Source organism: Veillonellales bacterium, assembly GCA_039680175.1.
Classification (GTDB): Bacteria; Bacillota; Negativicutes; order JAAYSF01; family JAAYSF01; genus JBDKTO01.
This window is the reverse complement of sequence record JBDKTO010000021.1, coordinates 1-57,671: the sequence shown is the minus strand read 5'-3', so window position 1 is coordinate 57,671 and position 57,671 is coordinate 1. Positions and strand designations below refer to the sequence as shown.

At 46.7% G+C, this 57,671-nt stretch carries 55 protein-coding genes and 1 other annotated feature; of the genes, 39 read left to right on the top strand and 16 right to left on the bottom strand.

Translation table 11 applies throughout. The annotated features are described in order from the left end of the window. Positions 1–526 precede the first annotated feature (526 nt). The 4 genes from ABFC84_03385 to ABFC84_03370 are packed head-to-tail and all read left to right on the top strand — an operon-like array spanning position 527 to position 2,997. Positions 527–1,156 carry a hypothetical protein gene (locus ABFC84_03385; protein ID MEN6411794.1) on the top strand — a complete coding sequence of 210 codons (630 nt, stop codon included), beginning with the start codon at positions 527–529 and terminating at the stop codon, positions 1,154–1,156. Positions 1,157–1,198: 42 nt separating this feature from the next. Beyond that, positions 1,199–1,771, top strand: coding sequence for a DUF3794 domain-containing protein (locus ABFC84_03380; GenBank protein MEN6411793.1), 573 nt, complete (start codon positions 1,199–1,201; stop codon positions 1,769–1,771). Between the two features lie 17 nt (positions 1,772–1,788). Beyond that, positions 1,789–2,445 carry a DUF3794 domain-containing protein gene (locus ABFC84_03375; protein MEN6411792.1) on the top strand — a complete coding sequence of 219 codons (657 nt, stop codon included), beginning with the start codon at positions 1,789–1,791 and terminating at the stop codon, positions 2,443–2,445. An 18-nt stretch (positions 2,446–2,463) separates the two neighbouring features. Then, positions 2,464–2,997, top strand: a complete 534-nt coding sequence (locus ABFC84_03370; GenBank protein ID MEN6411791.1) for a DUF3794 domain-containing protein — start codon at positions 2,464–2,466, stop codon at positions 2,995–2,997. A gap of 87 nt (positions 2,998–3,084) precedes the next feature. Here the strand turns inward: ABFC84_03370 and ABFC84_03365 are convergent, their stop codons facing one another. Then, the gene (locus ABFC84_03365) at positions 3,085–4,344 is read right to left on the bottom strand and encodes a GDSL-type esterase/lipase family protein (protein MEN6411790.1); all 1,260 of its coding nucleotides are present in this window, start codon (positions 4,342–4,344) and stop codon (positions 3,085–3,087) included. 245 nt (positions 4,345–4,589) lie between these two features. On the opposite strand from ABFC84_03365, the gene ABFC84_03360 reads away from it, so the two are divergent. Both ABFC84_03360 and ABFC84_03355 read left to right on the top strand, forming a co-directional pair. Continuing rightward, complete coding sequence (locus ABFC84_03360; protein ID MEN6411789.1) at positions 4,590–5,966, top strand: aminopeptidase; 1,377 nt, start codon at positions 4,590–4,592, stop codon at positions 5,964–5,966. A 227-nt stretch (positions 5,967–6,193) separates the two neighbouring features. After that, positions 6,194–7,234: an alpha-hydroxy-acid oxidizing protein gene (locus ABFC84_03355; GenBank protein MEN6411788.1), complete on the top strand. Its 1,041-nt coding sequence runs from the start codon at positions 6,194–6,196 to the stop codon at positions 7,232–7,234. A gap of 241 nt (positions 7,235–7,475) precedes the next feature. On the opposite strand, the gene ABFC84_03350 is transcribed toward ABFC84_03355, so the two are convergent. The 4 genes from ABFC84_03350 to ABFC84_03335 all read right to left on the bottom strand — a co-directional run bounded on the left by ABFC84_03350 (position 7,476) and on the right by ABFC84_03335 (position 12,854). Beyond that, positions 7,476–9,011, bottom strand: a complete 1,536-nt coding sequence (locus ABFC84_03350) for an AbgT family transporter (GenBank protein MEN6411787.1) — start codon at positions 9,009–9,011, stop codon at positions 7,476–7,478. A 132-nt stretch (positions 9,012–9,143) separates the two neighbouring features. Further along, positions 9,144–10,331: an amidohydrolase gene (locus ABFC84_03345; GenBank protein ID MEN6411786.1), complete on the bottom strand. Its 1,188-nt coding sequence runs from the start codon at positions 10,329–10,331 to the stop codon at positions 9,144–9,146. A 212-nt stretch (positions 10,332–10,543) separates the two neighbouring features. Further along, positions 10,544–11,878: a hypothetical protein gene (locus ABFC84_03340; protein MEN6411785.1), complete on the bottom strand. Its 1,335-nt coding sequence runs from the start codon at positions 11,876–11,878 to the stop codon at positions 10,544–10,546. A 115-nt stretch (positions 11,879–11,993) separates the two neighbouring features. Next, positions 11,994–12,854: a YitT family protein gene (locus ABFC84_03335; GenBank protein ID MEN6411784.1), complete on the bottom strand. Its 861-nt coding sequence runs from the start codon at positions 12,852–12,854 to the stop codon at positions 11,994–11,996. Between the two features lie 332 nt (positions 12,855–13,186). Between ABFC84_03335 and ABFC84_03330 the strand changes: the two genes are divergently transcribed. Continuing rightward, positions 13,187–13,687, top strand: coding sequence for a pyridoxamine 5'-phosphate oxidase family protein (locus tag ABFC84_03330; GenBank protein ID MEN6411783.1), 501 nt, complete (start codon positions 13,187–13,189; stop codon positions 13,685–13,687). 104 nt (positions 13,688–13,791) lie between these two features. On the opposite strand, the gene ABFC84_03325 is transcribed toward ABFC84_03330, so the two are convergent. Then, positions 13,792–14,925 carry a GGDEF domain-containing protein gene (locus tag ABFC84_03325; GenBank protein MEN6411782.1) on the bottom strand — a complete coding sequence of 378 codons (1,134 nt, stop codon included), beginning with the start codon at positions 14,923–14,925 and terminating at the stop codon, positions 13,792–13,794. Between the two features lie 369 nt (positions 14,926–15,294). On the opposite strand from ABFC84_03325, the gene ABFC84_03320 reads away from it, so the two are divergent. The 10 genes from ABFC84_03320 to ABFC84_03275 are packed head-to-tail and all read left to right on the top strand — an operon-like array spanning position 15,295 to position 23,947. Then, positions 15,295–16,233 carry a BadF/BadG/BcrA/BcrD ATPase family protein gene (locus ABFC84_03320; protein ID MEN6411781.1) on the top strand — a complete coding sequence of 313 codons (939 nt, stop codon included), beginning with the start codon at positions 15,295–15,297 and terminating at the stop codon, positions 16,231–16,233. A 2-nt stretch (positions 16,234–16,235) separates the two neighbouring features. After that, on the top strand, positions 16,236–17,156 hold the full coding sequence (gene murQ / locus ABFC84_03315) for an N-acetylmuramic acid 6-phosphate etherase (GenBank protein ID MEN6411780.1): 921 nt from the start codon (positions 16,236–16,238) through the stop codon (positions 17,154–17,156). Next, positions 17,153–17,458 carry a PTS sugar transporter subunit IIB gene (locus ABFC84_03310; GenBank protein MEN6411779.1) on the top strand — a complete coding sequence of 102 codons (306 nt, stop codon included), beginning with the start codon at positions 17,153–17,155 and terminating at the stop codon, positions 17,456–17,458. Before murQ ends, ABFC84_03310 begins: the two co-directional genes overlap by 4 nt. Before the next feature lie 12 nt (positions 17,459–17,470). Next, positions 17,471–18,739, top strand: a complete 1,269-nt coding sequence (locus ABFC84_03305) for a PTS sugar transporter subunit IIC (protein ID MEN6411778.1) — start codon at positions 17,471–17,473, stop codon at positions 18,737–18,739. Next, the gene (locus tag ABFC84_03300) at positions 18,736–19,077 is read left to right on the top strand and encodes a PTS lactose/cellobiose transporter subunit IIA (protein MEN6411777.1); all 342 of its coding nucleotides are present in this window, start codon (positions 18,736–18,738) and stop codon (positions 19,075–19,077) included. Before ABFC84_03305 ends, ABFC84_03300 begins: the two co-directional genes overlap by 4 nt. Beyond that, positions 19,065–20,378, top strand: coding sequence for a 6-phospho-beta-glucosidase (locus tag ABFC84_03295; GenBank protein MEN6411776.1), 1,314 nt, complete (start codon positions 19,065–19,067; stop codon positions 20,376–20,378). The genes ABFC84_03300 and ABFC84_03295 overlap by 13 nt, the downstream gene beginning before the upstream one ends. A gap of 18 nt (positions 20,379–20,396) precedes the next feature. Beyond that, positions 20,397–21,152, top strand: coding sequence for a carbohydrate deacetylase (locus tag ABFC84_03290; GenBank protein ID MEN6411775.1), 756 nt, complete (start codon positions 20,397–20,399; stop codon positions 21,150–21,152). A 1-nt stretch (position 21,153) separates the two neighbouring features. After that, positions 21,154–22,317, top strand: a complete 1,164-nt coding sequence (gene anmK / locus ABFC84_03285) for an anhydro-N-acetylmuramic acid kinase AnmK (protein ID MEN6411774.1) — start codon at positions 21,154–21,156, stop codon at positions 22,315–22,317. Between the two features lie 11 nt (positions 22,318–22,328). Beyond that, complete coding sequence (locus tag ABFC84_03280; GenBank protein MEN6411773.1) at positions 22,329–22,595, top strand: HPr family phosphocarrier protein; 267 nt, start codon at positions 22,329–22,331, stop codon at positions 22,593–22,595. Positions 22,596–22,648: 53 nt separating this feature from the next. After that, a complete protein-coding gene (locus ABFC84_03275) occupies positions 22,649–23,947 on the top strand; it encodes a CapA family protein (GenBank protein MEN6411772.1) in 1,299 nt (432 codons plus the stop codon). Between the two features lie 150 nt (positions 23,948–24,097). After that, positions 24,098–24,341 (top strand) — a binding site (T-box leader). On the opposite strand, the gene ABFC84_03270 is transcribed toward ABFC84_03275, so the two are convergent. Next, a complete protein-coding gene (locus ABFC84_03270; GenBank protein ID MEN6411771.1) occupies positions 24,324–24,452 on the bottom strand; it encodes a hypothetical protein in 129 nt (42 codons plus the stop codon). (Overlaps the previous feature by 18 nt.) A 44-nt stretch (positions 24,453–24,496) precedes the next feature. On the opposite strand from ABFC84_03270, the gene ABFC84_03265 reads away from it, so the two are divergent. Further along, complete coding sequence (locus ABFC84_03265; GenBank protein MEN6411770.1) at positions 24,497–26,203, top strand: carbon starvation CstA family protein; 1,707 nt, start codon at positions 24,497–24,499, stop codon at positions 26,201–26,203. Between the two features lie 404 nt (positions 26,204–26,607). Continuing rightward, positions 26,608–27,948 carry a radical SAM protein gene (locus ABFC84_03260; GenBank protein ID MEN6411769.1) on the top strand — a complete coding sequence of 447 codons (1,341 nt, stop codon included), beginning with the start codon at positions 26,608–26,610 and terminating at the stop codon, positions 27,946–27,948. A gap of 7 nt (positions 27,949–27,955) precedes the next feature. Here ABFC84_03260 and ABFC84_03255 read toward each other — a convergent pair whose 3' ends face one another. Together ABFC84_03255 and ABFC84_03250 are read right to left on the bottom strand one after the other, a co-directional pair. Beyond that, positions 27,956–28,711 carry a sulfite exporter TauE/SafE family protein gene (locus tag ABFC84_03255; protein ID MEN6411768.1) on the bottom strand — a complete coding sequence of 252 codons (756 nt, stop codon included), beginning with the start codon at positions 28,709–28,711 and terminating at the stop codon, positions 27,956–27,958. A gap of 45 nt (positions 28,712–28,756) precedes the next feature. Beyond that, positions 28,757–29,185 carry a hypothetical protein gene (locus ABFC84_03250; protein ID MEN6411767.1) on the bottom strand — a complete coding sequence of 143 codons (429 nt, stop codon included), beginning with the start codon at positions 29,183–29,185 and terminating at the stop codon, positions 28,757–28,759. Positions 29,186–29,360: 175 nt separating this feature from the next. Between ABFC84_03250 and ABFC84_03245 the strand changes: the two genes are divergently transcribed. The 3 genes from ABFC84_03245 to ABFC84_03235 all read left to right on the top strand — a co-directional run bounded on the left by ABFC84_03245 (position 29,361) and on the right by ABFC84_03235 (position 32,723). Further along, the gene (locus tag ABFC84_03245) at positions 29,361–30,131 is read left to right on the top strand and encodes a transposase (protein MEN6411766.1); all 771 of its coding nucleotides are present in this window, start codon (positions 29,361–29,363) and stop codon (positions 30,129–30,131) included. An 87-nt stretch (positions 30,132–30,218) separates the two neighbouring features. Continuing rightward, the gene (locus ABFC84_03240; protein ID MEN6411765.1) at positions 30,219–30,710 is read left to right on the top strand and encodes a YbaK/EbsC family protein; all 492 of its coding nucleotides are present in this window, start codon (positions 30,219–30,221) and stop codon (positions 30,708–30,710) included. Between the two features lie 87 nt (positions 30,711–30,797). Next, on the top strand, positions 30,798–32,723 hold the full coding sequence (locus ABFC84_03235) for a S9 family peptidase (GenBank protein ID MEN6411764.1): 1,926 nt from the start codon (positions 30,798–30,800) through the stop codon (positions 32,721–32,723). Between the two features lie 67 nt (positions 32,724–32,790). Here ABFC84_03235 and ABFC84_03230 read toward each other — a convergent pair whose 3' ends face one another. Beyond that, entirely contained in the window at positions 32,791–33,591 is an 801-nt protein-coding gene (locus tag ABFC84_03230) for an inositol monophosphatase family protein (protein ID MEN6411763.1), read from the bottom strand. A 574-nt stretch (positions 33,592–34,165) separates the two neighbouring features. On the opposite strand from ABFC84_03230, the gene ABFC84_03225 reads away from it, so the two are divergent. From ABFC84_03225 to ABFC84_03210, 4 genes are all read left to right on the top strand, one after another. Next, positions 34,166–35,473 carry an MFS transporter gene (locus ABFC84_03225; protein MEN6411762.1) on the top strand — a complete coding sequence of 436 codons (1,308 nt, stop codon included), beginning with the start codon at positions 34,166–34,168 and terminating at the stop codon, positions 35,471–35,473. Positions 35,474–35,626: 153 nt separating this feature from the next. Next, on the top strand, positions 35,627–35,755 hold the full coding sequence (locus ABFC84_03220; protein MEN6411761.1) for a hypothetical protein: 129 nt from the start codon (positions 35,627–35,629) through the stop codon (positions 35,753–35,755). Further along, positions 35,752–36,204, top strand: coding sequence for a DUF188 domain-containing protein (locus tag ABFC84_03215; protein MEN6411760.1), 453 nt, complete (start codon positions 35,752–35,754; stop codon positions 36,202–36,204). The genes ABFC84_03220 and ABFC84_03215 overlap by 4 nt, the downstream gene beginning before the upstream one ends. A 1-nt stretch (position 36,205) precedes the next feature. Continuing rightward, a complete protein-coding gene (locus tag ABFC84_03210) occupies positions 36,206–37,243 on the top strand; it encodes a beta-eliminating lyase-related protein (protein ID MEN6411759.1) in 1,038 nt (345 codons plus the stop codon). Between the two features lie 53 nt (positions 37,244–37,296). Here the strand turns inward: ABFC84_03210 and glgC are convergent, their stop codons facing one another. The 4 genes from glgC to ABFC84_03190 all read right to left on the bottom strand — a co-directional run bounded on the left by glgC (position 37,297) and on the right by ABFC84_03190 (position 40,918). After that, positions 37,297–38,529: a glucose-1-phosphate adenylyltransferase gene (gene glgC, locus ABFC84_03205; protein ID MEN6411758.1), complete on the bottom strand. Its 1,233-nt coding sequence runs from the start codon at positions 38,527–38,529 to the stop codon at positions 37,297–37,299. 278 nt (positions 38,530–38,807) lie between these two features. Continuing rightward, a complete protein-coding gene (locus tag ABFC84_03200; protein ID MEN6411757.1) occupies positions 38,808–39,041 on the bottom strand; it encodes a hypothetical protein in 234 nt (77 codons plus the stop codon). Positions 39,042–39,126: 85 nt separating this feature from the next. Beyond that, positions 39,127–40,314: a diguanylate cyclase gene (locus ABFC84_03195; protein ID MEN6411756.1), complete on the bottom strand. Its 1,188-nt coding sequence runs from the start codon at positions 40,312–40,314 to the stop codon at positions 39,127–39,129. A gap of 58 nt (positions 40,315–40,372) precedes the next feature. Next, positions 40,373–40,918, bottom strand: coding sequence for a hypothetical protein (locus ABFC84_03190; GenBank protein MEN6411755.1), 546 nt, complete (start codon positions 40,916–40,918; stop codon positions 40,373–40,375). 637 nt (positions 40,919–41,555) lie between these two features. Between ABFC84_03190 and ABFC84_03185 the strand changes: the two genes are divergently transcribed. The 5 genes from ABFC84_03185 to ABFC84_03165 all read left to right on the top strand — a co-directional run bounded on the left by ABFC84_03185 (position 41,556) and on the right by ABFC84_03165 (position 47,094). After that, on the top strand, positions 41,556–41,957 hold the full coding sequence (locus ABFC84_03185) for a helix-turn-helix transcriptional regulator (GenBank protein ID MEN6411754.1): 402 nt from the start codon (positions 41,556–41,558) through the stop codon (positions 41,955–41,957). 185 nt (positions 41,958–42,142) lie between these two features. Further along, complete coding sequence (locus tag ABFC84_03180; protein ID MEN6411753.1) at positions 42,143–43,675, top strand: [FeFe] hydrogenase, group A; 1,533 nt, start codon at positions 42,143–42,145, stop codon at positions 43,673–43,675. 16 nt (positions 43,676–43,691) lie between these two features. After that, positions 43,692–44,534 (top strand): 4Fe-4S dicluster domain-containing protein, encoded by an 843-nt coding sequence (locus tag ABFC84_03175; GenBank protein MEN6411752.1) that lies wholly within the window; start codon positions 43,692–43,694, stop codon positions 44,532–44,534. Beyond that, positions 44,524–45,684 (top strand): NrfD/PsrC family molybdoenzyme membrane anchor subunit, encoded by a 1,161-nt coding sequence (gene nrfD, locus ABFC84_03170; protein ID MEN6411751.1) that lies wholly within the window; start codon positions 44,524–44,526, stop codon positions 45,682–45,684. Before ABFC84_03175 ends, nrfD begins: the two co-directional genes overlap by 11 nt. A gap of 165 nt (positions 45,685–45,849) precedes the next feature. Then, complete coding sequence (locus ABFC84_03165; GenBank protein MEN6411750.1) at positions 45,850–47,094, top strand: SEC-C metal-binding domain-containing protein; 1,245 nt, start codon at positions 45,850–45,852, stop codon at positions 47,092–47,094. Positions 47,095–47,325: 231 nt separating this feature from the next. On the opposite strand, the gene ABFC84_03160 is transcribed toward ABFC84_03165, so the two are convergent. Beyond that, the gene (locus ABFC84_03160) at positions 47,326–49,302 is read right to left on the bottom strand and encodes a methyl-accepting chemotaxis protein (GenBank protein ID MEN6411749.1); all 1,977 of its coding nucleotides are present in this window, start codon (positions 49,300–49,302) and stop codon (positions 47,326–47,328) included. A 354-nt stretch (positions 49,303–49,656) separates the two neighbouring features. Here ABFC84_03160 and ABFC84_03155 point away from each other — a divergent pair, with 354 nt between their 5' ends. The 3 genes from ABFC84_03155 to ABFC84_03145 all read left to right on the top strand — a co-directional run bounded on the left by ABFC84_03155 (position 49,657) and on the right by ABFC84_03145 (position 52,601). After that, positions 49,657–50,868 carry an NADP-dependent isocitrate dehydrogenase gene (locus ABFC84_03155; protein MEN6411748.1) on the top strand — a complete coding sequence of 404 codons (1,212 nt, stop codon included), beginning with the start codon at positions 49,657–49,659 and terminating at the stop codon, positions 50,866–50,868. 162 nt (positions 50,869–51,030) lie between these two features. Then, entirely contained in the window at positions 51,031–52,314 is a 1,284-nt protein-coding gene (locus ABFC84_03150; protein ID MEN6411747.1) for an FAD-dependent oxidoreductase, read from the top strand. Next, on the top strand, positions 52,311–52,601 hold the full coding sequence (locus ABFC84_03145; protein MEN6411746.1) for a 4Fe-4S dicluster domain-containing protein: 291 nt from the start codon (positions 52,311–52,313) through the stop codon (positions 52,599–52,601). The genes ABFC84_03150 and ABFC84_03145 overlap by 4 nt, the downstream gene beginning before the upstream one ends. Positions 52,602–52,722: 121 nt before the next feature. On the opposite strand, the gene ABFC84_03140 is transcribed toward ABFC84_03145, so the two are convergent. Further along, positions 52,723–53,598 carry a LysR family transcriptional regulator gene (locus tag ABFC84_03140; GenBank protein MEN6411745.1) on the bottom strand — a complete coding sequence of 292 codons (876 nt, stop codon included), beginning with the start codon at positions 53,596–53,598 and terminating at the stop codon, positions 52,723–52,725. A gap of 168 nt (positions 53,599–53,766) precedes the next feature. Here ABFC84_03140 and citD point away from each other — a divergent pair, with 168 nt between their 5' ends. The 5 genes from citD to ABFC84_03115 form a co-directional block, all read left to right on the top strand. Continuing rightward, positions 53,767–54,048: a citrate lyase acyl carrier protein gene (gene citD / locus ABFC84_03135; protein MEN6411744.1), complete on the top strand. Its 282-nt coding sequence runs from the start codon at positions 53,767–53,769 to the stop codon at positions 54,046–54,048. Between the two features lie 38 nt (positions 54,049–54,086). Further along, the gene (locus ABFC84_03130) at positions 54,087–54,767 is read left to right on the top strand and encodes a 4Fe-4S dicluster domain-containing protein (protein ID MEN6411743.1); all 681 of its coding nucleotides are present in this window, start codon (positions 54,087–54,089) and stop codon (positions 54,765–54,767) included. Between the two features lie 11 nt (positions 54,768–54,778). After that, positions 54,779–56,404 carry an FAD-binding protein gene (locus ABFC84_03125; protein MEN6411742.1) on the top strand — a complete coding sequence of 542 codons (1,626 nt, stop codon included), beginning with the start codon at positions 54,779–54,781 and terminating at the stop codon, positions 56,402–56,404. A gap of 15 nt (positions 56,405–56,419) precedes the next feature. Next, a complete protein-coding gene (locus ABFC84_03120) occupies positions 56,420–57,394 on the top strand; it encodes a cytochrome b/b6 domain-containing protein (protein MEN6411741.1) in 975 nt (324 codons plus the stop codon). A gap of 53 nt (positions 57,395–57,447) precedes the next feature. After that, positions 57,448–57,671 (top strand): aldolase/citrate lyase family protein (locus ABFC84_03115; protein ID MEN6411740.1); only part of this gene is annotated, 224 nt, incomplete at its 3' end.

Genomic DNA, 57,671 nt, shown 5'->3' with positions numbered 1-57,671 from the left:
TGGCAGTTATGGTGCTCCCGGACCTAGGGGATACTCTGGTTATCCCGGACCAAAGGGCGATGCGGGCTATTACGGATTCCCTGGTCCAATGGGACCTCCAGGCTATCCGGGCCCAGCAGGGCCTCCTGGGCCAAGGGGAGATACTGGCTGTCAGGGACCACCCGGACCGCCGGGACCAATTGGCTCAACTGGACCACCCGGACCCGCAGGACCACCCGGACCGCCAGGGCCGCCAGTTCAGTTCTGCTGTAACCGCACGCCGATATGCACTGGATCTCCCGGACCAACAGCGCCTCCCGTTTCGTCCTGTGGTAACTGTACACAGATATGTACTGGACCACCAGAGCCGCCGCCGGCAGCTCCCGTTCAGTCCGGCTGCAGCAGTACGCCGATTTGCCTTGGATCTCCCGGACATCCTGGTATTCAAGGAACATGTTGGCCTCAAGATGATTTGCGGGAAAGCGGTATAAGATGCAATTTAGTTAAAGACGGAAGCTTCGAAGGTCCGATATTAACGAGCAACTGGTTGGCAATAAGGGCAAGCCTTGCACCGTTGCCGCCGTCACCGGAAATCGATTCAGCTTTCTTAACGCGTATCGCCCATACCGGCCGCACTTCTGCACGGCTTCAGCCTGTATTTGTGCCGAATCCTACAGATCCCGCTTTGCCGGGTACTTGGCAGAACGCATATCTGACCCAGCTTATTGATTTGTCGATGCTTTCCGGCCGCAACCGTTCTTTCTTCACACAGCTTAATTTCTGGGGAGCAAGATATGACCAGAAAAACGGCGCGGCAAACACTTTTAGCTTGCGTACAAGTGCGCTGGTGTTCCGTGGTGATGTGCGCACTCAAATCAGCAGCGGGACACTGAATCCGGCTGATGCTGTTGCCTCTGTAATCATTATGGAAGGCGTGCCTAATCAAGTAACGGTAACCCCGTCAACTACGCCTATTCAAGTAACAGGATATGATTTTGAATCCTATTACTTCCTGGATTCCTGCTGTAAATATCCGCCGAACCCATGTAAGTGCAGCGATGCCTTCCAGTTGACGCTTGTATTTATTGCCGAGGAGGTGAATCCACTGACTGTTCCTCCTGTAGGGGAGACATTATTGGGCGGTATTTGGTATATCGACGATGTATTTTTGTCTTAACCATTGTGAAGTAATTTCTAATTCAAGAAAGGAGGCTTTTTCATGAGTTATGGGTGTCAGGCCGATATGTTTGGTATTGACATTGCCGGTCTTTGCGATATTCAGGCATTTGATTTAAACCTCAATCCCTTTTGGACGGAAATTTCAGTGCCGGAGACGCTGATTATTCCCAGTCAAAAGCCTTGTATTGAGCAGATTAATTCAGTGAATATTTCGGCAAACATTGTAAGAAAGAAAGTAATCATAACTCCGCGCAGCCCAGTGACTGGCACTGAGTTCATTACCAACTACGCAGGGGTTGTTGTAACCGGAAGAAAATTGATTGTCGAAGGGCAGCTCTGTCAAACTGTAACCTACACGGCAGAAGTTCCCGAGCAAACAGTGCATTCAGTGCATTTTGTTGTACCATTTTCTGCTTATATTGTAATTCCGCAATTTATTACAATTGGTACAACTTCAGTGGACACTCAGTTAATTAATTTTCAGGTGAATGTTTGTGTAGAAGATCTATTTATCAAAGAATTCCGCGATCGGTATATATTTAAGAATGTGACATTATTGCTTCAGGCAGTACCTGCACCGACGGCAGGAGCAGAATGCCTGAGCGAGTTATAAGGGAAGGAGGGAAGAAAGTGGATTATTGCGTTGAGAGTCAAACGGAATCCTGTGAGACGACGGATAATCTCAATATGGGTTCAGTCACCTGTACGTCAGCCTGTAAAATGCATTTTTCGAAACCGGAGGAACATGAGTGCAAACAGTTATTGAGAGTAAAAGGCACATGTCCGGAGGCTACGGTGTCCAGCATGTTGACCCTTGCTACCGACAGAAGATGGGTACAGTTATTCATTCCGGAAGTTTTATGTGTTCCAGAGAAAAAGCCCGATATTGAGCAGTTGTTAGACGTTACAATTGTGTCGCAGTTAATTTCCCAGAGGGTAGTGAGAACGCCGGTGCTCATCAGAACAGATGCATATGGTGTTGAGACAATCGTACCCATTACCAATGCGGAAGGCTTATATACTACCGGCAAAAAATTAGTAATCGAAGGAGTTCTCAGACAAAAATTCATTTACACGGCGGCAGTTCCTGAGCAGTCTGTTCACGCGATGCATTTCGATGTTCCGTTTTCGGCTTTCATTATTCTAGACGAGGATGATCCATTAACCAGAAGATTCAAGATTGATATGTGCATAGAAGATATTTTCGTGGCGGGTTGTACCGATAGACAGGTGTTTACAAACGTTACTTTGTTTATTAAGGCTACACCGCTGGTTTGCCAGTCATGAGGAAGGAGGTTATGAGGCGTGATTTGTAATTGTATTGAAAGTGCGGTAGAGATAATTGGGTTATGCGATCCAGCGACGCTTACCTTTGAGGATGTGGATCCGGCACTTGCCACCGACAGAAACTGGTCGGAGCTATCCATACCGGAAGTGCTGACGCTGCCTTGCCAAAAACCGGATATTGAATCTATTGATAAAGTCTATATTCAAGTAAGAATTATTTCCCAGCGAATTATTGAGACGCCAGAGGGTACAAAAAATCAAGAAGGCACTACGTTGACCGGTAAAAAACTGATTGTTGAAGGCATCCTTCACCAAAAAATTGTGTATACAGCCGCTGTACGTCAACAATCCGTTCATGCCGCTCATTTCGACATTCCTTTTTCAACTTTTATTGTCCTCAAATCCACCATCGCTGTAACCGATTTATTGTGCATTGATAGCTGCGTCGAAGATGTATTTGTTCAGGCAGTTAACAGCCGGCAGATATTTAAAAATGTCACTCTGTTTTTGCGGGCTAAGCCGGCCCCGGCTTCACCATGCCATATAGTATAAATGAAAAGGCCTGCCGAAAGGCAGGCCTTATACAGGCAGAATTTACTTGCGCCGGACAGCGCAAATACGGATACCCTGTTTTCCGTTTCAATTTCTATCAAAAGTATAAAGAAATTGAATTACAGCGTCAGCTATCACCTTTTTACCCGAGATATCAGGATGCAGCCCGTCTTGTGAATAGATTACCGGCAAATAGCCGCGCTGATCGCTTAATAAGGGGTTAATATCAATTACATATGGCTGCTTTTTTAAGAAAGTATTGACGATATCAGTTTGATTTTGCCAATCATCAACAGATGGCTTTTGAAAGACTTGTTCAATTCTGTCGGGATTGATCGGTGGAATCGTTAAAAAAATTGGAGTTATGCCGGCTTGCTCACATTTATTGATGAGCCTTTGGAATTGTTCAATTACATCTTCGCCCTTCGTTCCGCCTCGTATACTGTTGCCGCTTATGAGGATCAAAAGATACTTCGGCTGAAACGGCAAAACGTCGCTGTCGAAACGCTCGACTAAGGATTCAGCACTGTCGCCGCTTCTGCCCAGGTTTTTAATTTCGTAAGGTATGTAAGACGAGTAGTCAAACCGAATATCGGAAGGCGGGTTGGATACAGCTCCGCCGCCATGTGTAATGCTGTCGCCAAAAACTGCCCACGTATAATGCTTTACAGAAACATGAAAGGGGATGGCATCCGAGTAAGTGCCGATAGGAAAGTAGCAGCTATTCAGGGCAAGTACTCGCCAGTAATAGGTGCTTTCTTCTACATAAGCGTGTGTGTCATAACAATCAAATCCGCCATCCACGGTGTAGCTGCGCACCCGCTTCATTGAGGGGCGGATTCCGTTGGGGTTTTCAGGAGCACCCTTCGTAATTTCAACGATGTAATGTTTTGCTCCTAATACAGGGATCCAGGAATATGTCGGGTAAAGCGGTGCCGGACGATTTGAATTGAAAAGAGCTGTGGGCTGGGGGGCTGTGGGATTTAATTGCCCGCCGGATAACGGCATAGGTTCAGAAAAATTCGCGATAGGCTGCCTGTTTAAATCTAAGGGCCTAATTCTATAGTATGCTTTATCAATATGCGGAATAGCAAGCTGATTTAAGTCCAGCTCAATGCCGGGAGTAAAAATATCTGCCGCATGGTAGACGAGCTCGTCGGCCGGTACGGAATCAGTTGGCTTATAAGGCTTGTTCATTACCTCCAGTTCATACGCCACAGCATCGTCGCCGCTTATCCACGCAAGCTGTATCTTATTGGTCCGGACGAAGGAAGCGCTCGATGTTAAGAAAAAACTCAATAGCAGGGTAACGATAATAAGTAAAATTATAAATTTTGTAATTTTCATAGGAAACTCCAATCTAAGTAGATGATCAGTGGCTGCGATCATGGCTTTGTATTTAAGGGAATGAAGCTGCAATCAATATCTCCATGTTTATATTTTATAAAATAGACCTTCATTTATCAATTGATAATTCACAGTATAAAAATAGAGGGTTTTAGTAATTTTAGAATCGCGCTTCCATTCGCACAGACCAGAGATGTGATACAATATTTGTTAGTACCAATAATAAAGAAAGAAGGTATTTGTTCATGGAAAGAAAAAATGTTTGGACAAAATATGATAAAAACGAATTGAGGGAACTAGAAGCGGTTAATAAGGAATATTTAAAATTCTTAGATAGCGGAAAAACAGAGAGAGAATGCGTGAAAGTTTCTGTGGAAATGGCAGAAAAGGCCGGTTATAAAAATCTGGCAGACATTATAAAAAATAAAACAAAGTTAAAGGCCGGAGATAAAGTGTATGCTGCAAACATGAAGAAAGCAATTGCTTTATTTTTGATTGGTGAAAATCCGATTGAAGCGGGAATGAACATTTTAGGGGCGCACATAGATTCTCCCAGACTTGACGTTAAGCAGAATCCATTATATGAGGATACAGAGTTAGCTTATCTGGATACCCATTATTATGGCGGAATTAAAAAATACCAGTGGGTTACTTTACCGCTGGCCATTCACGGCGTTGTCGCAAAAAAGGATGGAACGGTTGTTGAAATAGTCATGGGTGAAAATGAGAAAGATCCTGTTGTGTTCATTTCTGATTTGCTCATTCATTTAGCACATGAGCAGCTTGAAAAAAAGGCGGATAAAGTAATCGAAGGCGAAGAACTTAATATAATTATTGGAAATAAGCCATTACAAGGCGAAGAAAAAGATGCCGTAAAGAAACAAATATTGAAACTTATCAAGGATACATATGACATTGAGGAAGAAGATTTTATCTCGGCAGAATTAGAAGTGGTTCCGGCAGGAAAGGCAAGGGAAGCGGGAATCGATAAGAGTATGATTATGGCTTACGGTCATGATGATCGGGTATGCGCTTACACTTCCTTAGCAGCAATGCTTGAGTTTGAAAGCGTAAAGCGAACAGCCTGTACAATCCTTGTGGACAAGGAAGAGATAGGCAGTGTCGGTGCGACTGGCATGCAATCGAAATTTTTCGAAAATACGGCGGCGGAAGTATTAAATGCAATGGGCGGATATTCAGAACTGATACTGAGAAGAACGCTGGCTAATTCAAGAATGTTATCATCCGATGTCAGCGCGGCATTTGATCCAACGTTCGCTTCCGCCTTTGAAAAGAAAAACGCAGCTTATTTTGCCAAAGGAATGGTATTCAATAAGTTTACCGGCGCAAGGGGAAAATCCGGTTCAAATGATGCAAATGCAGAATATATTGGAAAATTAAGACATATTTTAGATGAACATAAAGTTGCCTATCAGACGGCGGAACTGGGGAAGGTTGATTTTGGCGGCGGCGGTACGATTGCTTATATTTTATCACTTTATGGCATGGAAGTAATCGACTGTGGCGTAGCCTTGCTTAATATGCATGCACCGTGGGAAGTTGTAAGCAAAGCTGATGTATACGAAACGAAAAAGGGGTATATGGCATTTTTATCTCACTGATAGCGTGATAAGTCATTAGGGGAGGCGGCGCAATGGTGCTTAAAAGCATACGGTTGTCATGTTGTGTTTTTGACGGTTTTTGTGTTAGACCAGGAGGATTTCAGGTAACAGCATGGAAAAGAATAGCTAAGCTATCTTAGGGAATGAAACTGTGGCTGTGCTGCGGTTATTCCGGCCTGCTTCGATCAGGCAAATTATTAGAAAGATAAGAAAAGAGGGAAAATGGGATGAATTATAAGGAAGTACTGGAAAATGCCCGTACCTGTATTGGCAGTTACTGCAAGGCATGCAATGTCTGTAACGGGCTCGCCTGCCGAAACAGCATTCCGGGACCGGGGGCAAAAGGCGTTGGCGACTCAGCTATCCGCAATTATCAGAAATGGCAGGAGATTCGGGTCAATATGGATACGCTTTGTGCGGGCAGACCAGTAGATACGACATTGCACTTATTTGGCCAGACATTTAAGTATCCCTTTTTTGCCGGTCCGGTTGGTGCGGTGAATATGCACTATAGTGATAAATTCAACGATATGACGTATAATGCTATTTTGCTTTCTGCCTGCCGGGAAAATGGAATCGCTGCGTTTACCGGCGACGGTACGGATCCGAAAGTCATGGAGAGTGCAACAGAGGCAATCGCTCAGGTGAATGGCTGCGGTATTCCTACTGTGAAACCGTGGAATTTGGCTACAATAAAAAGTAAAATGGAGCTGGTGCATAAGGCAGGCGCTTTTGCTGTTGCCATGGATGTAGATGCAGCCGGCCTGCCTTTCTTAAAAAATATGACACCGCCGGCCGGCGGGAAATCAGTTGACGAACTTCGTCGCATTTCCGCAATGGCAGGTGTTCCGTTTATTGTCAAAGGGATTATGAATATAAAGGGCGCACTGAAGGCAAAAGAAGCAGGAGCAAAAGCAATTGTTGTTTCTAATCATGGCGGCAGGGTATTGGACCAGTGTCCGTCCACGGCAGAGGTACTCCCAGAAATCGCTGCGGCTGTCAGCGGCGGGATGAAGATTCTGGTGGATGGCGGTATCCGTTCCGGTACCGATATTTTTAAGGCACTGGCACTGGGGGCAGACGGTGTTCTAATCTGCCGTCCCTTTGTAACGGCTGTCTACGGCGGCGAAAAGGAAGGCGTGAAGCTTTATATTGAAAAGTTAGCGGGAGAGTTAAAGGATACGATGGCGATGTGCGGCGCTTTCAGCTTGAGTGAAATCACGAAGGACATGGTGCGGGGAGCAAATCTTCCCCAGAGCTCACTTTAAATAATCGGCAATGGTTACATATCAATGGGGACGGTCGGATTCCTGACAGAATTTTGGCTGCGAAATAACCTAAACGCGGTTCGAAGCTCTGCCGCGCAAGGCCGGAGAGAAAAAAGAAAGCTATCACGACGATAGCTTTCTTTTTATATACGAATTATATACGAACTTGGCCGAGCGCTGCCTGACGGGGATTTTTCATCGGCAAGTTTGAGCAAATTTCGTTAGTTCCTGTGCAGCGACTCTACCATAAACGTTGCGGTATTCCTGGTCCAACCGGCCAGCCGGCCAGATACCAGCAGGAAAATAAGATATACCACATGATCAGAAAGGAAACCGCATAAGGAATCATAAGTGAAAAATAGGTTCCAATTCCGGCATCTGATTTATACTGACCTAAATCCTCTAAAAACAAAGGCAAAAAGGGGTTCACAAGTTGAATCGTATTTAACGATCCGTCCCCTGCCCGGAAGGCTGTTTGAATAAAAGCCGGATGATATCCCAGCAGCATAAACATAGGAACGAATACGGGCGACAGAAGGGACCAAATGGCGGAACCGCTGGCGATAAACAGTCCCAGGCACTGGCCGAACAACATAAAGCATAATAAAGCAGGCAGTCCGGTCATGCCAATGTTTTTTAAAAATTCAGCCCCGGTGGTAGCGATTAAAGTGGCCATATTCGTCCAGGTAAAAGCTGCAATAAACTGGGCAATGGCAAATGCCATAACGAGAAACCCGGATAACCCTTTTATCGACTGACTCATCATTTTGATAGCATCGTCACCCTTGCGGATCGTGCCGGCTTTAATCCCGTAAGTCAGACCCAGAGTAAGCAAAAACAGGAACAGCATCGGCACAATCCCTTTCATAAACGGTGAACCGGGAATACCGCCGGTTTGAGGATTCCGCAGCAAAGCGTTTTCCGGCACTATCAACGCTAATATGACAGCAAGGAAAACCACAGCCGCTATGCCCGTAGTATGCAAGGCCTTCCGTTGAATATCGGTAGGCTTTTCCAGGGTAATCTCTTTCATTCCTTTATAGGTTCCCAAGCGGGGTTCTACAAATTTTTCGGTTATAAACGTTGTCAATACGGCAAGGTAAATGACGGAAAAAGAGGTAAAGTACCAGTTATCAATCGGTGTTACGACTATATCCGGATTGACAATTCCGGCCGCCTGGGTAGTAATTCCCGACAGGAGAACATCGGTCGTGACGATTAATATATTCGCGGTAAATCCGGAATAAATTGCAGCCAGCGATGCGGCAAATCCGGCAAAAGGATGTCTTCCCAAAGAATAAAAAACCATGGCGGCTATCGGGGGGACAATGACAATCGCCGCATCGGATGCGATATGGCTCATAAAACTGATAATCACTATAGTAAAAGTAACGTACCGCTTTGGGATAGAATGGATAGAAGCTTTAATGGCAGCATCCATTAAACCGGCTTTTTCTGCCAGCCCCATGCCTAAAGTTAGAACCAAAATCATACCGAGAGGCGGAAAGTTGAGATAATTTTTAATCATGTTGGTAAAAAGCCAGCTGATTCCTTCCCTGCTAAGCAGGCTTTTTATGTATATCGTCTTGTGGTCCAGCGGGCTTATTGCCGTCATATTCAACGATGCCAAAATAGCAGAAAGTACGGCGAGAAAAGCAAAGAAAAGTAAAAATAATATTGCCGGATTGGGAAGTTTATTGCCGAAAATTTCAATTTTCTTCAAAAAGTCGCTGCCTGAAGGCGGTTTTATTGCCGGCTGCGTTGCCAAATCACTCATGAATACACAGACCTCCTTTAAATTCTGTCTTCCTGCTGCACGATTACCTAATCGTCTAATCAAGCCTTATTGCCATCCCTCCCTTTAAATACGAATCTGATATTTTACGGCTATTAATGGATATTTCCTTAATTAAACCACTTTACTATAATGGGCCAGTGCCGCCAGACCCGTTTGATACATAATCTTAACACCGATCAGCAAGGCAGCTTCGTCTATATCAAAAGATGGATTGTGTAAGTTATAACGAGGTTTTCCCTCGCTGGCACAGCCTAACCAAAAATAAGCACCGGGAATTTTAGCGAGATATCGGCCAAAATCTTCGGCAGCCAGAACGGGTTTCAAATCGCTATGTACTGCGCTGTCACCGAGTATTTCCTTTGCCGCCTGAATAACCAGTTCCGTCGGTTTCGCCCCATTGCTCAGCACAGGATAGCCATAGCGGTAATCCAGAGCATACGTTCCTCCCTGGGAGGCAGTCACACCTTCCAGTAAATTTTTTACCTTGTCCGGTATGTCAGTCCTGACGTTTTCGTTCAAAGTGCGAACCGTTCCCTCCATTGTCACTTCCCTGGCGACTACATTATACCGTTCGCCGCCCTGAATAGTCCCAATCGAAAGAGTAGCGGTTTCCAGCGGATCAATCCGGCGATTCATGATATGCCCCATTCCTTGTATGACATCGGCGGCAATAGCAATCGAATCCACGCCGCGGTGCGGCTGTCCGGCATGGGCTCCCTTTCCCAGAATCCGGATAGTAAACCGATCGGAGGCGGCCATCATTGGTCCCGGATGAATGCCAATCTGACCACATAACAGATCCGGCCACAAATGCAAAGCAAAAATGACAGCCGCATCGTCCAGCACTCCGCTTTGAATCAGTAAATTTGCACCGCCAACAGGCGCAGCTTCTTCCGCCGGCTGAAACAGCACCTTAATGTTTCCTGCCATTGTGCTGCGGCATAGCGAAAACATTTTCGCCACGCCTAACGCAATCGCCATGTGGCCATCATGACCGCAAGCATGCATTACTCCTTCGCAGGTCGACCGGTAAGAAACGTCATTGGCCTCCGTAATTGGCAGGGCATCCATATCGGTGCGGAATACAACGGTCGGACCGGGAACTTTCCCCCGGATAATGCCGCAAACCCCAAAATGGTCAGCAAATGTCTGTGCTTCAATTCCCATGTTTTGTAAAGCAGCCGCAACAGCCAATGATGTTTGTTTCTCGTGGTTGCTTACTTCCGGAAACTTGTGAAACGTCCGGCGCCAGACAACCAGCTGCTTTGCAAGATCAGAATCAAATCTTGGATCCCACATTTTAAAACCACCTTATCCTAAAAATTAATTGTTTTCATTATATCACTCATTTTGGGTTATTTATAGACATTTCCTAAAATGTTTTTAAAAATATTTTATATCCTTAATAACAAGAAAAAGCTCTCGCACTATTGGCGAGAGCTTCATTGCTCTATCTTTTATTTATCAAAAACAGCATAACAAAAAAAGTAAAATTTGTCAATCTGTTTATTTCAAGCTAAATTCATCATTGGCCGCAGCAGCAAATCCAAAAAAATTTTGTACAATTTGCGGGGACGGCCTTTCACCAGCAGCTCTTCCCCGGCTGCTCCGGCCAATCCCTGATCGACCAGCGTATTCAAAAGGCGCCTGGCGCTGCGCGGGGTAATCGCCAAATACATGGCTAATTCATCGGCCCCAATAACATCCTTATCCAATTTATCGATGGCAACTAATAATTTATTCACGGTAGTAAGACTGATATTTAACTGCTCGGCAAACTTGCGGCAGGCAGCATCGTCAGCCCGGATGGAATATTTTAGATGAACCGCGGAACTTAACGGGCCGATTACTTCCCGGTTGTCCGTCACTACCATCCAGCGCCCTTTTCCCTTCTGTTTAGCAATGCCTAATGCTTGGAACGCATTTTCTTCCGCCGCATAGGCAGTAGAGCCAAAACCAATGCCGCCGCTTACTTTTGCTGCCACATTCCGGGTAATATCCTCAAAAATAGGCATAATTGTAAATTTTTCCGTAGTTTCTTCCAGAATTCCTCTGGTCGAATATAAGGTGAACTGACCGCCGCCGCGTAAGACCAGCGATCCCTTCAGCATTTCAGCATATCCTACCAGTATCTCATATAAACGCAATTCGATTCGTTTCGCGCTGTAACTGGAACTGTCGCGAACAATGTCGTCATAATCCTCGATTGCGATATGCTGAATAGCCAGCTGGCTTCCCTTAAACCGCTGGGCTTCAAATGCATTAATGGCAATCGCCAGTCCGGTCCGGATATTACTCCGGGTTGGCCAAATGCGAAATATCGGTACGCCCAGCTTTTTAAGGTTTTCATAGGTTGCCCAAAAACAAGTGACGGCAATATTGGTTTTTCCGTCTTTCCATAAATTATAATGATATTCGGTTATTTCTCCGGCAGATACAATCCCGGCGTAATGATTGACATAAATTTTAGGCAGCGGCAAATCAATATCGTGAAAGGTTTCTTCCACTTCTTTTTGACTAAATGTATCAAAACTGATGCTTTCAATTGCCAACTGTTCAATATGGGTAATTTGCAGCAAAGCCCGATAAAGACTCGCCCCTGTATGTGGAATATAAAATAAAGATTTATTCGTTTTTAGTGCCAAAGCCCGTTGATAGGGAACAATTCCCGAAAATAGCCATATATCGAAATTATTTTCATACCGTTCCAATATTTTCGTTACTTCCGAAGCATCTTGGTAAACAATGGATACCGGCTCTAAATAATCTGATCGTTCCATGGCAACTTCGTGAATTAAGGCAACCGAATCGGCTGGTCCGACAACTGCCAATCTTATTTTATCCATAAAAATTTCTCCTGCGATATTTATACTTATTACTATTATACCATTAACCGATCATAAGTCATATAGAGGATAGACAAGAGGATGACAGCTGCGTAAGGGAGATAGCGGATCAAGCCTAACCCGGCAAAGAAAAACCTTTGCCAAGTACTTCAGTCGCATCCTGCACGATCATAAAAGCATTAGTATCCAACTCATTAACAATCCTTTTTATTTTGGCAATTTGAGTTAGTTTGACGACGATAAAAATGACTTTGCGTTTGTTACTCGTATAGGCGCCTTCGCCGTTTAAGAAGGTTATTCCCCTGCCGATTTCAGTCAATATCGCATCGGCGATAGCCTCATTATAATCCGAAATGATAGTTATAGTCTTCTTTTTATTAAAACCTTGGATTACCTTATCAGTAATCGTAGCACCAACATACATCGAAAGCAGGGTATACATTGCCGGTTTTATGCCAAATAAGAAAGCCGCAATTGTCATTAAGACACAGTTAATTTCAAGGCCGACATAGCTTACGTTAAATGCGTAATATTTTTTCAACAGCATGGCGATAATATCGGTTCCTCCCGAGCTGCCGTCTACTCTAAATACCAGCCCGGATCCAATCCCGGATAGTACTCCGCCGTAGATTGTCGCTAACAGTATGTCATCTACCACCTGCAGAGGAGATAACCACCGGGTTAAGTCAATACCCAAGGTAAAAACCAGCATGCCGTACAATGCGCAAAAAAAGAATTCTTTATCAAATTGTTGGTATGCAAGATAAAAAAGGGGCACATTCATCAAGGCAACCAGCAAGCCTATCGGCCAGTTAAAAAGATAGTGAGCAATCATTGCAATTCCGGCCAAGCCGCCGCTTAACAGGTGGTGAGGAACCAAAAAAGTATTAATACTGACTGCACACAAGAGACTGCCGGCACCGATTGATGCATAGCGAATAAGCAATCTCCGTCGAGAGTTTATCAGTAAGGACATAAAAAGCACATCCCTTCAATTTATTGATAATGATAATCATTACCAGCAAGAATATTATATACAATGTGCATAGGAAAAACAACCCCCAAAATGGATAAACAGGGCATGAATTTTTTAAGGCTGTACGGGAGCCAATGTTGCTGCTGCGGTGGTGTCAAAAGGGACGGGGCTGCTGGGATACAAGGCGACAGCTGCTGTGCCGCCAGAAGATGAAGGTTCGGTCCCTCGTTATATAGTGGCGGATGTTATTGTGCATAATAAAAGGAAAGCATGCAGCTTGTGTCAAATATTGACGGAGAAGAAAAGGGCTCGATAAAAAATGGGGAGTGAAAATGATGAGAAGGCATGATCGGGAAATAACCGGATTTGACAATATTATAAAAGTGATGAAAACCTGCAAAGTTTGCCACGTAGCGTTTTTCGATGACGAATATCCCTATGTAGTTCCGCTGACCTTTGGAATGGAAGTAAAAGATAATGACAAAGTAAACATTTATTTTCATGGTGCGAAAGAAGGCAGGAAGCATGACCTGATTAAAAAGAATAACAAAGTTAGTTTTGTCATGGAAAATACACATGGTATCGTGACCGGTCCTCAGGTAGGTGCTTGTGAATGCACAATGGAATTTGAATGCGTTATGGGTAATGGAGCGATGGAATATGTATCAGAGGAAGAAAAGGTGGCAGCGCTCCAGACAATGCTTCGTCAATACGATGTAAAAGAAGGTCAAAACTATCATTTTCAGCACGAAGTAGTGCCGGGAATTTCTGTATTACGTTTGCGTGTTAATTCTCTATCAGCCAAAAAACGTGAAGTGGCTGCACAAAAATAACAGCTCGGCAAGAACCTAGCTTTATTGAAAACTGCCTTATCCACCAAGACGGTGAAATTGCCACCGATTATCGAGGCTGCCACGAAGATTTCTATCAATTTGTATTAGGCATCTCTAGCTATTAATTGGACACGGTTACGACCCTTGCTTTTGGCTAGGTAGAGAGCATCGTCCGCTCTTTTTAAAACATCATGGAATGCCTTGTCCTTTGTCGATACTTCGGTTACGCCGATACTTACTGTGGTTTGCAGCACTTTTTTATTAAAAAATGCTTCATTATTTTCAGATAAATTCCGCAATCTTTCTGCCGTTTCTATAGCAGATTCGAGCTTGGTTCCAGGTAAAATCAAAGCAAACTCTTCTCCGCCTAATCGGCCAAGAATATCACCAGAATGTTTATGGTCTACTATAGTCTTGGTAAATGACTTCAAAAAAATATCACCGGCGGCATGCCCAAATTTATCATTCAAATTTTTAAAATAGTCCACGTCCAGCATGATAATCGAAAAGAATCCTTCGCTTTCTTTAAATAGGTTAAACTGACGTTCTCCTAACTGAAAAAACTTTCGCCTGTTCAAGGCCCCTGTCAAATAATCGGTATAAGCAACCTTCTCCAACTCCAGGCGCAGGGTATGTTCCTTTACCAAAGCATAATATTGCTCATAACGAAAATTACGAAATTTAGCCGCAATTACAAACCCTAATAATAGTGAGAGCAAATAAGAAGATGCTATTACTTCCAAGGATAAGGCATATTTTGGAGTTTTCAGGAATACCACAATCGTTAAATCACTAGTAGCAAGCCAGCCAGCCAGAATGATCTTTTTCCATATATTTCCTGGAAGATAAATCGCGATCAAGAGGACGACCAAAGGATTAAGATAAGTAAAATTAATATTATCCACTTGCCTGGTTATATTGATATAAGTACACAGCAAAATAAGAAGACTGCACCACATATAAACTAACTGTTCGTGTTGCCGATACGTCTTTATTTTACGAAGAAGGAACAAGGCTCCGGCAGATAGTGACGCAAAAATAACACGCGCCAAAACTGCCTGAAAAAACAGGGGACCTATCCCAAAAAAAACGTAATCGTTGCGTATAAATATAAGACAAAAACAAATAGCAACAATGATTGCTATTTTAGTATGTAACAGATCTTCCTTTAAATAAAATTGTTCCACCGCACTGTCAGGAGCATTCGGGAATATAGACATAGCATCTGCCTCACTCATTCTGCTACCTAATTTTCCTGACAGTTTATTTCAGTATACAGTACCCAAATACCTGCTTTGTTATAAGAAGTTCCAAGAAGTTCCAAAATCAGCCATTCTTTTTACTTGCATGCTGATTTTCGGGAGCAAGGGGAAGTTCAAACAAATTCCGCTTTCATGGAAAGCAAGGGGACGTTTCTTTTGCTTCCGGTTGAAAATAAAGCGACATTGTCTCTGTGTCACGTTTTTGCATCGTTTTTGGCGGTTTCATCGTTTGTTGGAGAAATTTGCATGGGCATATACCGGACTTCTTTGGCCGCACTAAAAGGAAAGGAAGCAGCTTGTGTCAAATATTGATGAATAAGAAAAAGGTTATAGTAGGTGATGCTGATGCAATGGGTAATAGGCATAGACGGCGGCGGAACTAAAACAATAGGCTATGCCGCCGATCTTAACGGTCGGGTGCTAGGCCGGGTGGTGAAAGGGTCAGGCAACTACCATACAACTGGGTTGGCTGCATTTAAGGCCGTCATTGCCAGTATTATTGAAGAGCTTGCTGCTTGCTGCAATTTAAAGAAGACTGATTTGCTGGTCGTCAGCTTAGGACTGGCTGGGGCTGATCGTATCGGGGATCAGCAAATTGTTATGGAGACACTTGCCCAATTCGATTTACAGTGCCGGTACTTAGTTAACAGTGATGCGAAAATTGCGATGGCTGCGGGCTTGGGTAAAGCGGTGGGCGTCATTTTAATTGCCGGGACCGGTTCCATTGCTTATGGAATCAATCGGCAGGGCGAAGTGATTCGCGCCGGCGGTTGGGGACACCTTGCCAGTGATGAGGGCAGCGGCTATGCGATTGGTCGTCAGGCACTGGTGCGCGGGATTCGGGCTGCCGAGGGACGGGATAAAGCTACGGTATTAATGAAAATGATAATGGAAAAATTAGGACTAAAAAGCTGGGATGAAATGATTGGCTATATGAATCAGCCGGCGATAGCGAAGGCTGATGTTGCTGCGTTATCACAAGTGGCAGCCAGAGCTGCAGAACAGGGAGATGAAGTGGCAAGCGAGATATTGATTCAAGCGGGAAACGAGCTTGCTTCTTTAGTGGAGTCGGTCATTGTCCGGGGATTTAGTCAGCGAGAGCCCGTTCCAGTATGTATGTTCGGCGGAATTATCAGCAATATACCGTTGATTCGCAACCAGGTGGAGAATGTCTTGGGCGATAAGGCTGTCGTTGTGTCTGCTTCGAATCCGCCGGTAGCAGGCGCGGTGAGCCTGGCGCTTGAATGTATTCCGGAAATTACTGATTTTAGGCAGGAGCGATAGAATTGGGTTTAGAAATAGACGGACTGCTGACAGAAGCAGTCAACTTGCAAACGGCGAATATTGATAGGCTGGAGACAAACGATCTGCTTAAGGTGATTAATGCTGAGGACAGCAGGATTGCCGGTGCGGTAGCAAAAGAAATTCCCCGTATTGCCGCTGCGGTGGAGAAGATAACGGCTGCCTTTGAGGCTGGCGGAAGGCTGGTTTATTTCGGAGCCGGCAGCAGCGGCCGGTTAGGTGTGCTGGACGCCGCCGAATGTCCGCCTACCTTTGGGGTTGAGCCCGGGCTGGTCATCGGGCTGATTGCCGGGGGTGATTCAGCTTTGGTACAGGCAGTAGAGGGAGCTGAGGATCAGCACGATGGCGCTATTCGTCAGTTCCAAACAATAAAACTGGGTGGGAGGGATGTAGTAGTCGGGCTTGCTGCCAGCGGCAGAACCCCGTATGTTATCGGCGGCTTAGAATATGCCAATAAGGTGGGCGCTTTTACGATCGCCATAAGCTGTACGCCGGAATCGGCGGTGTCAAAGGCTGCTAAGCTGGCGATCACTCCCCTGGTCGGGCCCGAGGTAATTACCGGTTCTACCCGGATGAAGGCCGGTACTGCCCAGAAATTAGTGCTCAATATGCTGACTACCGCGAGTATGATCCGCCTTGGCAAGGTGTACGGTAACTTAATGGTCGACGTTCGACCGACCAATGGGAAGCTGATGGAAAGGGCGAAGCGGATTGTTGGGCAGGCCACGGGAGTAAGCCGGGAGCGGGCGGGTGAAGTTCTGGCTCAGGCCGGATTCAATCCCAAGACGGCTATTGTCATGCTCAAGCGGGGGTGTTCCGCCGAACAGGCCTCCCGCTATCTTGCCGCGGCCGGCGGCTATATTCGCAAGGCAATTACAACTATGGATGAGGAGAGGGAGAGATGAAGATATTACTGGTATGCTCGGGCGGAATGTCCAGCGCTATCGTGGTTAAAGCGATTGAAAAGGAAGCGGCTAAGACTGGCATAAATGTTGAAGTAAAGTCGGTCGGCAGCGGCGAGTTTGCCGAAGAAGTAAAAAATGGCTGGGATATAGCACTGGTTGCGCCCCAGGTACGTCATCGGGTTAATTTCTTTCAAGCGGCTGCTGCCGAATATAGTGTTCCGGTCTCGGTTATCCCGCCCCAGGGCTATAGTCCGCTGGGCGGGGGGATGATTCTTGCCCACATCAAGAAAGTTCTGGGCTAGTCGGAGGAGTAGATGCATAAATTTTTTGAACTGCTGGACAAATACCTGATACCTTTCATGACGAGACTTTCAGAACAACGTCACCTCAGAGCAGTACGCGACGGCATTATTTCTACCATACCCCTCATTATTGTCGGCAGTTTCTTTTTGGTTCTGGCTTTTCCTCCAGTGCCATTTTTAGCAGCTATAGTCAAGCCCTACGCCGGCCAAATTCTCATACCCTTCCGCTTGACCATGGGATTGATGGCGCTTTATGCCTGCCACAGTATTGGCTACTATCTAGCTAAATCTTATAAATTGGATGGCATTTCCGGGGGCGTGCTGGCGATGACCGCTTTCCTGCTGACAAGTGTGCCGGTTGCTTATCAGGATAAGGGACTGGCGCTTCTAATGGAGAACCTCGGCGGCGGCAGTATGTTTGTCGCTATCATTATGGCTATTTTTGCCGTAGAAGTATTGCGATTTGCCAAGAACAGGAGATTGACAATCAAAATGCCGGAAGGAGTGCCGGAGTCTGTTGCCAAATCCTTTGAGGCATTGATCCCGGCGGCAATAATCATCCCGGCAGTCTGGGCAATACGGGATGCTCTCGGGTTTGATATTCATCATTTTGTCCTGCAATTATTTCAGCCCTTAGTGCTGGCAGGCAATACTTTGGCGGGTATTTTGCTGCCGATTATTATTATAACGCTGCTGTGGGCTACCGGAATTCATGGCGACTCAGTCGTTGGCAGTGTGGCAAGGCCCGTGTGGCTGGTACTTTTAGACCAAAATATTGCTGCGGCTGCAGCGGGTCAGCCGATTCCGAATATTGCACCGGAACCCTTTTTTCAGTGGTTTGTCTGGATCGGCGGTTCGGGGGCGACCCTCAGCTTGGTGCTTATCATGCTGTTTTCGAAGGCTCCTTATCTCAGAAGCATGAGCCGGGCGGCGATTTTGCCGGGAGTTTGCAATATCAATGAGCCGGTGATATTCGGCACTCCGGTGATGCTTAATCCGCTGCTGTTTGTACCGTTTGTCCTTGGCCCGGTGATCATCGGCATACTTACCTATTTTGCCATGGATATTGGCCTCGTAGGCAAGCCGTATATCCTGGTACCCTGGACACTGCCGGCGCCGATTGGTGCCTATCTTGCCACCGGCGGCGACTGGCGGGCAATTCTGCTGGTGTTTGTCAATATCATAGTTACTGCTGCACTATATTACCCGTTCCTCAAAGCCTATGAGCGAAAACTCATTAAAGAAGGAACTGCCGGGGAACCAGAGGAGGAGAGAACATGACAGAAGAAGTGATTTTTACGATTATTCTTCATGCCGGTAACGCCAGGGCGGAAGCCTATGACGCGCTGCATGCCGCTCAGACCGGAGAGTTTGACAAGGCGGCCGAACACTTACGGCGGGCGGAGGAAGAAGTCGGTGCTGCCCATCGGGTCCAGGCTGAGATGATTCAGCAGGAAGCTCAGGGCAATAAAGTGGCTGTAACGCTGCTGCTGGTTCATGCCCAAGATCATTTGATGACAGCGCTGGCGGAAAAAAATCTAATCGAGAATATGGTTGAAATGCATAAGACAATCAAACAGCTTGGCAATAAACTGGAGGCGTTCCAATGTCAGGGTTAAAAATTGCGGTGATCGGCGGGGGCAGCAGTTATACTCCCGAACTTATCGATGGCTTTATTCGGCGGGCGGGAGAACTGCCGGTCGCTGAGATATGTCTTGTCGATATCCCCATAGGACAGGACAAGGTAGAAATTGTCGCCGGGTTAGCACGTCGGATGATGCAGCGGGCTAAGCTTAAGAGCAAGGTTACAGTATCCTTTGATCGAAAGAAAGCGCTGCTTGGCGCCGACTTTGTCGTGACTCAATTCCGGGTCGGCGGCCTTGACGCCCGGGCCAGGGATGAGCGGTTTCCTTTAAAGTACGGCGTACTGGGACAGGAAACTACCGGCCCGGGAGGCTTTACCAAGGCGCTGCGTACCATTCCGGTCATTCTTGATATTTGTCAGGATATGGCCGATATCTGCCCGGATGCCTGGTTAATCAATTTTACGAACCCGGCGGGTCTGATTACAGAAAGCGTTCTACGCTATACGCAGATAAAATGTATTGGATTATGTAATGTACCGATCCATATGAAGATGACGATTGCCAAATTGCTGGATGCTGCTGCCGACGATGTGTTTATTGATTTTGTCGGATTGAATCATCTTGTCTGGGGGCGCAGGGTGTGGCTTAAGGGTATGGATGTAACTGCTAGGATTTTGGCTATGATGCAGGACGGGGCGGCTCTTACTATGAAGAATATACCGGATCTTAAATGGGACGGCGATTTCCTGCAGGCGCTTGGCATGGTGCCTTGTCCTTATCACCGCTATTACTATATGACAGACGCATTATTGGCCGAAGAACAGGCGGCGGCGGCACCGGGCGGGGCAGGAACAAGAGCCGAGGTAGTGAAGATGGTAGAGGCCAGGTTATTTGAACTTTATAAAGATCCCCAATTGGCTGAAAAACCGGCGGAACTTGAAAAAAGGGGCGGCGCTTATTATTCAGACGCCGCGGTATCGCTCATTAGCGCCATTTATAATGATAAACGGGAAATACATACGGTGAATACCATAAACAGGGGAACCATAAGCGGCTTGCCGGCTGACTGCGTGATTGAAACAAATTGTGTGATCAGCAAAAACGGCGCATTGCCGTTAACGGTAGGAGAGCTGCCGCCGGAACTTTTCGGACTGGTGCAGCATGTTAAGGCCTATGAAATGCTGGCAATTGAGGCTGGAGTGCATGGCGATCGCAGCAAGGCGATGCAGGCGCTGGTAAACCACCCGCTGGTGCCGTCGGTGGGGGTTGCAAAGCAATTATTGGCTGATCTGCTGCTGTTAAATGCGGCGTATTTGCCTCAGTTTAAGGCGTAGGGAAAGGAGATAGGGTATATGCTGAATTTAATTATAAATGCAGACGATCTGGGCCTGACACCCGGCTGTATCGAAGGGGTTATTCAGGCGATGACCCGGGGAATCGTTACGGATACTTCCTTGATGGTGAATACCGGCTATACTGGGGAAGCTGTTAAAAAAATAAAAAAACATGGCATTAGCCGGGTGGGTCTTCATCTTAACCTTACATTTGGCCAGCCGGTTCTTCCGGTCAGTGAAGTTCCCAGCTTGGTCGATGTCAACGGCCGGTTTAGGCGCAGAGTTGCGGAAGCGGTACCGTTCATGAATCCGGCGGATGTAAAACGTGAACTAAGCGCTCAGGCTGAAAAATTCTTAACCTTAGGATTGGGGTTAACTCATTTGGACAGTCACCACCATGTCCATACCCATGGGAAAATACTTCCCATAGTGGTAGAGCTGGCGCAGCAGTTAGGCGTTCCGCTGCGGCAAGGCAATGAGACTGTGCGGGGTAATATAAAAAAAGCGGGCATAGCAACTACCGATTCCATTTCATTAAAGTTTTATGAGCAGGGGGCGACGTTGAATAATTTAAAAAAAATTATTCAAACCCAGCCTGACGGAACGTTAGAGATCATGTGCCATCCGGCCAAACCAGATCCATTGCTTTACGAGATTAGCTCCTACAATCACTGGCGTGAAAACGAATTGGCCGCTTTAACTTCTCAGGCAATCAAGGATTTCATTAAACAGAACGGCGTCCGTCTGGTGGGGTTTGACGCATTGCAGGCTTGATATGCAGCGATTGTTACGGCTGTATGAAAAAAGAGAACGTTTAGTCGTTGGGTTAATGTCCGGAACTTCACTGGACGGTATTGATGCGGTTCTTGTAAAAATTACAGGCAGCGGCATACGTTCACAAGTAAGTCAAATTGCTTTTAAGACGGTTAGTTACGATGCAGCTACGCGACAATCCATCCGGGAAGCCTGCCGGCCGGAAACCTCAACTGCTGCCAAAATTTGCTCCCTTAACTTTGTTTTGGGGGGATTATTTGCCGACGCAGTGATTGACGTATGTCGGGAGGCCGGTATCAGACTTTCCGATCTGGATCTGATTGCCTCTCATGGTCAGACTATCTGGCATCAGCCCGGAAGTAGTACTCTTCAGATCGGCGAAGCTGCGGTTATTGCCGAGCGTACCGGCGTCATTACGGTCGCCGATTTTCGGGTCCGGGACGTTGCCGCAGGGGGACAAGGTGCACCGCTAGTGCCTTACAGCGAATATCTGCTGTATCGTCATCCCCGGAACACCCGCCTTCTGCAAAATATTGGCGGAATTGCCAATGTCACTGTGCTGCCGGCAGGCGGCGGAGCGGAGACGGTGACTGCCTTTGATACCGGACCCGGTAACATGATGCTTGATTTTGCCGTAAGCATGCTGACCAATGGCAGGCTTCAGTACGATACAGGAGGAGAATGGGCCGGCAAGGGCTGCGTTAACGAGAGCATGCTAGCCGGACTGATGTCTCATCCCTACATGAACCAATCGCCGCCTAAGACTACCGGTCGGGAAGTATTCGGGGATCAATATACGGCAGAGGTTGTCGGTAAGAATCTTGCCCATGGCGTAAATGCCGCAGATATACTTGCGACTTTGACTTGTTTTACCGCTAAAAGTATAGCTGCTGCGTACCGCCGGTTTATTCTGCCACTGTATAAGATAGACGAGGTCATTCTTAGCGGCGGCGGCAGCCATAATCAGACGCTGGTCGCCAGGCTGCGGCGGGAATTGCCGGAAATCCCGGTCCGATTGCAGGAGGAACTGGGATTCTCCAGTGATGCCAAAGAGGCGGTCGCCTTTGCGCTGCTGGGGAATGAGGCCATTAGCGGACATTCGAATAACCTGCCGGCTGTAACCGGAGCCCGAATACCGGTCGTCATGGGAAAAATTTCATTTTAAGGAGATAATTCATGTTAGAACAACCTGTAACTATCGTAAATAAAATAGGGCTGCATGCCCGCCCCGCCGCAGTACTGATTCAATTAACCAGCCGCTTTTCCTGCCAGGTCGAACTGGTGAAAGACGGCAAGCCCTATAATGCCAAGAGTATGCTGGCGGTAATGAGTGCGGGAATCAAACAAGGCGATAGCATAAATGTGAGGGTAAACGGCGAAGCAGAGGCGAAGGCCCTGGCGGATGTTGTCGCTCTCATCAAGTCCGGATTGGGGGAAAGATAGCGTAAGCTTATCTTTTTAATCCGTTGAGCATTTATTAAAAGGAGTGGGATGCTATGTCGAAAATTTCTATTGTGGCAGCAGGTGATTCCTTTATTACGCAGCGTTTACCGCATGATGTGCATTTTGCTGAATTAAAAAACTATATAGAAGCGCATGATGTTCGCTTTACGAACTTTGAGATTCTTTTGCATGATTTTGAAGTCTATCCGGCACCGGCGAGCGGCGGCACATGGGCGGCTGCCCGGCCGGAGGTTTTGCAGGATATCAAACGGCTCGGTTTCAATATGATGGCTTGGGCGAATAATCATACGATTGACTGGAATATCGGCGGCATTTTAACGACGATGAACCATCTTGATGAAAATGAATGTATCCATGCCGGTGTGGGCAGAAATCTGGCGGAAGCCTCGCAGCCCCGCTATCTTGATACACCCCAGGGGCGGGTCGCGCTGATCGGCGTTACTTCCACGATAGCGGAATGGGGTATGGCCAGCGCTCAGCGGCCGGACGTTCCCGGCCGCCCGGGGGCCAATGTTCTCCGTTATCAGGCGGTTCATAAAGTGCGCCCGGATGACTTTAGAAAGTTGCGGGAAATCGTCGAGCAGACGGAGGTAAATGCCAACCGGATTTTAAATGAAAAAGAAGGCTTTGCCAAACCGGCTGAAGGCGGCTATTATGTTGGTAGTATCCGGTTTGAACCGGGGGATGAGCCGGGAACGGTAACTACGATGAATTCCAAAGATGCCGCCCGGATTGTCCGGTCTATCAGGGAAGCCGCCCGGCAGGCCGATGTTGTCTTGGTCAGTCATCATACCCATGAGCGTAAAGGACTGGCGAAAGACCGCCCGGCGGATTTTGCCCGGGATTTTGCCAAATTGTGCATTGACAGCGGCGCTCATGCTTATATTGGTCACGGTCCCCATATTTGGCGCGGCATTGAAATTTATAAAAGCCGTCCGATCTTTTACAGCCTTGGCGATTTTATTTTCCAAAACGATTCGGTGGAACGGCAGCCGACCGAATTTTATGATCTGTATGATTTGGGCCCGGAGAATACCGTGTCGGATGGATTGGATGCCCGCAGTGCCAATGGAACAAGAGGCCTGGCTGTCGATCACAGGGTATTCGAATCGGCAATGGTTTCTTTTGCGGTTACGGATGGGGAAATTGCTGAAATTACGTTAACGCCGCTTTCACTGGGGTTTGAATATAACAGAGCCCGTCGGGGCCGTCCGCAGTTTGCCGATCAGGAAAATGGCGAACGCATTTTGCGGGATATTGCTGGTTTATCGGCGGAATTCGGTACAAAAATTACCATAGAGGATGGCGTAGGAACGATTGGATTGAAATAAAAGGACTGAGGTGCCACTGCGGCAGGACGTGTCCGTAAGAAAATCACAGGCCGATAAAACAAATGCACATTTGTACGCCGGATTTAGACAAAGTATTATCTTGTTGACAGGGAAAATGGTTAGTGATATATTATATGTCAATAGAATATTCTAAATGCGATGAACAGAATTACAAAAATGAAAGTTTGTCCTGCAGAGAGCTGTCGGTTGGTGGAAGACAGCGGAACACTCCATTTTTTATCATCTGTGAGCCGTATGCTGAAACTAAAGTAGGCAGTATCCGGGTTTCTACCGTTAAAAAGAAGCATATTCGGAATTTTCCCGATATGGCAGAGTGGCTGAACGAACAGCAAAAGAAGTGGTAACGCGGAGAGAACTATCCTTCGTCTTCAACACGGTAAACCGTGGCGAAGACGGGGGATTTTTTATTGGCTGGTTTCGTCTTTGCCAAGGGAACTGCCGGATAGTAGAAACCGCCCGCCGGCAGCCGCCATGATCGCGACATGAGATTGCCGGCGGGCATAAACAAGAAAAGGAGTATGTGGAATTATGAATGGTTTAACTTTATTATGTATCGCCCTGCTTGTCTGTGCAAGCGGCTACTTTATCTACGGCCGCTGGCTGACAAAGATATGGGGGATTGATCCTCAGGCCAGAACGCCGGCATATCGGTTTGAAGACGGCAACGACTATGTTCCTTCTTCAAAATATACTGTGTTCGCCCATCAATTTTCTTCCATTACCGGCGCCGGACCGGTTACCGGCCCGATTATCGCCGCTATGTTCGGCTGGGTACCGGTCATGCTCTGGCTGATGATCGGCGGAATTTTCTTTGGTGCGGTTCAGGATTTTTCCGCATTGTACGCTTCTGTCAAGAACGAAGGCAAGTCGATGGGGATGCTGATTGAAAAGTATATCGGCAGAACCGGCAAGCAAATGTTCCTGCTGTTTTCCTGGCTGTTTACTTTGTTGATAATAGCTGCTTTTGTTGACATTGTTGCCAGCACTTTCAACGGCTTTGGCGCCAATGGTTCACTGGCCACGCCTAATGCCGCTGCCGCGTCTATTTCCATGCTGTATATTGTTGTTGCTATTTTTTTCGGACTGTTCTTAAAAAAGGTTCCCCTGGCGGAAAAACCGAAGCTGGCAGTAGGAATTCTATTGATCCTCGGAATGCTGGCGGCCGGTATCGCTTATCCCCTGTATTTTACGAAAACAACCTGGGTTTATGTCGTTTTTGCCTATATGTTTATGGCGGCTGTTATGCCCATGTGGCTGCTGATGGAGCCGCGGGATTATCTAAGCTCTTTCCTGCTGCTGGGCATGATTGCCAGCGGTGTCATCGGTGTTATTTTTACCAATCCGACAATTGAACTTCCCGCTTTTTCCGGCTTCGAAGTCAGTGGCAAGCCGATGTTTCCGATCCTCTTTATTACTATTGCCTGCGGTGCTGTTTCCGGCTTTCACAGCTTAGTTTCTTCCGGTACTTCTTCTAAAACAATTTCCAACGAAAAAGACATGCTGTTTGTCGGTTACGGTTCCATGCTGGTTGAGACGATTTTGGCTGTTGTGGCGTTGATCGTTGTTGGCGCTGCCGCCACCGGCGGTGTGATGCCGAAAGGAACGCCGTTTCAGATATTCTCTGCTTCTGTCGGCAATTTTATGTCCATGTTCGGTTTGTCCCGCCATGTAGCGACTTGTGTTATTACGATGTGCGTATCTGCCCTGGCCCTGACTACCTTGGATTCCGTCGGCCGTATCGGCCGGATGTGTTTCCAGGAGTTATTCACGGGCGATACGACTGAGCCGGCGAAAATGTCGCCGGTCCAGCGTGTGTTGACGAATAAATACTTTGCTACGCTGATCACTTTGTTCTTTGGCTATTTGCTGTGCCTGGGCGGATACATGAATGTCTGGCCGCTGTTCGGCGCAGCCAACCAACTGTGCTCCGCGCTGGTGCTGATTGCGCTGGCCGTTTTCCTGAAAGTCACCGGGCGTCAGGGTAAGATGCTTTACATTCCTATGTGCTTTATGTTTGTCGTTACGCTGCTTGCCCTCTTAATGTCAATCTACGGTATTGTCAATAAAATCCTCTATACCGGCGGCTTTTCTTTCCTGACGGACGGTCTGCAGTTAATCGTGGCCATCGCGCTGATTACCTTGTCACTGCTGATTGCCTCTACCAGTGTTAGAAAATTATTTGATCCTTCTGCCAGCCCATCGCTTCCGGCGGAGGGAAACAATCGTTTAGGTTAAAAATTTTCAAGCTGAATTTGCCGGGAAAGATTTGCGACGCAGCTGAATTCCTCTGGCGATAACACAGGAGCCGCTATTTACCTGATTGATCAGATAAATAGCGGCTCTGATTTTCAAACAATAATTTGATCCACAAAAATACCACGAAATTCATGATATAATTGAAGTAAGAATTAGATTCTGCGGAAAACCTGCCTCAGGGCCTTCTCAGAGATTCGGCTGTATTCTGGTAAAGGCCGGAGCAAGGGCAGATTCGGAGGTCTATTTCAAAAAAACGGACACCTTATAAGGGGTAGATGCGCAGAGAGCAATCACGCTGCTATTGATTCAAATCCTATTAAGAGAAAAGACTGCCGGTCACCACATCCATTCCCTGGCGGTGCCCTTCAGGGGGCGACTGTTTTATGGAATTGAAGAAAACGTATATTGAGGAAAAGTTGCTGGGACAGGTGTTGACATTACTGTCAGGTAACCCGGAAAAGAGTATTCCCCGGATTATTAAGGTTCTCAAACTGATGATTCATGATCCGGAGCAGCAAAGAATATTGCGGGATATTCAACCATTGGTGGAAGAGCCGGCAAATAATTGGCATCAATATGTGGTCAATTTGCTAACCAGGACCCATCCTCACGTCCGGAAGCGGTTAGCCAGCACTTTTTTTGTGAATGCTGTTATGGAAGGCTTGCCGAAACAGCGGCAGGTGGAGAAAGAACTGGGAATCGGCATTCCCTGGGCGATATTGATTGACCCCACCGAAAAATGCAATTTACACTGCACCGGCTGCTGGGCCGGGGACTATCAGTGTGCCCGTGAACTGGATATTGCGCTGCTTGATCGTATTTTTTCCGAGGCGGCGGATTTAGGCATACATTTTATTATTTACTCCGGCGGCGAACCGACGGTTCGTAAAACTGATATTTTTAAGCTGGCAGAAAAACATTCGGAGCTGGCTTTTATGATGTTTACCAATGGTACCCTGATTGATCAGAATTTTGTTGATGAAATGGTTCGACTGGGAAATGTTTCAGTGGCATTCAGCCTTGAAGGGTTTGAAAAAAGCACAGATTTTCGCCGCGGACAGGGGACTTACCAGAAAGTGATGCATGCCATGGAGTTGATGCGAAACGCGGGTTTGGTTTTTGGTACGTCTGTTACTTATAATAAGCAAAATGTCGTCGAACTGGGTAGTGATGAATTTGTCGATATGCTGGTCGATAGGGGCGCTGCTTTTGCCTGGTATTTCACGTATATACCAATCGGTAGAGATGTTGATTTAGGGCGAATGGCTACACCGCAGCAGAGAAAATGGATGTTTGAGCGTATGCGGGAACTGCGGCAGACAAAGCCGATTTTTTTGCTGGATTTCTGGAATGACGGCGATTCGTGCAACGGCTGTATCGCCGGCGGCCGGCGTTATTTTCATATCAATGCGAACGGCGATGTTGAACCCTGTGCCTTTGTACATTACAGCGTCTGCAATATCAAAGATGTCAGTCTGCAGGAAGCACTGGGTAATCCTCTGTTCCGGGCCTATCAGAAACGTCAGCCGTTTAATCAGAATTTATTGCGCCCCTGCCCATTAATTGATAATCCAATGATGCTGCAGGATATAGTTATAGAAGCAAAGGCTGCATGGACACAACAGCATGTCGATGAAACAGCAGAAGAATTTTCCCGGAAAATGATGCCTTATGCGGAGCAATGGGGCCGGCTGGCGGATGAACTGTGGGATCGGCGGTGCTAGCAGAGGATCATTTATTCATTAGATACTTTGCGGATAAAGAGGCAAATAATATAGCCAGCGATACTGCCAGGCAGGCTTTTACTATTTTTGTCCCCTTCTGCATAACCAGCTTGCTCCCCAGAAAATTTCCGGCAATATTTGCCGCCGCCAGCAGCAGGCCAAGGGATAGCAAAACGATGCCGTTACTGAAAAATACGACTACGGAAGTAAGACAGGTGAGAAAGGAGAAGGCTTTTGTTGTAGCGGAAGCTTTCACCAGATCCAGGCCGATAAATAAATATAAGGCCAGGAGCAGAATGCTGCCGCTTCCCGGCCCAAAGAAGCCGTCGTAAAAGCCGATCACCAGACAAACGGCAGGAACCTTTATTCTGGATACCTGAACGGACTCGGCACGCTCCGCTTGCTTGTGGGGCCAAAGCGTTGCCGCAATCGCCAGGGGCAAAAGGACGAGGATGATTTTCCCCACAGTTTCATTGGAAAACAAAAGAAGCAATTTAGCGCCTAAAAGGCTGCCTGCCAGGGAGGGAAGTATTCCCTGGCGCACCACCTGCCAGTCTATTTTCTTGTTTACGATGAAATTCAGGAGGGAACTGCTGAGGCCTAATGTCGCGGTAAACTTGTTAGTCCCGATGGCCGTCTGCGGCGGCAGGCCGGAAATCAGCAGCGCCGGCAGCAGCAATAAACCGCCGCCGCCGGATATACTGTCAATAAAACCGGCGGCGAAGGAAGTAATCAGTAATAAAATCGTAGTTGTCGTTATCATTTTATGCCTCTGTAATTTTCAGTGAAATAAAAGAGAAGACTCGTCTTATTGCTGGGTACATTCTAGCTTTAATGGCCGGATAGTCTCCAGGCCGATTGTATAGACGAGAGTCTGCCCGTTGTTTGTTATTTTTTCAATCTGTTGATAAACCGATGCTCCGGGACCGGCCAAAAAAGGAATCTTTATCTGGTAATCCGAATCTTCCGGCCCGGTATAGGTAAAGGATAATTCATTCTGCCCCGTGGTCAGTGTCTTAAATACTTGTGGCAGTCCTTTATCCAGCAAGGCTACGCCGATGCCGCTGATTTCTGCTTTATTGCCATTGGGAAACGTAATCCTGCTGTTCCAGAAATCCGGATTAACGCTAACTTTTACGGTTACAGTTTTATCGGCTGCATAAGCATTTGGTGTATATATCCCCAAAACAAGCAGCATGAATCCGGCTAATAAAAGTACTAATTTAGTTTTTTTCATGATATGATCTCCTTTGCTAATTTTTACTACTGAGTATGTTCCGCATCAGCGACACAGTTTCCTGCAAAGGCCGGGTTGTTTTGATTTGAAGCCGGGGGACGTTCTTTTTGCTTCCAGCTAAAAATTATGCTAGAATAGAGCTGGGATGACAAAAAAACAAAATAGGAGAAAAAATATGGCAAGATGTGCAAGAAAAAAGAGTGCCAGCGGAATTTATCATATTATGATGCGAGGAATAAATCGCCAGGATATCTTTCTTGATGACGAGGATCGCTGCCGCTTTCTGGCAACGATAAAGCGGGTTAAAGAAAATGGGAACTGCGCTGTTTACGGGTATTGTCTGATGGGAAATCATATCCATCTCTTATTGCATGAAGAAAAGGAAGAATTGTCGGTTATCATGAAGCGTATCGGCACGAGCTATGCATGGTGGTATAATCAAAAATACGACCGGGTCGGGCATGTCTTTCAGAATCGATTTCAAAGCGAGGAAGTCGAAACGGAAGCATATTTGCTGGGTGTTCTCCGCTATATTCATAATAATCCTGTGAAAGCAAATCTGGCGGCAAAGCCGGAGGAGTACCGTTGGAGCAGCTGTCAGGCTTATTTCGGGGGGGAGGATTGTTCTGAACTGCTCAATACTTGGTTTGTCCTGGATATGTTGAACAGCAGCCGGGAAGCGGCTATTAAGCAATTTGTCAGCTTTATGCAGCAAGAGAATAGGGATCAGTTTATGGAATTTGTGGCAAGACAGCGGAAAAGTGATGAGACGTTGGCCGGGGAGATAAGGGAATTGCTAAGCGGGCAGCCGATTGGAATTTTGCAAAGTTTGGATACTGAAGAGCGCAACAAGATCATCAGAAAGATCAAGGGGATTGATGGGGTTACCCAGCGGCAAATTGCCCGGGTAACCGGGATTCATCAAAGCATCGTTTTTAAAGCGTGAATGTGGTGTAAGCAAGATGAACGTCCCCGTGCTTCTGAATTAGGCCAGGTATGACTTTTAGAATCGCCAGCGAAGGAGAATCAGGGAATGGCAATTGAAGCAGTAAAAAATTATTTCAAACAATATGACAGGGAAAAAGATATTTTAGAATTTGATGAATCCAGCGCAACAGTGGAGCTTGCGGCCCACGCGCTGAATGTAATCCCGGCACGTATTGCCAAGACGCTTTCTTTTAAAAGCGGACAAGGCTGTATTTTAGTTGTGACAGCCGGGGATACCAAAGTTGACAATCATAAGTTTAAAGCAGAGTTTGGAATAAAGGCGAAAATGTTGTCACCGGATGAGGTTCTTGCTCTAACGGGTCATGCGGTAGGGGGAGTGTGTCCCTTTGGTATCGATAATCCGGCTGTGAGGGTGTTTGTTGATGTTTCGTTAAAACGATTTAAAACGGTTTTTCCCGCCTGCGGCAGCAGCAATTCTGCCATAGAACTGAACTGCGATGAGTTATATGAATATTCTCAGGGCTTGAAGTGGGTAGATGTCTGCAAAAATTGGCAGGAACAGTGCTTGCTCCAATAAGGCAATAGCTATTATCATCGCTGCGCTATAATTAAAATTAGGCGATTTTTATTGGAATCGGTTTATAGATGGAGGGATATAAAAATAATGAAAAATCAAACAAAGAGAATCTGGTGTTATTCTATTTTGCTGATTTTTTTATTTGCCTTTTGTTCGACGGCGTTTGCAAATGAGAAAAACGAGGCGAAAGCGCCGCGAATTCCGCTGCAGGATTTTTTCCGCAATCCGGAAATCGCTGGGTATCAAATTTCGCCTAATGGTAAGAATTTTGCTTTTTTAAAACCGGATAACCACCGGATGAATGTTTTTGTTCAAGCGGCGGGACAAACGGAAGCAAAACGGATCACCAACGCAGTTGACCGGGATATTTACCATTATTTTTGGAAAAACGACCAGACGATTATTTATCAGCAGGACAGTGGCGGCGATGAAAATTTTCACCTGTATGCCGTCAATATTCAAACCGGTGAAAACCGGGATTTGACTCCGTTTTCCGGAGTGCGCGCTGAGGTCCTTGATATATTGCCGGATAAAGATAATGAACTGCTGCTTGTCATGAATCAGCGCAACCGGGAGACCTTTGATGTGTACCGGCTGGATCTGACTGACAGCAAGCTTACCCTTGAAGTCGAAAACCCGGGAAACTATACGGATTATTTGACGGATAACCAGGGAACGGTTCGGCTGGCTTTTGGCAAGGACGCAGATACCGGCAACAATCTGGTGTATTACCGGGCGGCGGCCGGGCAGCCGTTCGTACAGATACTTTCCCTTGACTATCGGGAAAATGTAACGCCTTATTTCTTTAGCGGCGATGATAAAAAGATTTACATAGGTTCCAGCTTGGGCCGGGATAAACAGGCGCTGGTGCTGTTTGACCCGGAGCAGGCAAAGGAAGAGAAAGTATTATTTGAGCATCCCGAGGTTGATGTGGCCGGAGCGGGAATGTCGCAAAAACGAAAGGTGCTGATTGGCGTCGGTTATGTCACCGATAAGCTGCACCGGCAATTTTTTGACGACCAGACACGACAGGTATATGAAGCTTTGGCCGGTCATTTGGGAAGCGATGAAATATCCGTAATATCCTGGGATAAGGAAGAGGACAAATGTATTGTTTTAGTACGCAGTGATCGCAACCGGGGAACGTATTACTTTTATGATATTACCACCGATACACTGACAAAACTTGGCGATACTGCACCGTGGATGAAGGAGAAAGATCTGGCAGTCATGCAGCCGGTGCAGTATACTTCCCGTGACGGGTACACGATCCATGGATATTTAACATTGCCGCAAGGCCGGGCTGCCAAGAATCTGCCGGTTGTAATTAATCCCCACGGCGGCCCTTGGGCAAGAGATTTCTGGGGATATGCGCCGGATGTTCAGTTTTTGGCCAATCGGGGCTATGCCGTATTGCAGATGAACTTTCGCGGCTCTACCGGTTATGGCAAGGCATTTCTGAATGCCGGAAACAAACAGTGGGGGAAAAAGATGCAGGATGATATTACCGACGGGGCAGAGTGGCTGATTTCTCAGGGAATTGCCGATCCCAAGCGGGTGGCGATTTACGGCGGCAGCTACGGCGGCTACGCCGTGCTGGCCGGTCTGACTTTCACGCCGGATGTTTATGCCTGCGGCGTTGATCTGGTTGGCCCGTCCAACTTATTTACTTTATTGAAAACGATTCCTCCTTACTGGAAAACCGCCATCACGGAGTTTTATGAGCGGATGGGCAATCCGGAACAAGACACCCAGCTGCTGCGGGATGTGTCGCCGGTTTTTCATGCCGATCAGATAAAGGCTCCTCTGTTTGTTGCCCAGGGAGCCAATGATCCGCGGGTGAATATCAATGAGTCCAATCAGATTGTGGATGCCCTGCGGGCCAGGGGCGTCCCTGTGGAATATATGGTGAAAGAAAACGAAGGACATGGGTTCCACAATGAAGAGAATCGCATGGATTTCTATCAGGCAATGGAAAAGTTTTTGGCAAAATATTTAAAACCAGCAGCCTAAGCAACAATATAGGAGATTAAAAAAATCACCTGCCTTTTTCAGGAATGGCAGGTGATTTTTAAGGCTACTATTTGGCAGCAGTTTGATCCGTATGGATAATTTCCGTCTGTATTGCCCGGCAGATATTCTTATTGCCTGCAATGAGGGAGATTTTTCGGTCCTCCCGGAAGAAAATAACTTCGCCGCCGGCTTCCTGTACCAGTAAAATCCCGGCGCAGACATCCCAAGGAGAAAGGTTCATTTCCCAGTATCCGTCGAAATGGCCTACAGCTACCGAGGCCAGATCGTAGGCCGCCGAGCCAAAGCGTCTGACGCCCCGCGTTTTCCGGGCCAGGGCGCTGAAGTAATTCAGATTGTTCACCGGATGAGAAGCCCGGTCGTAAGGGAAGCCGGTGGCCAGAACGCTGGCCGACAGTTCTTTTTTGGCGGAGACATGAATCTGACTGCCGTTCAAATAAGCGCCGTGCCCTTTGACGGCAGTGAACATCTGCCGCAGTACAGGCGCATAGACAATTCCCAGAACCGTCTCCTTTTTATATTGTAAAGCGATGGAAACGGAGAAGATCGGTAATCCCTGGGAATAGTTGGTTGTTCCGTCCAGGGGGTCAACCACCCAAAGATAGTCAGACTGACCGGAGGATATGCCTGATTCTTCAGCGAGAACGTTATGGGAAGGATAATTTTCTCCGATAAACTGGAGAATACATTTTTCCGATTTTTTGTCTACTTCTGTTACTAAATCAATCGAAGAAGATTTCGTAATGATCTCTAAATCGGATCGCCCCAGATTTTCTATTTGGATTTTCCCTGCTTTTACGGCAAGGCCCTTTATATTTTCCAGTGTGCTTAATAATTCTTGATCCGTCATGCTGGCTGCCTCCTGCTGAATCGTGATAACTTAGTATTTATTCGCTGTCCGGTTCGTCTTTCCTGTAAGGGAAAAAGGAACGCATATTTTTTTGATAAAAGGCTTGACGAAACAATTCTGATTTATTATACTGTATACATTACAAGTTTACAACTTTACATTATATTTTAAAATTGAACACTGACCATAAAAGGTAATGAAGGAGACAAGTTTACCGTGGCGTTTTCAGAGAACTGGCGGATGGTGCGAGCCAGCAACAGAACGGTACAGCCTAATCACTCCCGAACTGCAAGGCTCAACAGCGGGGAGTTTCCCTTGCTAAGTAAGCTGCGCCGGACTCGGCTCAAACGAGTGCAACCGTTATTTGCTTAGGGTTGTTTGACCTGACGAGAAGACCGTTGTCTGTTGGAGACGGTTAATAAGGGTGGTACCGCGAGATGAACCTCTTGCCCCTTAGATTTATTCTATGGGGATAAGGGGTTTTTTTGTTTGCCACAATCAAAAGGAGGAATGCTGCCGGGTATCTTTTACCAAAGTTGCGCTGCAGAACAAATTACATTTTCAGGAGGTTACTATGAACGCCAAAGCTTCTCGGTTTCGCTGGTCTTTAGCAGTACTCATGTTTCTTATTTGTTTCATTTCTTATATGGATCGGGTCAATTTATCCGTGGCAACGCCGGAAATCATGCGGGAGTTTACTTTTACTAAAATGGATATGGGACTCTTGCAGACGGTATTTTTTGTCGGTTATTCCCTGATGCAGATCCCCGGGGGAATCATGTCCGAATTGTTCGGCCATCGGCTGGTGGTGACGGTCGCGGCGACTTTTTGGTCGGTTTTTACCAGTTTAACGGCCTTTTGCAGTAGTTTGACCATGTTTGCCGCAGTCCGGGCTTTGTTCGGTATCGGCGAAGGTCCGCTGGCTCCTTCTTTTGGACGGTTTGTCTACCGTTGGTTTAATCCCAACGAAAAGGCCCGGGGCGCCTCCTTCTTGTTAGGCGGAGTATTTTTCGGCCCGGTGGTCGGTCCGGCAGCAACGGTGGCTTTGATGCTGGCTTTCGGCTGGCGGTCCGTGTTTGTGATTTTTGGTATTATCGGGTTTATATTAGCGTTAGCCTGGTACTATTTTGCCACCGAATCGCCGCGTGAAAATAAATTTGTCAACGCGGCCGAGGCTGACTATATTGAAGAAGGAACCGTCAAAGCGGCTCAGCCGAAAAAAGAAATGGCGCCTTGGCGGGGATTTCTCGGTTCCAGCCAGTTTTGGGCCATTGGCATTCAATTTTTTATCACCGATTATATTATGTATGTATTTTTGGCTTGGCTGCCGCTGTATTTGATGGAAGCGCAAAATTTTTCGCTGCAGAAGATGGGGATTGCCGCTTCCTTTCCCTGGGCCGCACTTTGCCTTGTTACCTTCGTCACCGGCTATTTCAGTGATAAGCTGATTGCCAAAGGCGCATCGAAATATAAAGTCCGCACCCTGTCCGGGGTAGTTGGGCTGGCAATCTGCTGTGTAACTCTTTATCTTGGCGCTATTGCCACAACGCCGACGCTGAATGTTTTTTGGCTGACCGTATCCCTCGGTTCTCTTGGCTTGACGTTTAACGCCGGTTGGGCGGCCTGTATTGATCTTGGCGGCAAGTTTTCCGGGTCCGTTTCCGGCTGGATGAATTTCTGGGGAAACCTTGGCGGTGTTGCGGCACCGACGCTTACTGCCTGGATAGCAACCCATTACGGCTGGCAATCGGCTATTATTACAACATCCGCCTTTGCCATTGTCGGGATGATCGCTTGGTTTCTGGTCAGGCCGGAACGTCCGCTTATCCGGCAAACAGACGCTGATCTTGCCGCCGGCTTAGCAGAAGGAAAAGCTGTATAATTGTAAAGAACAACGATTCTTTTAGCCTGAACGGCGGCGGCCGCTCAGGCTGTTTTATTTACCGGCAGAAACGGAGCGAAATTGACTGCTGGCGCACATGAATCTCCAGGTATATAATGGGGGAATAAGTTAGATAAGAAAGGCGATATTATTATGCAAAAAATGATACGTTTGAGGGTTCATGCTTATTACCGGCAGGGAGGCCGTAACTGCGCAACGACTTCACTTAAGATTTTTGCGGAATTCATTGCGGAAAAGACGGAGAAAGATGAAGTTTTATGAAAATCGTTGTGGACGCGGATGCCTGTCCGAAAAATGTGTTGCAGTTATGCATCAAATTTGGCAAAAAATATAAGATCCCGGTTTGGACGGTGGCAAGTTTTAATCATAATATTAGTTCGGATCATCACGTTATTGTCGGCAGCGCTTCCCAGGAAGCGGATATTAAGGTAATCAATCTGACCGAGGCGGGCGATATTATCATAACTCAGGACTGGGGTTTGGCGGCGATGGCCCTGGGGAAGCCGGCCTATTGCCTTAGTCCGGTCGGCCGGGAATATCGTGCTGATAACATAGAGTTTTTAATGGAGGAACGGGAAATCAAGGCAAAGTTTCGGCGCGGCGGCGGTAGAACAAAAGGACCGAGTAAACGTACCGGCGAAGATGATCAAAAGTTCACGGCAGGATTACAACAAATAATTGATCGTATCATTGAAAGGAGCAACGCATAGCATGTATAGTTTTAAGGATGATTACAGTGAGGGAGCACATCCAAGAATACTAAAAGCCTTGCTTGAAACCAATCTGGAGCAGCTTGACGGCTACGGCGAGGACTGTTATACAGTAAAAGCAGTGGAAATCTTGCAGCGAAAAATCAAGCGAAGCGATATTGATATTCATCTTTTATCCGGCGGAACACAGACGAATCTCACGGCGCTGTCCGCTTTTTTACGGCCGCATGAAGCGGCGATCGCCGCCAATACCGGCCATATCCTGGTTCACGAAACAGGCGCGATTGAAGCTGGGGGACACAAAATCATCTCTGTCCAAGGAAAGGACGGAAAATTAAGACCCGAGCAGATTCAGGCTGTCGCCGATAGCCACGCTGATGAGCACATGGTGAAACCAAGGCTGGTTTATATTTCCGATCCAACGGAGATCGGTTCGGTCTATAGCCGGCAGGAACTGGAACAACTCAGCCTGTGCTGCAAAGAAAATAATCTGCTGCTGTATATTGACGGTGCACGGTTAGGCTCGGCTCTTTGCTGTGCAGACAACGATTTGGAACTTTCGGATATTGCCGGGCTGACGGATGCTTTTTACATCGGAGGAACCAAGAATGGCGCGCTTATCGGGGAAGCCCTTGTAATCTGCCGGGATGCACTGAAAGCGGATTTCCGCTATTATATGAAGCAAAAAGGAGCAATGCTTGCCAAAGGCAGGCTTCTCGGCATCCAGTTTTTGGAGCTGTTTAGAGACGATTTATACTTCGACTTGGCAAAACACGCCAATAATATGGCGGCTATGCTGCGGGAGGCCGTCAGCCGGGCCGGTTATTCGTTTCTGACATACTCTCCGTCCAATCAGATATTCCCGATTCTGCCCAACCGGCTGATCGACAAGCTGCATGAGAAGTATTCTTTCTATTTATGGGAACAAGTCGACGAACAGCATTCGGCGGTTCGCCTGGTCACTTCCTGGGCGACAAAGCAGGCAGCGGTCGCTGCCTTTATTGCGGATATGGAAAAGGCAGCCGGCGAAACTGTTTAAATAAAATTAGTTTGTAACTGATGCTTTTCTTAGTATCCAGTTAAAGCGGGGATTCAGGTTACAACGACGATGCCGGAGTCGGTAACTGTGTAGCCCCTTTGCCGGTCTTCATCATAATTGTAGCCAATTTCCATCCCTTCAGGAATTTTTATATTCTCATCAATGATGGCTTTTTTGATTTTTGCATAGCGGCCGATTTCCGCATTTTCAAATAAAATCGAGTCTTCCACCAAGCTGTAGCTGTTTACTTTGCAGCAGGGCCCCAGGATGGACCGGCGCACTGTACCGCCGCTGACGATGCAGCCGCCGCAGACATAAGAGTTGATGGTTTGTCCTTGCCGGTTATTTTCGTCAAAAACCGTTTTAGCAGGCGGAAAATTACCCTGATTTGTAATAACCGGCCATTTGTAGTTATAAAGATTCAATCGGGGAACCACATGGATCAGATCCATGTTCGCTTCATAATAAGAGTCAATGGTGCCTACATCTTTCCAATAGCCCCGTTCTTTTTCTTCCATGCCGGGGACTACGTTGTCGGAAAAATTATAGGCAAACACTTTATCTCCCTTGTCCAGCATCAGGGGAATAACATGTTTGCCAAAATCAAGATCATTGTGCTGCTTTTTGCCTTCCTTTAATACTTCAATCAGTTTTTTCCGGGAAAAAATGTAGTTTCCCATGGATGCGAAGCAGGTTGGCCTGCCGGGAATCGTGGCAGGATTCAGTGGCTTTTCTTCAAAAGCCTTGATCCGGGAAGTTTCATCGACTGAAAAGATACCAAACCGTGTTGCCTCTTCAACGGGAACTTCAAGGGCTGCCAGGGTGAGATCCGCCTTATTTAAAATATGATAACTGATCATCTGGCTGATATCCATTTTATAAATGTGATCACCGCTGAAGATGATCACATATTCTGTATCGGCTGCTTCGAGTATCCGCATAAAATGCGAAATAGCATCGGCTGTCCCCTTAAACCATTCTTCGCCGAGATTGTTCGTTTCCGGCGATATGGTATCGTAAAAATCTCCCAGACCGACCCATTTTGCCCAGGAATCCTTGATGTGCTTATTTAATGAATACGCTCTGTATTGAGTCAGAACGTAGACTTTTTTGATACCGGAGTTAAATAGATTGCTTAAGACAAAATCGATGATTTTGTATTTACCGCCGAAAGGAACGTATGGTTTCGGCCGGTTTAACGTAATGGGATTCAGCCGCTCTCCCTTGCCGCCTGCCAAAACCATGGCAATGGCGTTTCGTGAAACAGTGGACAATAGAGTATTCATTCTATTCCCTCCTCGTATCAAATCTTTTCAGGCAAAGACTATTATTTTTTTCGCTATGCACCTCCCTTAGAGTGAAGCTGCAGTAAAATAACTTATTAAACTTATTGTAATTTAAATATTCTGACAAATAATAAAAAATCCTGCTTTTTATTATTTTTTTAGGAAAATTAACTAACCGGCACTATTAATAAAGTCAAAAGGGAATCCCTTAGTGTTATTCAAGGATTCCCTTTAATGAAAAATTATACCTTGTGGATATCACGGCGCGTGTCACCGCTTTAACGGACGCGACGCGAGCTTTGTTTTTTCTTAGAAGGAACTGGCGCTTTCAAGGATGCCAGACAATCCTGCCGCCAGAGACATTCCTGCTGGTCGCAAAAATTCTTCGCTGTTCCGAAGCAGGGAAAATTGTTTTCCTGAACTTGGATCGCTTGAATAATCTGGGTTTTATTCAGTTTTCCCGGCTTGATTCCAAGAGTTTTTGCCATTGCTTTTACTTTTAACAAGTTCATCTTCTGCCCTCCTAATAAAAAACTGCGTTGCTATATTTTACAATATATATTCGTACCTTATATGCCATTTTCCTGCTTTTGGGAATCATTTATGACTTGATTTTCTGATAGGGAAATTCGGTTCTATTACTGCAATTTTATTCCGGCCTTCTTTTTTTGCTTTATATAACATGGAATCAGCCTTAGCGAGCAAGTCTGTCGGATTAAGCGTACTTTTTGGCCTTAAAGCGGCGATTCCCATGCTTACGGTTAAATAATAATGTACGTTTGACAAAGGATGAACGATTTTTAATAATTCAATTTCTTCTTTTATTTTTTCTGCCACTTTCACTGCTTCTGATTGTGGAGTTGACGGTAATAATATCACAAATTCTTCTCCGCCGTATCTTGCTGCCATGCTTCCGGAGCGTGCCAATGATTTTTTTAAGGCGTTTGCTACTGTACGCAGGCATTCATCGCCCTGTAAATGGCCGTAAAAGTCATTATATTGTTTAAAAAAGTCAATATCAATTAAAATAATGGAGATGAAATCATTATAGGTTAAGGCATGCTTCCATTCTCTGTTTATTGCTTCATCAAAGTGACGCCGGTTTGAGATATTTGTTAATCCGTCAATAAAAGATAATTTTTCTAATATATTTCTGTGATCGTTTAATTGACGGCTGTACCAGAGGAACAAGGCGAGCATAGTTATGATAGTGAACACACTAAAGCTTACCCCTATTTTAAACATGGCAGACCGCTGTGCCGACAGTTGGTCAATACGCTGCTGAAAGAAGTCGTTTTGGGCTGTTCTGGCAGCGGCAAACAAGGCAGCGGCGTTATCCATGTTTCTTTCAGCTGCTAGCAGGGAGGTAGCTGAAAGAGGTTTATCGGCGCTTTGCAAAGGGAGGGATCTCTGGATGTCTTCCTGATACGTGCATATGGCCGACTGCAGAGTTATCCATGGCTGTGTATTTTCTGATGCTGTTATGGCTGTGCCGGATATTTGGATTGCTTCCTGACTTTGCCGCAGCAATTTTAAGGTATCGGCTGCGTATTTTTTATCGTAATAGGTAATATACTTGTGCAAAGCAGTTATACTTTGATTAAAGCTGTCCTGGGATTTCTGCAGAGATGTGGTTCGCATTAGTAAGGTAGAAAGTGTGTCTTGATAAGCGGTGCTGATTTCTTCGAACTGGTAGATAATTAAACCAAGCATGCTGGTCATTAGAAACAGAGTAATTCCCATCAAGATGCTCATTTGGCTGCGAATTGACATAAATTGTTTCATTGTTTTCCTCTTTAAGGATATTCCAGGAGGGGCAGGTTGTAAAATTCGCATAAGAGGATTACGGTTTTAATTTTTCCCATTGCTTCAATGCGGTTTTACGATAGTGTTCCCCTTGCAGGTTCACATCCGGCATATTCTTAATTACTTCAAAAAGATAGATATTGTCATCCTGAATCGTTAAAACGGCTTCGATTGCTTCTTTTCGCGTATGCACACTTACTAAAGAATCTTCAAGAATCTGTTGTAAGATTGCCTGATTGGCCGGGGAGAATTCCGCATAATGATTTTCAAACAGCAAATGCAGTTCTTTTTCTGCTTTTCGCAAATCAGACAGACTAAGCAGCAGTTTTTGCCGTACTACCCTGTTGGAGGGTGCGGACCGGATAGAGGCATTCCAGCTTGTGTCCCATGCCGTGTCGGCTGATTCCATTAAAACTTCCCATTGAGAATGCATGTAATTCAGGCCGTTTTTTTCGGAGATAAAAGCTTTGCCGGGGCGGCTGATGTAATGAATACCAATAATCGCAGCGGCTAAACAAACAATTATGCCAAGAAGCGCTACCGCAATTTTTGATTTTTTAGCCATCGCTATTTTTCTTACCACCACATGCTGCTCCTCTGTTTTTTGAATTCTTACGCCGCTCCCGTCAGGAATCAGGGGAATTTTTTTTTATAAAGGCCGCTATGTTGTTTATGAAGTACAAAATGTTTGGGAAGTTTTTATGCATGAGCAGCGAGTTGAAAATTAACCTGTCATAGCAAGTGATAGTGAAGCCGGTCTGATGTTTTTTAAGCGGATTGCTCAGTACCTCATCGCAACAGGCAGGAAGGAATCAGACAAAGAAGCGTCTATGGCCGCAGAGATCACCGCGTCGCTATCGCTTCTCGCGATGACAGCAGCGTGTTTATGCTTGCTGCGAGGGTGATTTGTCATTGCGAGGAGGTACGACGAAGCAATCTTAGGAGCACAGACTGTTCTTGCTTGATAATGGCAGTAAAAATCACTAGTTCGTTATAGCAGATACGCGCGCAATGGTTAAGATATATTTTGCTGCTTATAGAGCAGACAAAATAAGTATTTTCATATTGTCTGAAAAAAATAAAGAGGGGATTCATAGTATATTATTATACTGACCATACTACACAATGTACATTATAAACAACGACGACAGCTATGTCAATCATAAACAACAAAACTTTGTCATGAGTTGCTTTACAATGAAACCGGGTGATGTAAACGAATGGAGAACAAATTAGGCCGTTTTATTCGGGAAAAACGCGGCAATGAGTCTTTGCGTGATTTAGCGAAACGATGCGGAGTAAGTCATACTTTAATTGATACATTGGAAAAAGGGTATGATCCCAGAACGCATAAACCAGCCAGACCCACAGTTGATTCATTGAAAAAAATTTCTCTGGGATTGGGTGTACATGTGCTGGAGCTTTTGCTGCTGGCTATTGAGGAAGAATATCCTGAATATTCTTCTATTTACATGCGGCGGGAGAATTCGCCCAATCTATGGCATGAGGATCCGGAGCTGTTACAGATTGCCCGTAAATTAAAAAAACTTTCTCCGCAAAAAAGAAAAGCCCTAGAGATATTAACCGAAACAGATGAATCGCCGGATGAAATTAAAAAATAATATTTAACCTGAAATTACGGAAATGCGAAAAAATGAATGTCATAATCAGTAGAAGAATTGATTATTTTGGCTATTTGCGATATACTGTTGTTTATTAAAAGAATATTATCCTTAACAATAAGGGCCCAAAAGCGGTGATTGGGCCCTATGTTTGTTAATTTTTAAATCCTATAATGAGGTACAACATGAAAAAAGACGGAAAATGTACACGACGCAGCTTTTTTAAGCTAATGGGAGGACTTGGACTGGGAGGAGCGGCGCTGACGATAACTGGCTGCGCCAATGAGACAATCGGCGGGAATGGCTGGCTGCCCCAGCAGTATCGGGCGGCTGCCAGCTGGCCGGTTCAGGTTAAAGGCAGAATTCCTCTGGATGCTGATAACCCCTCCCTTGTCCGCGATGATCAGAAATGTATTTTATGCGGTCAGTGTTTGCAGGTTTGTCAGAATGTGCAAAGTATTTACGGCTATTATGAATTGCCGATCAAAAATGACATTACCTGTGTGGATTGCGGCCAGTGTGCTCTGTGGTGCCCAACGGGCGCCATTACGGAGCGTGACCAGGTTTCTCAGGTAGAAGCGCTGCTGGCGGATGATTCCAAGCATGTGGTCGTTCAGACGGCGCCTGCCACCAAGGTGGCGCTGGGGGAGGAGTTTGGCATGGCCGCCGGCAGCATTGTTCAGGGCCGGCAGATCGCGGCTTTGAGAACCCTTGGTTTTGAAGGAGTGTTTGATACTTGTTTCAGTGCGGATCTGACGATTCGGGAGGAAGCGGCGGAATTGCTGGAACGGCTGCGGCGAGGGGGGGATATTCCCCAGTTTACTTCCTGCTGTCCCGGCTGGGTGAAATTCTGTGAATATTTTTATCCGGATCTGCTGGGACATCTGTCCACCGCCAAATCACCCCAGCAGATGCTGGGTGCTGTGATCAAGACCTACTATGCAGAGCAAAAGGGATTACAGCCTAAGGATATCGTGTCGGTGGCGGTTATGCCCTGCACTGCGAAAAAATTTGAGTGTTTAAGGCCGGAGATGAATGGCGCCGGCCGGCTGCTGCAGCAGCCGGAGCTGCGGGATGTGGACATAGTGTTGACAACCAGGGAATTGGCAAAATTGATGAAACGGCAGCAGCTTGATTTTAACGGACTGCCTGATCAGGCTCAATATGACCGGATTTTAGGCGAATCCACCGGAGCAGGGGTAATTTTCGGCGCTACCGGCGGTGTGATGGAATCCGCCATGCGGACCGCTTACTATCTTGTTAGCGGACAAAAACCGCCGGAAGATTTGCTCCGCTGGTTCCCGGTGCGGGGCTTGAACGGCGTCAAAGAAGCTGCTGTCAGTATCCCCGGCGTGGGAGAGGTGCGGGTCGCGGTATGCCACGGCTTGAAAAACGCCCGGATCATTTTGGACAAGGTTCGCAAAGGGGAGGCTTCCTGGCAGTTTGTTGAGTTTATGGCCTGTCCCGGCGGCTGCATCGGCGGCGGCGGTCAGCCGCGCACCTCGCTGCCTCCGGCCGACGATGTCCGCCAGGCCCGCATTGATGCTTTATATACAATGGATGAAAAAATGGCGGTAAAACATGCCAGTTATGAAAATCAGGAAGTACAGCAGCTGTATGACCAGTATTTGAGCCAACCGCTAAGCGGCAGGGCGGAACAACTGTTGCACACGACTTTTGTCGACCGCAGCCAATTGTTAACACCAAAACGTAAGTGACGGAGGTGCAGGAACCGTGTCAAAAGGCGTACTCATTGATTTAACGAAATGTATCGGCTGCGGCAGCTGCGCAGTCGCCTGTAAGATGTGGAATAAGCTGGAGTTTAATAATTGCGAGCCCTATACCGGACCGGATGCCAAGCTCCATGATCTGAACTGGACAGTCGTATCGCTCCACACGGTGGACGATTCCCGCAAGGAGCCGGTATGGCGCTATGTAAAGCAGCAATGCTTCCATTGTCAGGAACCGGCCTGCGTGTCGGCCTGCTTTTCCCGGGCGCTGGAACGCAATGCGGACGGCGCCGTGATCTATTATCCGTCTTTGTGTGTAGGCTGCCGCTACTGCATGATTGCCTGCCCCTTTGATATTCCCAAATATGAGTGGTCGAAACGGATACCGCATGTGACAAAATGCCAGTTCTGTTCACAAAAAATAGCGGCTGGCGAGTCGCCGGCCTGTGTTTCAGTGTGCCCCACAGGAGCCTTGCAATATGGCGACAGGTCCCAGCTGTTGGCGGAGGGTAAACGAATAATTGCGGCCGACAGCAAATACGTGGATTATATTTACGGCGAAAAAGAAGTCGGTGGAACGGCCTGGATGTATTTGTCCGATGTGCCGTTTGAGGAGTTAGGCTTCAAAATGGGAATGTCCAATACAGCCCTGCCGGCGTATACCAATAAATTTGTTACGAAAACACCGGTTATTGCCGCCGGCTGGGGAGCTGCGCTGCTGGCCTTATCTTTTTATACAAAGCGGCGGAACCGGCTGGCGAAAGAAAGGAGCAGGGTCAGGTTGACTCAAAAGGCTGAGCAAAATCCTGATAAAACTGGGGGTAAGAGGGAAGATCATGAAAGTTAAAATATTTGGCTGGAATTTTACTGTTACACCTTCCCGGTATATTTTGACGGCCATAGCACTTTTTAGTATTGGTGTGATGCTGTTTCGACTGATCACCGGGTTCGGCACGGTGACTAATTTAAGTGACGAATGGCCCTGGGGCATTTGGATAGCTTTTGACGTTTTAACCGGTGTGGCCTTGGCCGGCGGCGGCTATTCGACTGCTTTTATTGTCTATATTCTGCATCGTGAGAAATATTATCCTGTAGCCAGAGGAGCGATGCTGACTTCTTTACTGGGCTATCTTCTGGTGATGGCCGGTTTGTTTTTGGATATCGGACAATGGTTTAATTTTTGGCGGCCTTTTATTTCCTGGGGGCATGCTTCCGTCTTGTTTGAAGTTTTTTGGTGCGTGTCCATTTATACAACGATCCAGGTGCTGGAGTTCGGGGAGATCGTCACGGAGCGTATCGGCGTCCGGCTGCACCGCTTTTTCAAAAAAATTATTCCGGTGCTGATGTTTATCGGGGTCATACTGCCTACGTTGCATCAGTCCTCTTTAGGCGCCCTGTTTTTAATCGCAGTCTATAAGGTTTATCCCCTGTGGTGGTCGGAACTGCTGCCGATTTTCTTCTTATTTTCCTCTTTTTTTGTCGGACCGGCGATGGTCTGCATTGAGTCCATTTTATCCGGCAGGGTGTTTCATCATTATGTGCCGCTTCGTGTTTTGCGTGGGTTGGCCCAGATCGGCGGCGGCGCTATGATTATTTATTTGATTTTGAAATTATATGATATTTTTGACAGGGGCGCTGCTTCGCTGCTGTTTGCCGGCAATATCCAGTCCTATTTTTTTCTGGCCGAATTGATTCTGGGCGTTTTGATTCCCATTGTAATTGTATTCAGCCGTTGGAGCTTGACTCGGGGGGGCTTGCTGGCATATGGAATCTTGACGACGTTCGGGGTTATACTGAACCGATTGAATACGACGTTTACATCCATGATCACCCATACTAAAGGGTATTATTTTCCGTCATTCTGGGAGTTTTCGGTTACTGCCGGATTGATTGCCATTGGTTGTTTGTGCTATTGTTTTATTGTGGAGAACTTTTATATCCTCGACTACAAGTCAAAACCGAATGCTTCGGCAGGAACGCAGAAACATTCTGCCTGAGCTATTGTCGAAAAAATCCTGTAAAGCAAGTTCGCTTTGCAGGATTTTTTCGTTTTTGCAGTAAATATGTAGGTAAAGTCGATAATAACCATCATAACATTTGGTCGGTCAGCGGCAATGTTAAGGAAGCATGGGTTATTTTGGGCAATAACGGAGGATAAGACGATGGATGAAAAACGGGGTAAAAATTTCGTGGGTAAAGATGGGGGGAAATTTGAAAAATATCTGGCTTTCTCCGCGAGGCGATATCTAAATTATATAAAACAGCTTTGGGCTCCCTTACCGGCAACCCTGTCGTATCGTGATTTTCTGCAACACCTTACGAAAGCAGAATTAGATGATATTCGCAGAACATGGGATATAAAAAAGGTAAGTTCCTTAAGGAAAAATGAGCTGATTGCTGTTTTTACCGATTCGGTTTCGGATAAGCTTACCGGCATTACAGCAACTTTTGATCGGGAGCGGTTTAACCTGCTTAAGCAGCTAGTTACCCGGGGAGGGGTTCTTCCGGTCAATGATAAAATCGCAGCTGATGTAGAATATTATCGCCGGAAAGGCATTATTTTTACCGGCTTGCGGCAGGAAGAAAAAGTTATCTGCCTGCCGGCGGAGCTGATTTCACCGGCGGAGAAACTGATTAACCGGGAGGTAGAAGCCAGAATAGAGCGAAACAGCGAATGGATCGGGCTGACCCATGGTATACTTTATTATTACGGCGTCATGGGGTTTGCTAAGCTGCAAGAGACGCTGGAACAATTAACCAAAAAACCGGTGGATCCCTGGGAATGCATTCAAGTATTGGCCGATGCGATGGACTACTATCAGCGGATACGATATTGCAACGAAGGATACTGTGATGAACGGGTGGAAGATTCTAAAGAGATCGTGAAAGAACAGCACAAACGGCCGGATATCGACTATCGTTCCTTTAGCAAAAGTCAGCTGTTAGAAGCCGGGCAGGAGAATTTTATCGAGTGGACACCGGAACTTCACAGCTTCCGGCAGTTCCTCAAGCAGAATTATGAAATCAGCAAGGCGGAGATAGAAGAACTGATCGGCGGGTTCATGGATTTAATTCGCGCCGATGCTCCGGTTCAGGAGCTGTTCGATTATTTGCAAAATGTGCTGGAGTTTCCTTCCTTTGACTCTGTGCAGCAGATAACTGCTGTTATCAATCCGGTGATGAATGCTACCAGCCGCTGGATCCTGAGGGGGCATACTCCAAATCAGATATTCAAAACGGAACAGCAGCATGTAAACCCGCTGCCATCAGCCCCTTTTGCCGTACAGCGCCAGCCGGGTGAGGTATTTGACTTTGCAACCCGCAGAAAAGTCGGCCGCAATGATCCCTGTCCCTGCGGCAGCGGGAAAAAATATAAAAAATGCTGCGGCAGAGATACAATAGAGTAAATTCAACAAAAGGTGGTATAAACAGCTATTAAAGCGGTTTATACCACCTTTTGTTTAGAAATTATTTGGGTCGGATTAAATGGAAAATATTTCTAAAAAAGCAGAGGATAGGTGAACAAATAAGCGTCAAAACCGCAATAACAAATATAAAGGGATAGGCAAGAACACCCAGAAATTGCAATACGAACTGGCTAAGTTTCTTAAACATTTCTTCCCATCTCCTTTTTCCTGCTACAGCCGAAACCCGGCTACAGCAGTTTGCAGATCCTGAGCTAGTTTTGCCAGTGCCTGGCTGGAGGATGCGATTTCTTCCATCGAAGCCAGCTGTTCTTCGGCAGCAGCCGAGACGCTTTGTGACTCGCTGGCTGATTTTTTGCTAAGTTCGTCAATTTTGCTAACCGAATTAACGATGTGCTGGCTGCCGGTAGCCATTTGCTGAATAGACGCTGAAATTTCTTTCACTTGGTCAGACACCTGGGTCACTACATTCATAATTTCCCGGAAAGCAGTTCCCGCGGCATTGACCACGTCGGCTCCCGCTTTGACTTCCTGTGTACCTTCATTCATAGCGATAACCGCTTTATCGGTTTCTCCCTGGATTTCTCCAATGAGCTCGGCAATCTTTTTAGCTGCATCCTGCGACTGCTCGGCCAGCTTCCGTACTTCTTCCGCCACTACCGCGAAACCGCGTCCCTGCTCACCGGCCCGGGCGGCTTCAATAGCCGCATTTAAAGCCAATAGGTTCGTTTGTCCGGCAATACCGGAGATGGTATCGACAATCTGGCCGATTTCCTTTGACCGTTCGCCCAGCTTGACTACAACCTGGGCGGAGGTGTTGACGGTATCCTCGATTTGGGTCATCTGATTGACCGCTTTTTCCACCGTCTTGTCGCCCTCTTTCGCCTTATCGGCCGCTTGACCGGATTGATCAGCTACTTGATTGGCGTTGGCGGCTATCTGTTGAATACTAGCCGACATCTGTTCCACTACAGCGGAAGATTCGTTGGCCGCTTCCATTTGCGCAGTGGATCCGGCAGCCACATCCGTAATCGAGACGGCAATCTGATTGGCTGCCTGAGTCGATTGCTCCGAACTGGCGGTAAGCTCTTCCGATGAAGCCGATACCTGCTCGGTGGCTCCCTGGACTTTCTGAATGATCTCCCGTAAGTTCTGCGTCATCTGCTCGAAGCTCTGACCTAACAGGCCAATCTCATCATTAGAATGGATATCCAGCTTCGTCTGGGAAATGTCGCCGCCGGCAATGCGGTTGGCCGCCGCCGCCAGCGCTTTAATCGGTTTGGCAATGCGGCGGGCGTACCCTATAATGAATACGGCAGCTAGGATTAATACAATAACGATAGTCACTAATGAAATATTCCTTAATGTGGAGACTGCTCCTGTTACTTCTGCTGTTGGTACGCCTAGTGCCAAAGACCATTTTGTTCCGGCTACAGGCGCGAAAGCATACGTTTTTTCAGCTCCTTTGTATGCAAAGGCAGTTAACCCTGTTTCACCTCGCGACATACGTTCGGAAACCTGCCTAAGGTTCGGATCAGTAGCGCTATCGGTGAGCGGGTTCACTTTCATCGCAACATCCTTGTCCGGATGGATAATCCTCAGGCCGTCTCCCTGCGCAACGAAGGCGTAACCCGTCTGACCAATTTTAACATCCAGTACTTTTTTACTGAGTCCGTCCATATTGACCGAACCATAAATCACGCCGCTTATCACGCCATTCGTTTTGACGGGTATAGCGATTGGCACAATCGGTTTGCCGGTAGATTTGGAAATGACCGGATCGGAAATAACGGCTTGTCCCTTAATCGCCTGTTGAAAGTAGTCTCTGTCAGCCAAACTGCCCTGCTTTCCTCCTGAATTTATATATGTACCATCCGGCTTGATATAGCCGATGCTGTCGTATAATGCCTTATCGGCTTGAGAAACATTGATCAAAAACGGCGCGATCTCAGCAAAATTTCCATTCTGGACGATAGGGGCAGCCGACATAATCTGCATTTCCGCCTGCCGGGCCTTCAGCCAGTCCCCTACGTCATTAGCGGAATTTTCCGCTTTTTGGGCAATATCCGTGTTTAAATTTTCGCTGATAATTGAACGTGCTTTCCAGTAGTTAAGACCGCCTAAAATACTCATCGCCACTAGAAAAATAACAAGAATGGTAATCGTTAACTTCGTTTGAATACTTTTCATTGTTAGCCTCCCTCATATAGTCGTGCGATTTTTGGTATTTCTTAGGGCACATTAGCTTGGTACTGCAATGCAGAGCGGATAAAAGTAATTGTTTTACTTTTACAAATATTCTATAATAATACTAAAAATAGTAAAAATAATTAATTTTTATCTCAACAATTAAAAAATTCTATAACATACCGGAATTACCTCCCTTAAATTTTCCAGGCTTTATAAAAAGAAATAATGGATTACATAAAAATCTATTATTTTTTTTTATTCTGGGATTGTTGTAGAATATTCTTTGAAAAAGTAAAATCTGTATAGAGAAAATCAGCAGTGATTATAATAACGTGCAGGGAGAGGAAAATCAATATGAGAGAAAAAGCTAAAATGATAACGCCATTAGTTGAAATGGATGGCGATGAGATGACCAGGATTATCTGGAAAATGATTAAAGACATATTGCTGGAGCCATATATAGAATTAAAGACGGAGTACTACGATCTTGGGCTTAACAACAGAAATCAGACCGACGACAAAGTGACGGAGGCGGCGGCGCTCGCTATAAAAAAATATGGTGTCGGCGTCAAGTGTGCGACCATTACGGCAAATGCAGAGCGGGTAAAGGAATACAAACTCAAGCAAATGTGGAAAAGTCCCAACGGTACAATACGGTCAATCTTAGACGGAACCGTGTTCAGAACGCCGATTATTGTTGACAGTATTGAGCCCTTCGTGAAAACGTGGAAAAAGCCAATCACTATCGCCAGGCATGCTTATGGTGATCTGTACAGAGATGTTGAATATAAAGTTCCGGGAAAAGGCAAAGCCGAGCTTGCCTTTACCAGTGAAACCGGCGAAGTTATAAAACAGACGATTCATGATTTTAAAGGTCCCGGTGTAGTTCTCGGCATGCATAATACGGATAATTCGATAGCGAACTTTGCCAAGGCTTGCTTCAGCTTCGCCCTGGAGCAAAAGCGGGATTTGTGGTTTGCTGCCAAAGATACAATATCAAAACAATACGATCATACTTTCAAAGATATATTCGGGGAACTGTACGATAAGGAGTACAAGGCTAAATTTGCGGCGGCTGATATTAAATATTTTTATACCCTGATTGATGATGCGGTTGCCAGGCTCATGCGGTCCGAGGGCGGAATGATTTGGGCCTGCAAGAATTATGACGGCGATGTAATGTCGGATATGGTTTCCAGTGCTTTTGGCAGCTTGGCAATGATGACATCCGTGCTTGTGTCGCCGGAAGGCTGTTATGAATACGAAGCGGCACACGGTACGGTTCAACGGCATTATTACCGGCATCTTAAGGGCGAAGCTACATCGACGAATCCGATAGCTACTTTGTTTGCCTGGACCGGAGCATTACGGAAACGCGGCGAACTTGATGGCATTATCGCTTTGATTCTTTTTGCTGATGATCTGGAAAAAACTGTTATTCAGACAATTAAGGAAGGTGTGATCACAGGGGATCTTGCAAACCTGTCAACGGTTAAACATAAAAGGGTGGTAACCACAGAGGCTTTTTTAAGAGAAGTCAACAAACGATTGTTGAAAATTTTATGATTTTGGTATATGCTCGGGTTAAAACCATATACTGTATATGATATATACAATGAAAATAGTCGGTATATATTTTCTTATAATCAATAAAGCTTTTCGGGTTAACCGGGAGCTTTATTGTGCTATATAGGGTTTGTTCAATAATTAACAATAAGGGGTGATTTTATGGCAGAGACGTATCGTTTTGATGTGATCGTGATTGGGGCGGGACCGGCAGGAATTGCCTGTGCCTGCAAGCTGGCTAAAGCGGGTAAAAAAACATTGGTGATTGACCGGGCCAAGCAGGTTGGCGGTAAGAATCTTACCGGAGGACGGGTTTACACGTATGCCCTGGAGCTGGTGGAACCGGGTCTTCATAAAAAGGCGGCGTTGGAACGGCCGGTGGTGCGGGAGCAAGTGATGGTGCTCAGTGACACAAGCGCCATGTCGGTTGACTACTACAATCCAGAACTGGCAGAGGATATCCCCCAGTCTTATACGGTGCTGCGGGGTAACTTTGACGACTGGTTTGCAGCGTATGCGGAGCAGCAGGGAGCGGTGCTGGTTGACGGCATCCGGGTCGACGATTTAGTGATAGAAAACGGACAGGTTGTCGGGATCAGAGCCGGAGACGATGTAGTGTATGCGGATACTGTGGTAGCGGCCGACGGCGTAAATTCGCTGGTTGCCCAACAGGCCGGTCTGCGAAATCAGGTATCATCGCACAGTGTGGGAGTGGGGGTAAAGGAAACCATAGCACTCCCTGCGGCCGCGATTGAACGACGGTTTAATCTGAACCCGGGTCAGGGAGTGGCGCGAACCATCCTGGGAGGGACGCAGGGAATCATTGGCGGCGGTTTTTTATATACGAATAAAGAGTCGGTTTCTCTGGGGGTGGTATTGAATCCGGACAGTGTGGCGGAAAAAGGACTGCGGCTCTACGATGTGTTTCAGGAGTTCAAAATGCATCCGGCACTGCAAGCGCTGCTAGGCGACGGAGAAACGATCGAATACGGGGCGCATCTCGTGCCGGAGGCAGGCTGGCGAGGAGTGCCGCAGCGGCTTTACCGGCCGGGCTTAGTGGTAGTCGGCGACGCCGCCGGTTTTGTGGTGAATACGGGTACGATTCTACGAGGTATTGATCTGGCGATTCTCAGCGGTATAGCGGCGGCTCAGGCTGTGATTACCGCGGCGGCGCCGGAAGCGGTGGGACCGGCTTATCAGAAGGAACTGGAACGGTTAAACGTCATACCTACGATGCGGCTCTATGCCGGCTGGCCGGAAATTACGCAGAATCCCCGCATGGCAAGCACTTATCCAACCATGATGAATGCTATGGCCGGGCAGATGTTTACAGTGAGCGGCGATGTTCCGGAAAAGATCAATACGGCCATGCTGCGGATAGCAAAACAGCATGTAGGCATTAAAAACTTATTGGCCGATGGCTGGAAGGGGTTCAGAGCGATATGACGGTAAAAAAGGAAACGATAGAGTATTTGATTAATTTGGATCGGATTAAGGTCGATGAAAAACAGGCGCATATTGTTCTTGATAAGGAGAAATGCGCAAAATGTAACGATAAGCCCTGTTTGTTGGTCTGTCCGGCCGTACTTTATACGCTGGAAAAAGGCGAACTTCATTTTGACTATGCCGGCTGCCTGGAATGCGGCACCTGCCGGGCGGTGTGTAAAAACGGCGGCATTGTGGAATGGAGATATCCCAGGGGATCGCTGGGAGTGAGTTACCGTCAGGGGTAGGGGGAAGAATCCCCACCGCTTCGGCTTCTTCATGTCTTCGCGGTTCAAAAATCCCGCTGTTATTGCAAAAATAGAAAAAGTCTGCCTGGGTGAACTGCTGCTTTGTCCCGGCGGACTTTTTCTATTTTAGGAGGGATGTCTTGGTATAACTTCGTACATGATCGACAAAGGCACGGACGACCGATAATTCTAAAGAAGATGTCCGGCATACCAGCCAGGTACGTCGGGTCAGCGGCTCACCGCTTTTAAAATGCAGCGGCCGTACATACAGGTTGTCATGTTCTTTTAGCCCGATTCCCGGGAAGATAGCCCAGCCCAGATTGCGGAGAACTAATTGGCGGCAGGTGTCAATATTATCGACAAACATGTTGATTAAAGGCGGCCGGTAGAAATTCTCCCGCCACCAGGTTTCCACTATGTTCTGTAAGGAATAATCGGTTTTAAAATCAATCCGGGGACGGGACGGCAGATCGGTGAGTTTAAGTGGATGAAGCGAGACCAGGCAAATCGGCTCTTCTGACAGTAAATACTGCTCTTCCTGCCAATTGCTGTCTCCCCGGATAATGGCTGCCATTATTTCCTCCTGCTGCAGCATCCGGTGAACTTTAGAACTGAGTCCGGTTTTGAGAGAAATTTCCACATCAGGATACAGGGCAATGAATTTTTCCAGAAGCGAGGGCAGCTGATAATGGGAAAAACTTGAGGATGCTCCCAGACGCAGCGAGCCATGTACTTTGCCTGCTGTATTGCATATCCGGTCTTTAATATTCATCATTTTCCGCAGCATATCATTAGCATATTCGAGCAGCTGCTCACCTTGGGAGGTAAGCAATATTCCGCTGGAGGTACGAATTAGAATTCTAGCGTTAAATTCTTTTTCCATATTTTTTAGACGGTATGTAAGAGCAGGCTGTGAAGTATACAGACGTTCGGCGGCTTTGGTAATGTTTTTTTCTTCGGCGACAGTTTTTAATATTTCCCAATCCTTACTGTCCATTTCTTCTATCTCCTTATACTGTAACATTATAAAAAGAGTTGATTGCATAAGATAAAAATCAAATATTTCTATTATTACTATTTACATTATAGAATATTCTTAAAAGTAAAACAAGCATTTCTGTTTGCTTTAGAAACAATCATACATTCTTACAAGGGAGGCAGCGACATGTTAATTGAAAAAACAGGTCAGGCCGGCACGGTTGAATCGAGTGATGTTTTTATCACGGTTGCGCCGGCAAAGCAAGGTGATGGAATCGCAATTGAACTGGAGAGTCCGACTATGCAGCAATACGGACATCAAATCAAAGCCGTAATCCGGGAAGCGTTGCAGCGCTATCAGATTACGGATGCCATGGTCGTAGTCAATGACAAAGGGGCTTTGGACTGTACAATCAGGGCTCGTATGAATACAGCGATTGAACGCGCGATGGCTGTAGTCCGGCAGTAAACCAATCATGCAAGTAAATGTGATGGGGAGGAAGAAAAATGAGTGATCAGTTAATACCCATTTATGTAATGGGAAAGCGCTATGACGTCCCCGAAGGACTTACCATTATGACGGCCATGGAATGGATTGGCTATAAGTTCATTCGCGGTTGTGGCTGCAGGGGTGGTTTTTGCGGCGCTTGCGGAACTGCCTATCGGCTGGCAGGCGATTATAAGTTAAGATTTGGTTTGGCTTGTCAGGCTTTGGTTCAACCGAATATGCATCTGACGCAAATCCCGTTTTATCCCAATCCGAAGACACCTTATAATATTGAAGACATCAAAGACCCGGTAGAGACGCTGTTGACGTTGTTTCCGGAAATCAAGAAATGTGTCGGCTGCGGCGCCTGCGCCAAAGCTTGTCCGGAAGGGCTGCGTCCCATTGATTATATAGCAGCGGCGCTGCGCGGGGATTGGAAAACAGCGGCGGAATTATCCTTTGACTGTTTGATGTGCGGTTTGTGTGCGTCAAGGTGTACAGGCGAATTGGTGCCGCATAATATAGCTCTTTTTATCCGCCGGTACTATTCCAAGTATGTTCGTCCTATGCCGGCCAACTTGCTTGCCCGTACGAAGGAGATCAGAGACGGCAAGTTTGATAATGGGGTAAAAAAGCTGGCAAATATGAGTGAAGAACAATTGAAAAAACTATATGATCAACGGGACTTTGAGAAAATTTAGGAGGGATGTTCATGTCAGGCTATCCTGCAAGCATGCAAGAGTCCATTAAAAAACTGAACGAAACACGGGACTTTCGATTAAAACAGGAAATACCCCGCCTTCCCTTTGCCGAAAGAGAGAAATTGCTCCACGCCCATCATCCGGACTATCGGGCGTCGGCTAATGCTGAAGTTCATTTAGGACCGAACAAAGGGCAAAAATTAACGCTTAAGCTGGTTCAGCTTTTGGAAGCAAAGAGCCGTCTCGATCCGGACAAAGTGGATTTAAACAAAATTGATTATGACGTGGATGTGCTGGTTATCGGCGGCGGCGGCGGCGGTGTTGCTGCGGCGCTGCTGGCCCAGGAGAATGGCGCCAAGGTAATGCTTACGACTAAATTGCGTGTCGGCGACTCCAATACCATCATGGCGGAAGGCGGTATTGCCGCAGCCACAAAGGAAATTGATTCACCGGAACGGCATTTTATGGATACTTTGGGCGGCGGCCGGTTTAAAAACAAGCGGGATGTTATCAGCGCTTTGGTCCATGACGCACCGCTGATCGTAGAATGGCTCAAAGGCTTAGGCTGTATGTTTGATACGCATCCCAACGGGGATTTGGTCGTTTCTTTTGCCGGCGGACACCAGCGCAAGCGGGTGCATTCCTGCAAGGATTTGAGCGGTATGGAATTTATGCGTGTACTCAGAGATGAAATGTATAACCGGCAAATTCCGACCCTTGAATTCAGTCCGGCAATCGAATTGCTGATGGATGATCAGGGGAATTGTTCCGGTGCGATTCTGTTAAATATGGAAACGAAACAATATTACGTTGTGAGAGCCAAAGCAGTGATTTTGGCAACCGGCGGCATCGGCCGGCTGCATCCCAATGATTTTGCCACCACCAATCATTATGGCGCTACGGCCGACGGACTGGTGATTGCCTATCGTGCCGGGGCAAATTTGCTCAATATGGAGGCCATTCAATATCATCCCACCGGCGCAATGTGGCCGCATCAAATGCTGGGACAGTTGATTACCGAAGCCTGCCGCGGCAATGGCGCCCAACTGGTCAATAAAAACGGGGAACGGTATATTAATGAGCTGGAAACCAGGGATACCGTGTCTTCAGCCAACCTGCGGGAGGTTCAGGAGCGGGGCAATGGAATTATAACCCCGATGGGAACGCAGGGAGTATGGCTGGACACGCCGCTGATCAACATTCGCGGCGATGCCGGTAAGCTGGACAGAATGTTTGCCGGCATTGTCCGCCGGTTTGGCGAGTATGGCATTGATGTTCGGAAAGAACCGATCTTAATTTTCCCGACACAGCATTATCAAAATGGCGGGGTTGAAATTGATCCCTATGCGCAAACCTGTATCCCCGGGCTGTATGCAGCCGGCGAAGTTTCCGGCGGTGTTCAGGGCATAAACCGTTTGGGGGGGAATTCTCTGCTGGATATTTTTGTCTTTGGCCGCAGGAGCGGTACAAGAGCAGCGGAATTTGCCAAAAAACGTAAAGTCGGCAAGCTGACGCTGAAGCATGTTACAGAGTACAATCACCAGCTGGAGCAGCTGGGCATCAGTAATGACGTTGAGTCGCCGCTGCTATTGCCGAATTATATGCGGGAAGACATAAAACAAGTAACGCTAAAATAGCGAGGGGGTGAAAATATGCCAGGATTAAAAATGCTGCCCCAAAACCGGGATTTGATTACCAATATATTGGATACGGCTTGGTCGCCTGTTGCCAAGATGCGGCTGCTGTCCGGGGGAATATCCCCGAATAATCTGCTGGACGGCGGTGAGGGACTCGTAGGGCAGAAAGCCTGCATCGCCTGCGGCAATTGTGTCGACGCCTGCCCGGTGATATTGCGGGAATTGGATCATGTTCAATCCCAGACAAACCGGAACTCCTTGTATCTCGAAACCATTGTCGACGATAAATGCCTGCGGTGCTACCAGTGCATACATGCCTGTCCCCAGGTTGACAGAGCTATTAAATTAACGGCCGACCGGCATAGAATAACGGAACGAATGGTGCATTGGTGGCTGGGATTCGCCTATATTGTTACGGCGATGTCGGGAATTTTGATTTACCATTCCAGAACTGACTGGTCGCCGTTCTTTACCTTCCAGGCTAGTGCGGTTCATAAGCTGGGTGCCATTATGTGGCTGTTAGCGCCTGTTTTGTTTTTTCTCTTCGACAGGTATCATTTCAACCGTACGCTGAAAGCGATTACCTCGCTGGGATCGCGGGATATCGTCTGGTGGAAAGATTTCGTCAAATCAGTGTTCACTAAAGCGAAAAGACCGTTTGAAGGGGAATATAATTCCGGGCAAAAGACATGGTATATTGTGGTTTTGGGTTCCATGCTTGTTTTAGGCGTAAGCGGCATTATGCGCTGGGGCTGGGAAAGCAGTATGGATGCAGCGTCACTCAAGCAAATTATTTTGATTCACACGCTCGCCGCTCGTGTAATTGATATCAGTTTTATTTATCATTTTGGCCGCAAATTGTTTATGCGGGCTTGGCAGCGCAGCCGGCAGATTTTCCGGGATTCTTATGCCTGTGATCAAAAGCAAATCGAACAAAGCAAGCCCGGCTGCTGTACGCTGCAGCCGCCGGCTGCGTCGGAAGTTAAATAATCAGGCCGATTATAGTAAGGAATGTGTAAAGGTTGTGAAGAGGAGGAGAAGTTATGAGATTGCGTAGGACGATGATGTTTGTGCCGGGCAATAATCCGGGAATGCTGACCAATGCCGGCATTTACGGCGCCGATACCTTAATGCTGGATCTGGAGGATTCGGTAGCTATCACCGAAAAAGATGCCGCCCGGCATCTGGTTTGCGAGGCGCTGAAAACGATTGACTATCCCTGCGAAGTCGGGGTACGGATCAATCATGTCAATACGGATTTCGGCTA

Bases quoted from the DNA above. Each gene is read 5' to 3' on its own strand.
- ABFC84_03380 (MEN6411793.1), top strand. From the start codon at position 1,199: ATGAGTTATGGGTGTCAGGCCGATATGTTTGGTATTGACATTGCCGGT.
- ABFC84_03365 (MEN6411790.1), bottom strand. From the start codon at position 4,344: ATGAAAATTACAAAATTTATAATTTTACTTATTATCGTTACCCTGCTA.
- ABFC84_03360 (MEN6411789.1), top strand. From the start codon at position 4,590: ATGGAAAGAAAAAATGTTTGGACAAAATATGATAAAAACGAATTGAGG.
- ABFC84_03355 (MEN6411788.1), top strand. From the start codon at position 6,194: ATGAATTATAAGGAAGTACTGGAAAATGCCCGTACCTGTATTGGCAGT.
- ABFC84_03350 (MEN6411787.1), bottom strand. From the start codon at position 9,011: ATGAGTGATTTGGCAACGCAGCCGGCAATAAAACCGCCTTCAGGCAGC.
- ABFC84_03345 (MEN6411786.1), bottom strand. From the start codon at position 10,331: ATGTGGGATCCAAGATTTGATTCTGATCTTGCAAAGCAGCTGGTTGTC.
- ABFC84_03340 (MEN6411785.1), bottom strand. From the start codon at position 11,878: ATGGATAAAATAAGATTGGCAGTTGTCGGACCAGCCGATTCGGTTGCC.
- ABFC84_03335 (MEN6411784.1), bottom strand. From the start codon at position 12,854: ATGTCCTTACTGATAAACTCTCGACGGAGATTGCTTATTCGCTATGCA.
- ABFC84_03330 (MEN6411783.1), top strand. From the start codon at position 13,187: ATGATGAGAAGGCATGATCGGGAAATAACCGGATTTGACAATATTATA.
- ABFC84_03325 (MEN6411782.1), bottom strand. From the start codon at position 14,925: ATGAGTGAGGCAGATGCTATGTCTATATTCCCGAATGCTCCTGACAGT.
- ABFC84_03320 (MEN6411781.1), top strand. From the start codon at position 15,295: ATGCAATGGGTAATAGGCATAGACGGCGGCGGAACTAAAACAATAGGC.
- ABFC84_03310 (MEN6411779.1), top strand. From the start codon at position 17,153: ATGAAGATATTACTGGTATGCTCGGGCGGAATGTCCAGCGCTATCGTG.
- ABFC84_03305 (MEN6411778.1), top strand. From the start codon at position 17,471: ATGCATAAATTTTTTGAACTGCTGGACAAATACCTGATACCTTTCATG.
- ABFC84_03300 (MEN6411777.1), top strand. From the start codon at position 18,736: ATGACAGAAGAAGTGATTTTTACGATTATTCTTCATGCCGGTAACGCC.
- ABFC84_03295 (MEN6411776.1), top strand. From the start codon at position 19,065: ATGTCAGGGTTAAAAATTGCGGTGATCGGCGGGGGCAGCAGTTATACT.
- ABFC84_03290 (MEN6411775.1), top strand. From the start codon at position 20,397: ATGCTGAATTTAATTATAAATGCAGACGATCTGGGCCTGACACCCGGC.
- anmK (MEN6411774.1), top strand. From the start codon at position 21,154: ATGCAGCGATTGTTACGGCTGTATGAAAAAAGAGAACGTTTAGTCGTT.
- ABFC84_03280 (MEN6411773.1), top strand. From the start codon at position 22,329: ATGTTAGAACAACCTGTAACTATCGTAAATAAAATAGGGCTGCATGCC.
- ABFC84_03275 (MEN6411772.1), top strand. From the start codon at position 22,649: ATGTCGAAAATTTCTATTGTGGCAGCAGGTGATTCCTTTATTACGCAG.
- ABFC84_03270 (MEN6411771.1), bottom strand. From the start codon at position 24,452: ATGTCGCGATCATGGCGGCTGCCGGCGGGCGGTTTCTACTATCCGGCA.
- ABFC84_03265 (MEN6411770.1), top strand. From the start codon at position 24,497: ATGAATGGTTTAACTTTATTATGTATCGCCCTGCTTGTCTGTGCAAGC.
- ABFC84_03260 (MEN6411769.1), top strand. From the start codon at position 26,608: ATGGAATTGAAGAAAACGTATATTGAGGAAAAGTTGCTGGGACAGGTG.
- ABFC84_03255 (MEN6411768.1), bottom strand. From the start codon at position 28,711: ATGATAACGACAACTACGATTTTATTACTGATTACTTCCTTCGCCGCC.
- ABFC84_03250 (MEN6411767.1), bottom strand. From the start codon at position 29,185: ATGAAAAAAACTAAATTAGTACTTTTATTAGCCGGATTCATGCTGCTT.
- ABFC84_03245 (MEN6411766.1), top strand. From the start codon at position 29,361: ATGGCAAGATGTGCAAGAAAAAAGAGTGCCAGCGGAATTTATCATATT.
- ABFC84_03240 (MEN6411765.1), top strand. From the start codon at position 30,219: ATGGCAATTGAAGCAGTAAAAAATTATTTCAAACAATATGACAGGGAA.
- ABFC84_03235 (MEN6411764.1), top strand. From the start codon at position 30,798: ATGAAAAATCAAACAAAGAGAATCTGGTGTTATTCTATTTTGCTGATT.
- ABFC84_03230 (MEN6411763.1), bottom strand. From the start codon at position 33,591: ATGACGGATCAAGAATTATTAAGCACACTGGAAAATATAAAGGGCCTT.
- ABFC84_03225 (MEN6411762.1), top strand. From the start codon at position 34,166: ATGAACGCCAAAGCTTCTCGGTTTCGCTGGTCTTTAGCAGTACTCATG.
- ABFC84_03220 (MEN6411761.1), top strand. From the start codon at position 35,627: ATGCAAAAAATGATACGTTTGAGGGTTCATGCTTATTACCGGCAGGGA.
- ABFC84_03215 (MEN6411760.1), top strand. From the start codon at position 35,752: ATGAAAATCGTTGTGGACGCGGATGCCTGTCCGAAAAATGTGTTGCAG.
- ABFC84_03210 (MEN6411759.1), top strand. From the start codon at position 36,206: ATGTATAGTTTTAAGGATGATTACAGTGAGGGAGCACATCCAAGAATA.
- glgC (MEN6411758.1), bottom strand. From the start codon at position 38,529: ATGAATACTCTATTGTCCACTGTTTCACGAAACGCCATTGCCATGGTT.
- ABFC84_03200 (MEN6411757.1), bottom strand. From the start codon at position 39,041: ATGAACTTGTTAAAAGTAAAAGCAATGGCAAAAACTCTTGGAATCAAG.
- ABFC84_03195 (MEN6411756.1), bottom strand. From the start codon at position 40,314: ATGAAACAATTTATGTCAATTCGCAGCCAAATGAGCATCTTGATGGGA.
- ABFC84_03185 (MEN6411754.1), top strand. From the start codon at position 41,556: ATGGAGAACAAATTAGGCCGTTTTATTCGGGAAAAACGCGGCAATGAG.
- ABFC84_03180 (MEN6411753.1), top strand. From the start codon at position 42,143: ATGAAAAAAGACGGAAAATGTACACGACGCAGCTTTTTTAAGCTAATG.
- nrfD (MEN6411751.1), top strand. From the start codon at position 44,524: ATGAAAGTTAAAATATTTGGCTGGAATTTTACTGTTACACCTTCCCGG.
- ABFC84_03165 (MEN6411750.1), top strand. From the start codon at position 45,850: ATGGATGAAAAACGGGGTAAAAATTTCGTGGGTAAAGATGGGGGGAAA.
- ABFC84_03160 (MEN6411749.1), bottom strand. From the start codon at position 49,302: ATGAAAAGTATTCAAACGAAGTTAACGATTACCATTCTTGTTATTTTT.
- ABFC84_03155 (MEN6411748.1), top strand. From the start codon at position 49,657: ATGAGAGAAAAAGCTAAAATGATAACGCCATTAGTTGAAATGGATGGC.
- ABFC84_03150 (MEN6411747.1), top strand. From the start codon at position 51,031: ATGGCAGAGACGTATCGTTTTGATGTGATCGTGATTGGGGCGGGACCG.
- ABFC84_03145 (MEN6411746.1), top strand. From the start codon at position 52,311: ATGACGGTAAAAAAGGAAACGATAGAGTATTTGATTAATTTGGATCGG.
- ABFC84_03140 (MEN6411745.1), bottom strand. From the start codon at position 53,598: ATGGACAGTAAGGATTGGGAAATATTAAAAACTGTCGCCGAAGAAAAA.
- citD (MEN6411744.1), top strand. From the start codon at position 53,767: ATGTTAATTGAAAAAACAGGTCAGGCCGGCACGGTTGAATCGAGTGAT.
- ABFC84_03130 (MEN6411743.1), top strand. From the start codon at position 54,087: ATGAGTGATCAGTTAATACCCATTTATGTAATGGGAAAGCGCTATGAC.
- ABFC84_03125 (MEN6411742.1), top strand. From the start codon at position 54,779: ATGTCAGGCTATCCTGCAAGCATGCAAGAGTCCATTAAAAAACTGAAC.
- ABFC84_03120 (MEN6411741.1), top strand. From the start codon at position 56,420: ATGCCAGGATTAAAAATGCTGCCCCAAAACCGGGATTTGATTACCAAT.